Source organism: Lautropia mirabilis, from assembly GCF_900637555.1.
GTDB lineage: Bacteria > Pseudomonadota > Gammaproteobacteria > Burkholderiales > Burkholderiaceae_E > Lautropia > Lautropia mirabilis.
Genome location: NZ_LR134378.1, coordinates 2715381 through 2771382, shown reverse-complemented (window position 1 = coordinate 2771382; position 56002 = coordinate 2715381). Strand labels below are relative to the sequence as shown.

52 protein-coding genes and 1 tRNA gene (2 of these 53 only partly in view) are annotated in these 56002 nt (G+C 65.7%); 25 read left to right on the top strand and 28 right to left on the bottom strand.

What is annotated here, in order from left to right; genetic code table 11:
* Positions 1–226, top strand: the final stretch of a protein-coding gene (locus EL249_RS11380) for a CaiB/BaiF CoA transferase family protein (protein ID WP_005672228.1). The gene continues 1010 nt to the left of window position 1, outside the view; the window shows 226 of its 1236 coding nt (coding positions 1011–1236); the start codon falls outside the window, past its left edge; its stop codon occupies positions 224–226.
* A 120-nt stretch (positions 227–346) separates the two neighbouring features.
* Here EL249_RS11380 and EL249_RS11375 read toward each other — a convergent pair whose 3' ends face one another.
* Both EL249_RS11375 and EL249_RS11370 read right to left on the bottom strand, forming a co-directional pair.
* Positions 347–730, bottom strand: coding sequence for a type II toxin-antitoxin system death-on-curing family toxin (locus EL249_RS11375; RefSeq protein WP_005672230.1), 384 nt, complete (start codon positions 728–730; stop codon positions 347–349).
* A 6-nt stretch (positions 731–736) separates the two neighbouring features.
* Complete coding sequence (locus EL249_RS11370; protein WP_040529618.1) at positions 737–967, bottom strand: hypothetical protein; 231 nt, start codon at positions 965–967, stop codon at positions 737–739.
* A 286-nt stretch (positions 968–1253) separates the two neighbouring features.
* Here EL249_RS11370 and EL249_RS11365 point away from each other — a divergent pair, with 286 nt between their 5' ends.
* The 5 genes from EL249_RS11365 (at position 1254) to fbp (ending at position 5843) form a co-directional block, all read left to right on the top strand.
* The gene (locus EL249_RS11365; RefSeq protein ID WP_232002018.1) at positions 1254–1991 is read left to right on the top strand and encodes a DUF4197 domain-containing protein; all 738 of its coding nucleotides are present in this window, start codon (positions 1254–1256) and stop codon (positions 1989–1991) included.
* Between the two features lie 237 nt (positions 1992–2228).
* Positions 2229–2954 (top strand): DUF4124 domain-containing protein, encoded by a 726-nt coding sequence (locus EL249_RS11360; RefSeq protein WP_232002017.1) that lies wholly within the window; start codon positions 2229–2231, stop codon positions 2952–2954.
* Positions 2955–3078: 124 nt separating this feature from the next.
* Positions 3079–3753, top strand: a complete 675-nt coding sequence (locus EL249_RS11355; RefSeq protein ID WP_232002016.1) for a hypothetical protein — start codon at positions 3079–3081, stop codon at positions 3751–3753.
* Positions 3754–3973: 220 nt separating this feature from the next.
* Positions 3974–4678 (top strand): hypothetical protein, encoded by a 705-nt coding sequence (locus EL249_RS11350; RefSeq protein ID WP_232002015.1) that lies wholly within the window; start codon positions 3974–3976, stop codon positions 4676–4678.
* Between the two features lie 160 nt (positions 4679–4838).
* Positions 4839–5843 carry a class 1 fructose-bisphosphatase gene (fbp, locus tag EL249_RS11345; protein WP_005672238.1) on the top strand — a complete coding sequence of 335 codons (1005 nt, stop codon included), beginning with the start codon at positions 4839–4841 and terminating at the stop codon, positions 5841–5843.
* Positions 5844–6079: 236 nt separating this feature from the next.
* Here fbp and EL249_RS11340 read toward each other — a convergent pair whose 3' ends face one another.
* Both EL249_RS11340 and EL249_RS11335 read right to left on the bottom strand, forming a co-directional pair.
* Positions 6080–6925 (bottom strand): sulfurtransferase, encoded by an 846-nt coding sequence (locus tag EL249_RS11340; RefSeq protein WP_005672240.1) that lies wholly within the window; start codon positions 6923–6925, stop codon positions 6080–6082.
* 83 nt (positions 6926–7008) lie between these two features.
* Entirely contained in the window at positions 7009–8205 is a 1197-nt protein-coding gene (locus tag EL249_RS11335; RefSeq protein WP_005672241.1) for an aromatic ring-hydroxylating oxygenase subunit alpha, read from the bottom strand.
* A gap of 472 nt (positions 8206–8677) precedes the next feature.
* Between EL249_RS11335 and EL249_RS11330 the strand changes: the two genes are divergently transcribed.
* The 3 genes from EL249_RS11330 to dxs all read left to right on the top strand — a co-directional run bounded on the left by EL249_RS11330 (position 8678) and on the right by dxs (position 11987).
* A complete protein-coding gene (locus EL249_RS11330; protein ID WP_005672243.1) occupies positions 8678–9040 on the top strand; it encodes an exodeoxyribonuclease VII small subunit in 363 nt (120 codons plus the stop codon).
* 50 nt (positions 9041–9090) lie between these two features.
* Complete coding sequence (locus tag EL249_RS11325) at positions 9091–10005, top strand: polyprenyl synthetase family protein (protein WP_040530516.1); 915 nt, start codon at positions 9091–9093, stop codon at positions 10003–10005.
* Positions 10006–10091: 86 nt separating this feature from the next.
* On the top strand, positions 10092–11987 hold the full coding sequence (dxs, locus tag EL249_RS11320; RefSeq protein ID WP_005672245.1) for a 1-deoxy-D-xylulose-5-phosphate synthase: 1896 nt from the start codon (positions 10092–10094) through the stop codon (positions 11985–11987).
* 415 nt (positions 11988–12402) lie between these two features.
* Here the strand turns inward: dxs and EL249_RS11315 are convergent, their stop codons facing one another.
* On the bottom strand, positions 12403–13227 hold the full coding sequence (locus tag EL249_RS11315; protein WP_005672246.1) for an NUDIX hydrolase: 825 nt from the start codon (positions 13225–13227) through the stop codon (positions 12403–12405).
* 16 nt (positions 13228–13243) lie between these two features.
* On the bottom strand, positions 13244–13729 hold the full coding sequence (locus EL249_RS11310; protein WP_005672247.1) for a YajQ family cyclic di-GMP-binding protein: 486 nt from the start codon (positions 13727–13729) through the stop codon (positions 13244–13246).
* Between the two features lie 382 nt (positions 13730–14111).
* Between EL249_RS11310 and tal the strand changes: the two genes are divergently transcribed.
* Positions 14112–15116, top strand: a complete 1005-nt coding sequence (gene tal / locus EL249_RS11305) for a transaldolase (protein ID WP_126348223.1) — start codon at positions 14112–14114, stop codon at positions 15114–15116.
* A gap of 2 nt (positions 15117–15118) precedes the next feature.
* Positions 15119–16924 (top strand): hypothetical protein, encoded by a 1806-nt coding sequence (locus EL249_RS11300; RefSeq protein WP_005672251.1) that lies wholly within the window; start codon positions 15119–15121, stop codon positions 16922–16924.
* Here EL249_RS11300 and trmA read toward each other — a convergent pair.
* The 6 genes from trmA to EL249_RS11270 form a co-directional block, all read right to left on the bottom strand.
* Positions 16885–18138 carry a tRNA (uridine(54)-C5)-methyltransferase TrmA gene (gene trmA / locus EL249_RS11295; RefSeq protein ID WP_197721585.1) on the bottom strand — a complete coding sequence of 418 codons (1254 nt, stop codon included), beginning with the start codon at positions 18136–18138 and terminating at the stop codon, positions 16885–16887. The genes EL249_RS11300 and trmA overlap by 40 nt on opposite strands.
* A 90-nt stretch (positions 18139–18228) precedes the next feature.
* On the bottom strand, positions 18229–18693 hold the full coding sequence (dut, locus tag EL249_RS11290) for a dUTP diphosphatase (RefSeq protein ID WP_005672255.1): 465 nt from the start codon (positions 18691–18693) through the stop codon (positions 18229–18231).
* Between the two features lie 162 nt (positions 18694–18855).
* A complete protein-coding gene (coaBC, locus tag EL249_RS11285) occupies positions 18856–20229 on the bottom strand; it encodes a bifunctional phosphopantothenoylcysteine decarboxylase/phosphopantothenate--cysteine ligase CoaBC (RefSeq protein ID WP_005672257.1) in 1374 nt (457 codons plus the stop codon).
* A gap of 128 nt (positions 20230–20357) precedes the next feature.
* Positions 20358–20894, bottom strand: a complete 537-nt coding sequence (gene lspA / locus EL249_RS11280) for a signal peptidase II (RefSeq protein WP_005672260.1) — start codon at positions 20892–20894, stop codon at positions 20358–20360.
* Between the two features lie 15 nt (positions 20895–20909).
* Positions 20910–23771 carry an isoleucine--tRNA ligase gene (ileS, locus tag EL249_RS11275; protein WP_005672263.1) on the bottom strand — a complete coding sequence of 954 codons (2862 nt, stop codon included), beginning with the start codon at positions 23769–23771 and terminating at the stop codon, positions 20910–20912.
* Positions 23755–24744, bottom strand: coding sequence for a bifunctional riboflavin kinase/FAD synthetase (locus EL249_RS11270; RefSeq protein ID WP_005672265.1), 990 nt, complete (start codon positions 24742–24744; stop codon positions 23755–23757). The genes ileS and EL249_RS11270 overlap by 17 nt, the downstream gene beginning before the upstream one ends.
* A 188-nt stretch (positions 24745–24932) precedes the next feature.
* On the opposite strand from EL249_RS11270, the gene purN reads away from it, so the two are divergent.
* The gene (gene purN, locus EL249_RS11265; RefSeq protein ID WP_050781761.1) at positions 24933–25643 is read left to right on the top strand and encodes a phosphoribosylglycinamide formyltransferase; all 711 of its coding nucleotides are present in this window, start codon (positions 24933–24935) and stop codon (positions 25641–25643) included.
* Positions 25644–25667: 24 nt separating this feature from the next.
* Positions 25668–27098, top strand: a complete 1431-nt coding sequence (locus EL249_RS11260; RefSeq protein ID WP_005672270.1) for an RsmB/NOP family class I SAM-dependent RNA methyltransferase — start codon at positions 25668–25670, stop codon at positions 27096–27098.
* Positions 27099–27340: 242 nt separating this feature from the next.
* On the opposite strand, the gene rpmG is transcribed toward EL249_RS11260, so the two are convergent.
* From rpmG to radC, 3 genes are all read right to left on the bottom strand, one after another.
* Entirely contained in the window at positions 27341–27496 is a 156-nt protein-coding gene (rpmG, locus tag EL249_RS11255; protein WP_005672273.1) for a 50S ribosomal protein L33, read from the bottom strand.
* 42 nt (positions 27497–27538) lie between these two features.
* Positions 27539–27769 (bottom strand): 50S ribosomal protein L28, encoded by a 231-nt coding sequence (gene rpmB / locus EL249_RS11250; protein ID WP_005672275.1) that lies wholly within the window; start codon positions 27767–27769, stop codon positions 27539–27541.
* 321 nt (positions 27770–28090) lie between these two features.
* Entirely contained in the window at positions 28091–28828 is a 738-nt protein-coding gene (gene radC, locus EL249_RS11245; protein WP_232002014.1) for a RadC family protein, read from the bottom strand.
* 101 nt (positions 28829–28929) lie between these two features.
* On the opposite strand from radC, the gene EL249_RS11240 reads away from it, so the two are divergent.
* The 5 genes from EL249_RS11240 to EL249_RS11220 all read left to right on the top strand — a co-directional run bounded on the left by EL249_RS11240 (position 28930) and on the right by EL249_RS11220 (position 32830).
* Positions 28930–29442 carry an FKBP-type peptidyl-prolyl cis-trans isomerase gene (locus EL249_RS11240; protein WP_005672278.1) on the top strand — a complete coding sequence of 171 codons (513 nt, stop codon included), beginning with the start codon at positions 28930–28932 and terminating at the stop codon, positions 29440–29442.
* A 78-nt stretch (positions 29443–29520) separates the two neighbouring features.
* Entirely contained in the window at positions 29521–30567 is a 1047-nt protein-coding gene (gene ispH / locus EL249_RS11235; protein ID WP_126348419.1) for a 4-hydroxy-3-methylbut-2-enyl diphosphate reductase, read from the top strand.
* Positions 30564–30803 (top strand): glutaredoxin family protein, encoded by a 240-nt coding sequence (locus tag EL249_RS11230; RefSeq protein ID WP_005672282.1) that lies wholly within the window; start codon positions 30564–30566, stop codon positions 30801–30803. The genes ispH and EL249_RS11230 overlap by 4 nt, the downstream gene beginning before the upstream one ends.
* 145 nt (positions 30804–30948) lie before the next feature.
* The gene (locus EL249_RS11225) at positions 30949–31416 is read left to right on the top strand and encodes a four-helix bundle copper-binding protein (RefSeq protein ID WP_005672284.1); all 468 of its coding nucleotides are present in this window, start codon (positions 30949–30951) and stop codon (positions 31414–31416) included.
* Positions 31417–31552: 136 nt separating this feature from the next.
* A complete protein-coding gene (locus EL249_RS11220) occupies positions 31553–32830 on the top strand; it encodes a glycerate kinase type-2 family protein (RefSeq protein WP_005672286.1) in 1278 nt (425 codons plus the stop codon).
* A gap of 185 nt (positions 32831–33015) precedes the next feature.
* Here the strand turns inward: EL249_RS11220 and EL249_RS11215 are convergent, their stop codons facing one another.
* Positions 33016–34332, bottom strand: a complete 1317-nt coding sequence (locus tag EL249_RS11215) for a solute carrier family 23 protein (protein ID WP_005672288.1) — start codon at positions 34330–34332, stop codon at positions 33016–33018.
* A 335-nt stretch (positions 34333–34667) separates the two neighbouring features.
* Between EL249_RS11215 and EL249_RS11210 the strand changes: the two genes are divergently transcribed.
* Together EL249_RS11210 and EL249_RS11205 are read left to right on the top strand one after the other, a co-directional pair.
* Positions 34668–35702, top strand: a complete 1035-nt coding sequence (locus EL249_RS11210; RefSeq protein WP_232002013.1) for a pirin family protein — start codon at positions 34668–34670, stop codon at positions 35700–35702.
* 125 nt (positions 35703–35827) lie between these two features.
* A complete protein-coding gene (locus EL249_RS11205; protein WP_040530536.1) occupies positions 35828–36445 on the top strand; it encodes a glutathione S-transferase family protein in 618 nt (205 codons plus the stop codon).
* A gap of 270 nt (positions 36446–36715) precedes the next feature.
* Here EL249_RS11205 and EL249_RS13385 read toward each other — a convergent pair whose 3' ends face one another.
* From EL249_RS13385 to EL249_RS11165, 7 genes are all read right to left on the bottom strand, one after another.
* Positions 36716–38446 (bottom strand): hypothetical protein, encoded by a 1731-nt coding sequence (locus EL249_RS13385; RefSeq protein ID WP_005672295.1) that lies wholly within the window; start codon positions 38444–38446, stop codon positions 36716–36718.
* A gap of 1183 nt (positions 38447–39629) precedes the next feature.
* On the bottom strand, positions 39630–41666 hold the full coding sequence (locus EL249_RS11190; protein ID WP_005672299.1) for a TonB-dependent receptor domain-containing protein: 2037 nt from the start codon (positions 41664–41666) through the stop codon (positions 39630–39632).
* Positions 41667–41783: 117 nt separating this feature from the next.
* Positions 41784–42224: a ubiquinone anaerobic biosynthesis accessory factor UbiT gene (ubiT, locus tag EL249_RS11185; RefSeq protein ID WP_005672301.1), complete on the bottom strand. Its 441-nt coding sequence runs from the start codon at positions 42222–42224 to the stop codon at positions 41784–41786.
* Positions 42211–43149 (bottom strand): U32 family peptidase, encoded by a 939-nt coding sequence (locus tag EL249_RS11180; RefSeq protein ID WP_005672303.1) that lies wholly within the window; start codon positions 43147–43149, stop codon positions 42211–42213. The genes ubiT and EL249_RS11180 overlap by 14 nt, the downstream gene beginning before the upstream one ends.
* A gap of 13 nt (positions 43150–43162) precedes the next feature.
* Entirely contained in the window at positions 43163–44170 is a 1008-nt protein-coding gene (gene ubiU / locus EL249_RS11175; RefSeq protein WP_040529625.1) for a ubiquinone anaerobic biosynthesis protein UbiU, read from the bottom strand.
* A 623-nt stretch (positions 44171–44793) separates the two neighbouring features.
* Positions 44794–44869: transfer RNA gene (locus EL249_RS11170), tRNA-Thr, on the bottom strand.
* Between the two features lie 132 nt (positions 44870–45001).
* Positions 45002–46168, bottom strand: coding sequence for an NAD-binding protein (locus EL249_RS11165; protein ID WP_005672306.1), 1167 nt, complete (start codon positions 46166–46168; stop codon positions 45002–45004).
* A gap of 26 nt (positions 46169–46194) precedes the next feature.
* On the opposite strand from EL249_RS11165, the gene EL249_RS11160 reads away from it, so the two are divergent.
* Complete coding sequence (locus EL249_RS11160; RefSeq protein WP_005672307.1) at positions 46195–47253, top strand: CDP-6-deoxy-delta-3,4-glucoseen reductase; 1059 nt, start codon at positions 46195–46197, stop codon at positions 47251–47253.
* A 224-nt stretch (positions 47254–47477) separates the two neighbouring features.
* A complete protein-coding gene (gene msrAB, locus EL249_RS11155; protein WP_232002012.1) occupies positions 47478–49169 on the top strand; it encodes a bifunctional peptide-methionine (S)-S-oxide reductase MsrA/peptide-methionine (R)-S-oxide reductase MsrB in 1692 nt (563 codons plus the stop codon).
* Here the strand turns inward: msrAB and EL249_RS13250 are convergent, their stop codons facing one another.
* Complete coding sequence (locus EL249_RS13250) at positions 49170–49322, bottom strand: hypothetical protein (RefSeq protein ID WP_156789133.1); 153 nt, start codon at positions 49320–49322, stop codon at positions 49170–49172. It lies immediately after the preceding gene.
* A gap of 482 nt (positions 49323–49804) precedes the next feature.
* Here EL249_RS13250 and EL249_RS11150 point away from each other — a divergent pair, with 482 nt between their 5' ends.
* Both EL249_RS11150 and lgt read left to right on the top strand, forming a co-directional pair.
* Positions 49805–50041 (top strand): TIGR04438 family Trp-rich protein, encoded by a 237-nt coding sequence (locus tag EL249_RS11150; protein WP_005672310.1) that lies wholly within the window; start codon positions 49805–49807, stop codon positions 50039–50041.
* A gap of 166 nt (positions 50042–50207) precedes the next feature.
* Complete coding sequence (gene lgt, locus EL249_RS11145) at positions 50208–50996, top strand: prolipoprotein diacylglyceryl transferase (RefSeq protein ID WP_005672311.1); 789 nt, start codon at positions 50208–50210, stop codon at positions 50994–50996.
* A gap of 435 nt (positions 50997–51431) precedes the next feature.
* Here lgt and EL249_RS11140 read toward each other — a convergent pair whose 3' ends face one another.
* Positions 51432–51740 (bottom strand): cell division protein ZapA, encoded by a 309-nt coding sequence (locus tag EL249_RS11140; RefSeq protein WP_005672312.1) that lies wholly within the window; start codon positions 51738–51740, stop codon positions 51432–51434.
* A 17-nt stretch (positions 51741–51757) separates the two neighbouring features.
* Entirely contained in the window at positions 51758–51967 is a 210-nt protein-coding gene (locus EL249_RS11135) for a hypothetical protein (RefSeq protein WP_005672314.1), read from the bottom strand.
* Between the two features lie 420 nt (positions 51968–52387).
* On the opposite strand from EL249_RS11135, the gene EL249_RS11130 reads away from it, so the two are divergent.
* Complete coding sequence (locus EL249_RS11130; protein WP_169311649.1) at positions 52388–55054, top strand: thioredoxin family protein; 2667 nt, start codon at positions 52388–52390, stop codon at positions 55052–55054.
* Positions 55055–55091: 37 nt separating this feature from the next.
* On the opposite strand, the gene dapB is transcribed toward EL249_RS11130, so the two are convergent.
* Together dapB and EL249_RS11120 are read right to left on the bottom strand one after the other, a co-directional pair.
* Complete coding sequence (dapB, locus tag EL249_RS11125; protein ID WP_005672318.1) at positions 55092–55904, bottom strand: 4-hydroxy-tetrahydrodipicolinate reductase; 813 nt, start codon at positions 55902–55904, stop codon at positions 55092–55094.
* Positions 55901–56002, bottom strand: the 3' end of a protein-coding gene (locus EL249_RS11120) for an outer membrane protein assembly factor BamE (protein ID WP_005672319.1). Its footprint extends 321 nt past the window's final position; 102 of the gene's 423 nt are visible here — the last part of the coding sequence; its start codon lies beyond the right edge, outside the window; its stop codon occupies positions 55901–55903. Before EL249_RS11120 ends, dapB begins: the two co-directional genes overlap by 4 nt.

The following is a 56002-nucleotide window of genomic DNA, read 5'->3' as shown; positions in this document are numbered from 1 at the left end:
GGTGTTTGCCGACCCGCAGGTGCAGGCGCGCGGTCTGGCCGTGACGTTGCCGCACCCCGAGGCCGGCGAGGTGCCGCTGGTGGCCAGCCCGATCCGACTGTCGAAGACCCCGGTGGAGTACCGCCGTGCGCCTCCTCTGGTGGGTGAACACACCGACGAGATCCTGGCCGATCTGGGGGTGGATGCGGCAGGCATTGCGGGGCTGCGGGAGCGGGGGGTGGTGTAGGGCCCCTGCGCTGCCGTGGGTTGCCTTGGCGCCGAACGCCATAAAACGGCGCCAGGACACTGATTGGCGGCAGCAATAAAAATATCTATAGCCTGAGCCAAGCACGCGCCATCCCGATACTCACCGATCGTCCGGGCTGGCAAAGCTGCGCAACCAAGGCTCCAGCCGGGCAAGGTCGAACGTGCCGGATTCCAGCATCTGCATCATGTCTTCATGGATCTGCAGTGCAGGGCGATGCAGGCGCCAGCCATTGATGCGCAGAAAGACATCCGTCGCCGCAAAGGCGATGCGCTTGTTGCCATCGATGAAGGGGTGATTGATGGCCAGGCTTTCCATCAATGCCGCCGCTTCGGCCACGATGTCCTCGTAGTAGCCCGTCTGCGGACGAAAAAGCGCCGACTCCAGCGCACCCGCATCCCTGAGCCCAGGGGTTCCCCCATAACGCTGCATCAGCACCCTGTGCAGGCCAAGTAAATCCGCCGTTGTCAGGTAGTCGGTTGTCATGGCCACCTACTTGGCCAGCTCTCGATACAACGCATCGAACTCGTCCAGACTGGCTGCAAAGGCCGACATGACGTGCCGCCGAGGGCGTTCCCTCTGCCTGCGATCAATGTAGTCGCGCAGTGCCTCATCCAGTATGGACTGAAACTGCCGGCCTTCGGCCTCTGCAATCTGGCGAAGCGCCGCCAGTACCTCAGGCGCAGCCTGGGAAGAAAACTTTTCGCGCACAGGGGTGTTCATGCAAGTAGCCATCATGATGAATCTGGAAACATCATGATGGATCAGCGTAGACTCCCCCGTCAAGAGGACAACCCAAAAGTAGAGACTCCGGCTGGGAAAGTCCTGAGCATGTAGACCGCAGGCGGTACATTGCCCAGGGATTCATGGGGACGCTGTTAGTTGTAGCCGGTCGGGGCAAGCGTTCTGGTGGGCGCGACTGCCAGACTTCAACGGTGTTTTACATGTCGGGGCATCTGTCATCTGTCACAATCGAAGACTGGTTTCTGACCCGATGGGAGAGAGTTTGATGGGTGTTCATTCCATGATCAAGGTACGCCGCCTGCTGGGTGCACCGCTGGCTGCGGCTTCGCTGTCACTGGGTGTGGCGCTGGCCGGGACGGTGGGGCTGCCGGGCACGGCACTGGCGCTGGATCTGTCGTCGATCACGCAGACTGATGCGTCGGCGGCGGTGAAGGCGGCGCTGCAGAAGGGGGCGGAGTCGGCGGTGGCCAGTCTGGGCAAGGCCGATGGCTTTCTGGGCAACCCGGAGGTGAAGATCCCGCTGCCGTCCAGTCTGCAGAAGCTGGAGAAGGCGGCCAAGCTGATGGGCAAGCAGAAGGATTTCGAGGCGCTGCAGGTGAACATCAACCGGGCGGCCGAGGCGGCGGTGCCGGAGGCGAAGACGCTGCTGCTCAATGCCATCAAGGGCATGTCGGTGAAGGATGCCAAGGGCATCCTGGCGGGCGGCGATGATTCGGTGACGAGCTTCTTCCGTGAGAAGACCTCGAAGGAGATGTACCAGAAGTTCCTGCCGATCGTGACGCAGTACACGGGCAAGATGGGGCTGGCGAAGCAGTACAACTCGCTGGCCGGGCAGGCGTCCAAGCTGGGGGTGGTGAAGTCGGACGACGCGAAGATCGAGAGCTATGTGACCAACAAGGCGATGGATGGTCTGTACAAGATGATCGCGGCGGAAGAGAAGTCGATTCGTGCGGATCCGGTGGGTACGGGTTCGGCCATCCTGAAGAAGGTGTTTTCCAAGTAAGGTCTGACATCTTTTGAAATCTGGGGCCTTCTGTCAGGGCTGCCAGGTGAGCCGGAAGCCCGGGCAGGTCGATGAGATGACCTGTCCGGGCTTTCTGTTTTTGCAGTGGGGTTGCGTGGTGGCCGGTCTGTCGGGCTGGGCCTTCCATCGGGCGGTGTGTGCGAAGCGGTGAGGTTTGCGGGTAAAAATTCGCGGCAAAAGAACCCGCTTCCTCTGTGAATGGCCCCGATGTTCCCGATGATGAAGGTCTCTCCGGTTTCGCGTCGCCTGTCAGGGCGCTTCCATGCGTGCCGCTTCCTGTTCGCCCTGCCGTTGGCGGCGGGATTGATGACGGCCGCCATGCCTGCGCAGGCGCAGGTCTACAAGTGCAAGGTGGACGGCAAGGTCAGCTACCAGGCGATGCCTTGCGGGGGGGAGGTCGAGGGGGAACTGAAGCTGGCTCAGGATGATGGGGTGGGCCGTGAGGGTGCCGCCCTGCGCAAGCTCTGGACGGGTCTGAAGGCCGGCATGAGCGTGGCCGAGGTGAAGAAACAGAGGTCCGGGCTGATGGTGCCCGAGCGGCCGAGCAGGCTGGTCAATGGCGCCGAGGGGCTGCTGGAGAAGGACATGAAGTTGGCCGGCGCCCTGTTCAAGGTGAAGTACTACTTCCTGGACGGTGGCTACTACCAGGTCATGGTGACGACGGACAACCCGTGGTTACGGGAAGACGACGAGATCCGGGCACTGTACGGGAAGCTGCAGCCGCAGGTGCAGAAGATGCTGGGCAAGGCGTCGAGTGAGGAGCCGCTGGAAATGCGGAACATCGGGCTGTGGGGGCGTACGGAGTGGACGGATGCCGATGGGAACCTGAAGACCTGGGTGTTCATAACGCCCGGGCCTCCCGGCCAGTCCATGCTGACGGTTGGTCATCGGCCGGACGGGGTGGCGGCGTTCAAGGATCTGCGCCAGCTCAGGAAGCCCTGAAAACGATGATGGGCTGGTTGCAGGCACCCGCTGCCTGTCCGGACAGTTCACGATGTTCCCGATGACGATGACGATGACGATGAAGAGCACGCCGGTTTCGTGCCGCCTTTCAGGGGGCTTTCCTGTGCGCGGCTTCCTGTTCGCCCTGCCGTTGGCGGCGGGATTGATGACAGCCGCCATGTCCGCGCAGGCGCAGGTCTACAAGTGCAAGGTGGACGGCAAGGTCAGCTACCAGGCGATGCCTTGCAGTGGGGACGCCGAGGGGGCGCTGAAGCGGGCTCAGGATGATGGGGTGGGCCGTGATGTTGCCACCTTGCGCAAGCTCTGGACGGGCCTTGAGTCCGGCATGAGCGTGGCCGATGTGCTGGAGCGGGTACCCGGTGCAACGGCGCCCTCGAAGGTGGAAAGGATGGCCAATGGAGCCGTGGTGCTCCTGGAGAAGGACGTAAAGCTGGCTGGCACGACATTCAAGGGGCGGTATTACTTTCTGGACGACGGCTATCTCATGCTCGGTCTCGCGCCGGATGCGCCGGCGATGCGGAGCAATGGCGAGGTCCGGCATCTGTACGGAAAGCTGCAGCAGCTGCTGCTGAAGGTGCTGGGCGAGGCGTCGGATGAGGTGCCGCTGGAAGAGCGGAACGGCAGCCTGCAGGGGGAAACGAACTGGCGGGATGCCGCCGGCGACGAGAAGGCCTGGGTGTTTGTATCGCACGGGAATTTCGGCTGGTCCTTGCTGACGGCCGGATATCGACCGGAAGGGGCGCCGTCGTTCAAGGCGTCGTTCCCCCGAAAGCGGTGACGGGGCGGGTAGACGGTCCTGCGGGAATGTGGGGTGGTTTGCAGTCCTGATGCTCTGCGGCATGGCCGGGTGTCTGCCCGGAGATGGGCAGGCCGAATTGCGGTCAGTCTGTCGGGTCATGCCTTCCATCGGGCGGCGCATGCCGTGTGATGCGGTTTGCGGGTACAAATGCCGCGGCGAAAGAACTTGCTTCCTGTGTGGGTGTACTTCGATGTTCCCGATGACGATGAAAGCTACTGAGGTTTCCCTTCCTGCTTCGCGGCGTTTCTCTCTGCGTCACTTCCTGTCGGCCCTGGGGCTGGGGCTGGTGACGGCTGCAACGCCTGCGCAGGCGCAGGTTCACAAGTGCGTGGTGGATGGCAAGGTCAGCTACCAGGCGATGCCTTGCAGTGCAGGGGTGGATGCCGGTCTGAAGCTGCCCGGGAGTGCCGGGGCTGGCAACGCCGCTGCCTCGCCCCGGATGCCCTGGACGGGGCTGAAGGTCGGCATGACGGTGGCTGAAGTGCAGAAGCAGGTCTCGGGCCTGACCCCACCGCTGAAACCGGACTCTCTCATGAATGGTGCCCGGGAGTTGCTGGCCAAGGAGGTCAAGGTGGCCGGGGAGACGTTCCGGGCAGGCTACTACTTCCTGAAGGGCGGCTTATACCAGGTGAGCATGACGACGGAGCCACTGGTGCGCGAGAGCGATGAGATCCTGGCGATGTATCCCAAGGTGCAGGCGCAGCTTCTGAAGGCGCTGGGCCCGGCGTCGGGTGAGGTGCCGCTGAAGGATCACGGTAGCGGTCTGCTGGGACGCACGCGCTGGGACGATGCCGCTGGCAATAACATGGCCTGGGTGACGGTGGGGCCGGCGTCTCGCCGCGGTAAGGCGCTGCTCACCTTCGGCTATCGGCCGGAAGGGGCTGTGCCGTTCAAGCCCATGTAAGCTGGCACGGGTCTGAGGAATATTCCACGGCCTGGCCGGGCTGACTTCGGGTTTTCCCTGAGTTTTGAGGTGGTTGCCCAGTCATTCACAGTATATATACCCCCACCTAATTACAATATGAGGAGTTTGATCTTTTCATTTTGTTAAGCAGGAGACTTCCATGAAGAGTCTGGGTGAATTCATCGTCGAGAAGCAGGCCGAGTACCCGCATGCGCGCGGCAATCTGAGCGGCATTCTGGCGGCGATCCGTCTGGCGGCCAAGGTCATCAACCGTGACATCAACCGGGCCGGTCTGGTTCACGAGATTCTGGGTGATGCCGGCGCCGAGAACGTGCAGGGCGAGCAGCAGAAGAAACTGGACGTGTTCGCGCACAAGACGATCAGCGCGGCCTTCTTTGCTCGCGACGACGTGGCAGGCTTTGCGTCGGAAGAGGAAGAGAACTTCATCGCCTTCGACAGCGAGAAGAACCGCAATGCGAAGTACATCGTGCTGACCGATCCGCTGGACGGTTCGTCCAACATCGACGTGAACGTGTCGGTGGGCACCATCTTTTCCATCTACCGGCGGGTGACGCCGGTGGGCACGCCGGTGACGCTGGAGGACTTCCTGCAGCCGGGCCGCGCGCAGGTGGCCGCAGGCTATGTGGTGTATGGTTCTTCCACGATGCTGGTCTACACCACCGGCAATGGCGTCAACGGCTTTACCTATGACCCGGGCATCGGCGTGTTCGCGCTGTCGCACGAGAACATCCGCATTCCCGAGGACGGCAAGATCTATTCGGTGAACGAGGGCCAGTACCTGAAGTTCCCGCAGGGCGTGAAGAAGTACATCAAGTACTGTCAGGAAGACCGCCCGTCCGAGGGCCTGCCGCTCACGTCGCGCTACATCGGTTCGCTGGTGTCGGACTTCCACCGGAACATGCTCAAGGGCGGCATCTACATGTACCCGCAGGGCAGCAACTATCCGAAGGGCAAGCTGCGCCTGCTGTACGAGTGCAACCCCATGGCTTTCCTGGCCGAGCAGGCCGGCGGCATGGCTACCGATGGCGAGCGCAACATCCTGGACATCCAGCCGACCGAGCTGCACCAGCGCAGCCCCTTCTTCGTGGGCTCGAAGAAGATGGTGGAGAAGGTGCACGACTTCATCCGGAAGTATCCGGACTGAGCATTGGGCAGGAGAACGCCGGCTGCCGGGTTCGGCAGCCGGAGGGTGGACGGGCACCTGGGGGCCCGTTCACACCGGATGCAGACAGGGCGGTCAACCGTGGTTCACACGGTGGCCGCCCTGTCTGTTCTTGGGGGGCATGATGCCCGAAGGCAGCCCTGGCGGCCGGCACGCGCGGGCAGGTGGATGGCCTGTGCTGCGTCAGGCCTGACGGGCCTGGATGGCCTTGGCGGGGGTTATTCGCCCTTGGCGACCGGTCGGGACGGATCGCTGATCCAGCCGCTCCAGGAGGGCGGATAGAGGCGGCTGCCGGGCAGGCCGGCCAGTTCCATCGACAGCAGGTTGTGGTTGGCGGTGATGCCCGAGCCGCACTGCTGGATGATGTCTTCGGGCTTGCGGCCGGCCAGCAGGGTTTCCCATTCGTGGCGCAGCACTTCGGCGGGCTTGAAGCGGCCGTCGGGGCGCAGGTTCTGCGAGAGCGGCCGGTTGATGGCGCCGGGGATGTGGCCGGCCACGGGGTCCATGCTGGTGTCCTTGCCCTGGAAGCGCTCGGCGGGGCGGGCATCCACGATCTGGCTATGGCCGTCCTGCAGGGCGGCCATGAGCTGGGCGGTGTTGAGCAGGGTGACGAGCGTCGGGCGCTCGGACAGGTGGCCGGGCGTGGCGGGCGCAGGGGCTTCGGTGGACATCGGGTAGCCGGCGCGCTGCCAGGCGGCAATGCCGCCGTCGAGCAGGGCAACGTGACGGTGGCCCAGCCAGCGGGCCAGCATCCAGAGCCGTCCGGCCATGGCGCCGCCCTGGTCGTCGTAGACGACGAGCTGGGTGTCGTCAGAGAGGCCCAGTGCGGCCAGCTTGCCCCGCAGTGTCTCGCGGTCGGGCAGGGGGTGGCGGCCCAGCGAGGGATCATGACGGCCGCTGAGGTCGTCGTCGATGGAGAGGAAGTGTGCCGACGGGATGTGGCCTGCTTCCCAGGCACGTCGGCCGGCCTGCGGATCGTCGAGCCGGTGGCGGCAGTCGACGAGCACGCAGCGATCGATGGCGTGGGCCAGTTCTTCGGCGGAGATCAGCGTTGTCCAGTTCATGGCGGCAATGAGGTGCGCGCCGGGGGCGGTGCCGCCGGCGCATCCGGCAGGGCGCCGGCCGATCCGGCGCCCCGTCGGGCATCTTACCGCGGGCGGACGAGCTGGCGCTCGGTGAGCTGGTGGCCGGTGGGGTGATTGGCCGGCAGGTTGCGGTCGTCGCCCACGTCGCCCAGTTCACGGCGCAGGAACTCGTGGAAGTGCTGCATGCCGTCTTCCATCGGGCTCTGGTAGGGGCCGGTCTGGTTCTCGCCACGCTCCAGCAGGGCGCGGCGGCCGGCGTCCATGCGCTCGCCGATCTCGTCGTCCTCGATGGCGGTCTCCATGTAGGCGGCGCGCTCGGCCTCGATGAACTCGCGCTCGAACCAGACGATTTCCTCGGGGTAGTAGAACTCGACGATGTTGGTGGTCTTGCCCGGGCCACGCGGAATGAGCGAGGAGATGATGAGCGAGTTGGGGTACCACTCCACCATCAGGTTGGGGTAGTAGGTGAGCCAGATGGCACCGTACTTGGGCAGCTTGCCGCCGTTGAAGCGCAGCACTTCATCGTGCCACTTGCGGTAGACGGGGCTGCCGGGCTTCTGCAGGTCGCGGTGCAGGCCGACGGTCTGCACGGAATACCAGTCGCCGAATTCCCACTTCAGGTCGTTGCAGTCCACGAAGTGGCCCAGACCCGGGTGGAAGGGCACGACGTGGTAGTCCTCCAGATAGACCTCGATGAAGGTCTTCCAGTTGTAGTTGCACTCGTGCACTTCGACGTGATCGAGGCGGTAGCCGGAGAAGTCCAGATCGGCAGCCACGCTCATGCCGCGCAGGTCGGCGGCGATGTCGCGCGGGCTCTCGAAGAGCAGGCCCTGCCATTCCTGCAGGGGATAGCGGGGCAGCTCAAGGCAGGGCTGCTGGTCGAAGTGCGGGGCACCTTTCAGGCTGCCGTCCAGGTCATAGGTCCAGCGGTGCAGCGGACAGACGATGCTGTCGGCGTTGCCCGAGCCGTTGAGCATGATGGCCTGGCGGTGGCGGCAGACGTTGGAGAGCAGCTCGATGCGGCCCTGCGGGTTCTGCGCGTCGGGGCGCTGGTTGACCAGCACGCGGCCTTCCTGCTCAGCCACCAGGGTGCGGTAGTCGCCGGGTTCGGGCACCATCAGGCGATGGCCGCGATAGCCGGGGCCGTTGTCGAACAGCCGATGCAGTTCTTGTCGATACAGCGATTCGTCGAAATAGGCAGTGACCGGCAACTGGGTTGCGGGTCGCTGGATGTGTGCCAGATGCCCGATGTCCGTCATGATGGAACCTGCGTCCCTCCGACCAGAAGTGATGTGAAGCGGCTTAACAGGAAAGGCGGCCTTCGGCCTGCCGCGGGGCCGGGCCGCTGGAGGATGGGGTAGGCCGCCGGGGCCGGCCGGGGCGCCGGAGGAGAAGGTGGCGCGGGGCGGGGGGTCGAGGCGGCTGCGGCTGATGATGTCCGCGTGCTCCAGAAGGGCCGGATTCTACCGGCAACGGGGAGGGGTGCCCAGCAGATTTTCCAGCGGGATGACGGGGCATTGGGTCCTGTCGGCTTCTTTGGCCGGTTTGGGGGATTCCCCAAGCAGGATGCGTGGGAAGGGCACGACACGCGCTAGAATGCCGACACCCCGGTGTCGCCGGGGGGCCGTGGCACGCCATCGTGTCGCCGGGGCGGCCTGTTCTTGCGCCGTGGCTCGGGCGCGGGTGTGCTTATCCGTCTGTCGTGTTCGTCGAGGGTATCGAGGTATTGGGATGAAAGTTGCCGCCCGTGCGGACGGGGCTCCGTCGTTGCGTTCCGGTCAGGATGTTCCGGATCCGTCGGAGAGCTTCGACCAGTCGATGCAGGAGCTGGAGGCACTGATCGAACAGATGGAGAACGGCCGTCTGCCGCTGGAAGCGTCGCTGTCGGCCTACGAGCGCGGCGTGACGCTGCTCAAGCGCTGCCGCGACAAGCTGGCGGCGGTCACGCAGCAGGTCGAGGTGCTGGAGGCCGGCCTGCTGGTGCCCTACGAGGCGCCGGAAGAGGCCGGGAGCGAGACCGGTGACGCCGAGGACGGCACCATGAACACCGGGGCGGTTGCCCCGAGAACTCGGGCGAAGGGGCGCGGAGAATGAACCAGGACACCTTGGCAACGGCGCTGGGCGCCAGCCCGGCCGCTGCGCCGTTGACGCTGCAGGCCTGGATGCACGCGTGTGCTGCACATGTGGAAGAGGCGCTGGCGGCACGGCTGCCGGGGCCTTCGGGACAGGCGCCCGGCCTGGCGCCCGACCGGCTGCACGAGGCCATGCGCTATGCGGTGCTGGGCGGGGGCAAGCGGGTGCGTCCGCTGCTGGTCTATGCCGCCGGCGAGCTGGTGGGCGCCGATGCCCGCGTGCTGGACGGTGCCGCCTGTGCGGTGGAACTCATCCACGTCTATTCGCTGGTGCATGACGACATGCCGGCCATGGACAACGACGACATGCGCCGGGGCAAACCCACGGTGCATCGTCAGTATGGCGAAGCCATGGCCATGCTGGTGGGCGATGCGCTGCAGGCGCTGGCCTTCGAGGTGCTGGTGGCGCCTCTGGTTGAAGCGGACCCGCAGGCGGCCCGGGTGCCGGCAGCCACGATGGTGGCAGTGCTGGCGCGCGCGGCGGGCTCGTGGGGCATGGCCGGCGGTCAGGCACTGGACATCGAGGGGGTGGGGCTGCGGCTTTCGCGCCCCCAGCTGGAGGCGATGCACCGGGCCAAGACCGGGGCGATGCTGTCGGTCTCGGTCGAACTGGGCCTGCTGGCGGGCGGCCAGCCGTCGGCAGATCTGGCCGAGGCGATGCAGCGCTATGGCCGGGCCATCGGGCTGGCCTTCCAGGTGGTGGACGACATCCTGGACGTGACAGCGGATTCAGCCACGCTGGGCAAGACGGCCGGCAAGGACCAGGCGCAGGACAAGCCCACCTATGTGTCACTGCTGGGGCTGGAGGGCGCACGCGCACTGGCTACTGATCTGCACGCCCAGGCGCATGCCTGCCTGCAGGCGCTGGGGCCGCGTGCCGACCGGCTGCGAATGCTGGCAGATTTCATTGTCGAGCGCCTGCACTGACCTGATCATGGCACGTGCCGGGGGATCGACGCCCTGCTGCTCCCGGACACGCGCTGCAACGGAATAGAAGATCACCTGCCACTGAGATGAGCGAAGACGCCAAGCCCCAGAACGAGAAGTTGCTGGCCCGCATCGACAGCCCGGCCGACCTGCGCGGCCTGAGCCGCGAGCAGTTGCCGGCGCTGGCCGACGAGCTGCGGGATTACATCGTCAATGCCGTGTCGCGCACGGGCGGTCACCTGTCGTCCAACCTGGGCACGGTGGAGCTGACCATCGCGTTGCACTACGTGTTCGACACGCCGCGTGACCGGCTGGTGTGGGACGTGGGGCATCAGTCCTATCCGCACAAGATCCTCACCGGCCGGCGTGACCAGATGGCCACGCTGCGCCAGTATCAGGGGCTGTCGGGCTTCCCGCGGCGTGCCGAGAGCGAGTACGACACCTTCGGGGTAGGGCATTCGTCCACCTCCATCGCGGCAGCAATGGGCATGGCGGTGGCCTCGCGCAACCTGGGCGAGAACCAGGGGCCCGAGCGGCGGCGGCACGTGGCAGTGATCGGCGATGGGGCGATGAGTGCCGGCATGGCCTTCGAGGCGCTGAACAACGCCGGGGTGATGCGCGACGTGGATCTGCTGGTGATCCTGAATGACAACGACATGTCGATCTCGCCGGCGGTGGGCGCCATGAACCACTACCTGGCGCGCATCCTGTCGGCGCGGCCGCTGGTGAAGGCACGCGACGTGGCGCGGCAGATGCTGTCGGTGGTGCCGCCGATGTACGAGCTGGCTCGCAAGCTGGAAGAGCACGCCAAGGGCATGCTGGTGCCGGCCACGCTCTTCGAGGAGCTGGGCTTCACGTACTTCGGGCCCATCGACGGGCACGACCTGGATGCGCTGGTGCCCACGCTGCAGAACCTGCGCGAGATGCACGGGCCGCTGTTCCTGCACGTCATCACCCGCAAGGGGCAGGGTTACAAGCTGGCCGAGTCGGATCCGGTGCTCTACCACGGACCCGGCAAGTTCGATCCGGCCGAGGGCATCAAGCGGCCGCTCACGCCGCCGACCAAGCCCACCTACACGCAGGTGTTCTCGGACTGGGTCTGCGACATGGCCGAGGTCGAGCCGCGACTGGTGGCGGTGACGCCCGCCATGCGCGAGGGGTCGGGGCTGGTGGAGTTCGAGAAGCGATTCCCGCAGCGCTACTTCGACGTGGGTATTGCCGAGCAGCACGCCGTCACCTTTGCAGCCGGCATGGCCTGTGACGGGCTGGTGCCGGTGGTGGCCATCTATTCCACCTTCCTGCAGCGCGCCTACGACCAGCTGCTGCATGACGTGGCGCTGCAGGACCTGCCGGTGGTGTTCGCGCTGGATCGCAGCGGCCTGGTGGGGGCCGACGGGGCCACGCATGCCGGGGTGTACGACTACGCCTTCCTGCGCTGCGTGCCCAACATGGTGATCATGGCGCCGGCCGACGAGAACGAATGTCGGCAGATGCTGTATTCGGCGGTGCGCTACCACGCGCCGGTGGCCGTGCGCTATCCGCGTGGCACGGGCCCGGGCGTGCTGGTGCAGAAGGAATTCACCGAGCTGCCGCGCGGCAAGGCCGAGGTGCGGCGCCAGGGCAAGCGCATTGCCATCCTGGCCTTCGGGTCGATGGTGGCACCCGCCATGACGGCGGGCGAGGCGCTGGATGCCACGGTGGTCAACATGCGCTTCGTCAAGCCTATCGACGCTGACCTGATCCGCGAGCTGGCAGCCACGCATGACGCCTTCGTGACGGTGGAAGAGCACGTGGTGATGGGCGGCGCCGGCAGCGCCTGCCTGGAGGTGCTGGCAGAGGCGGGCATCGAGAAGCCCGTGCTGCAGCTGGGCCTGCCGGACCGCTATATCGAGCATGGCGAGCATGCGCTGCTGCTGCGACTGGAAGGGCTGGATGGGCCGGGCATCGAGAAGCGGATCCGCGAGCGCTTTCCCGAGGCCTGATTCCCTGGCCTGAATGTCTGGGGACTGAACGTTGCGGATCCGGATCTCCAGGGTCTGAACCTGTCAGGCCTGAGCTTCCGGGGCCTGGGGTCTGAAGGCCTGATCCCCGACCTGAAAAAAAGAACCCCGAATCCGCGGCAGCAGATTCGGGGCGAAGAGAGGAGATTTAGGAGATTGAGGCAATTGAAACAACCGATGTCGGGCTTGTGACGGCATCGGTGAAAAATCGCTTGCGTCTGTGAGGATTTTCGCACAGAGCATGCAGTTTCCCTAGGACCGTTCGTCCGCCGTCGAAGGCCGTTCGTAGGATGGTCCGACAGGAAGGGTTGTATGTATCACGGTTGACACATGTCCCTGCTTGACGGGCATGACATGCGGGCTGCACGGGGCGAAGGCCCTGTCCGCGGCCTGATGTTCAACGCAGCTGCAGCATGCCTTTCTGGTGGCGGTGCATCAGGTTGATGCTGGCCCAGGCGCCTTCGCGGGTCCACTGGCCCTGGCGGATCTGCGCCAGCACGGCCTCCAGCGACTGCAGGCTGGCACTTTCGGTTTCGCCGTCGGGATGAGTGGGCTGGAAGCCCTCCGGCACCTGCAGGTCGAAGACGTGCATGCGCTCGCGGTGCAGGACGGTGTGGCCATCGTCCTCGCTCAGGCTGGTGGAGTCCATGATGCCGGTGGGCAGCGCATGACGCGCGAGCGCCTGGGAAAGGCCGGCTTCCTCGGCGGCCTCGCGGAACAGCGTGGAGAGCGGCGTTTCGTCGCAGCCGATGCCGCCGGCCACCAGGGAATCCAGGAGGCCCGGGTCGATGGCCTTGTGCGCTGCACGACGGGCACACCACAGTCGGGGCTGTCCCTGATGGACGGTGTAGACGTTGACCTGCACCGTGCGCAGCAGGAGCCCCAGCGGGCGCAGCAGCGACCGTTCGATGTGAAAGAGCGGTTCCTGCTCATCAGGTCCGAAGATCTCGATGGCCTCGCCCCGCCAGCCGGGCAGCGCACCCCGGGCCTGCATCTCCTGGGCCCAGGGCTGCAGCAGGGTTGGTTCCACCCGTACCAGCCGCGCGTGCGGCTGGCCGTCCCGGGTCTCGACGTTGAAGATCCGCGCATCCAGCCGCGGCAGCCAGCCAGGCGACACGGCGCCCAGGCAGTGCTGGCGGTACCAGAGCGGCGTCAGGCCTTCCGGCACCTGGGCCAGCGAGGCGTCGAGCAGGGCGGGTGCTGCCGTGATGGTGGGCCTCATGCGCGGGAGCCCGGACTCAGTCCCGGAAGTTGTTCATGACCAGCGGCAGTTCGGGCACGCCGCTGCGGATGAGGCCGATGGCGGTCTGCAGGTCGTCACGCTTGTTGCCCGAGACGCGCACGGATTCGCCCTGGATGGAGCCGCTGACCTTCATCTTGGAGTCCTTCAGCAGCTTGACGATCTTCTTGGCGACATCGGTGGGCACGCCGTGGCGCACGGTGATCTTCTGCTTCATCTTGTCGCCGCCGATCTTCTCGGGCTTGGCTTCGTCCAGGTAGCGCACGTCGACGTTGCGCTTGGCCAGCTTGGCCACCAGCACGTCGCGCACCTGACCCAGCTTGAAGTCGTCATCGGCGAAGGTGGTCATTTCCTTGTCCTTCAGCTCGATGCGGGCGTCCGACCCCTTGAAGTCGAAGCGGTTGCTGATTTCCTTGTTGGCCTGGTCGACCGCATTGCGGATCTCGACCATATCGGCTTCACAGACGACGTCGAAAGAGGGCATGGTGTGGGCTCCGGTCAGCGTGAAGGATCTTCTGAACACGTCCCGCAGGCAGGCGCGTCACGGAACGGGATGCGGGACAAGGCGACACCGGCCGTCCCATGGCGCCACCATCGACACCCGGTGGCCGCGCAGTCATGCGCCCGGTTCGGGGGATGTGATAGCTGCAAGGATTTGTTCGGAAGATCCGGAAGGGGCTATTTTAGGGCGCTTGCCTGCCGTTTGTCCGCCCGATGGGCGGCAGGCTGCAAGAGGCCATTCCTTTCCGCGTGTGTCTTCCATCGGAGCCAAGCCGGTGTAGGATACGCGGACGGGCATTTGCGGCTGGCGGGACGCTTCCTTGCCATGGCCGCACAGACTATCTATCTCCGGGAGGATGGGCAGGATGGCGAACAGTGGCAATCGGGCGCCGGCGGGGCCGCAGGCGGACAAGGGCGTGACAGGCACGTCGCCGGTCACGGCACTGGAGCGGTTGCGACAGTTCACCACCGTGGTGGCCGACACGGGCGATTTCCACGGTCTGCAGACCTTCCGCCCGCAGGACGCCACCACCAACCCCTCGCTCATCCTGAAGGCCGTGCAGAAACCCGAGTACGCCGGCCTCATGCACGAGGTGCAGGCCCGCTACCCGCAGGCCCCGCTCGATGAGCTGGCCGACCGGCTGCTGGTGGCCTTCGGACAGAAGATCCTGGACATCATTCCTGGTCGTGTCTCCACCGAGGTGGATGCGCGGCTGTCGTTCTCGACCGATGCCACGGTGGCGCGTGCCGAGCGCCTGATGGACTACTACGCGCAGGCCGGCATCGGTCCTGACCGCGTGCTGCTCAAGATTGCGGCCACCTGGGAAGGCATCGAGGCCGCCCGTCGGCTGGAACGTGCCGGCATCCACTGCAACCTGACGCTGCTCTTCGGCTTTGCCCAGGCGGTGGCCTGTGCCGATGCCGGGGTCACGCTGATCAGCCCCTTCGTCGGACGCATCCTGGACTGGTACCGTGCCCACGAGGGGCGCGACTTCACGGTCGAGGAAGATCCGGGCGTGCTGTCGGTGCGGCGCATCTACACCTATTACAAGCGCTTCGGCTATCCCTGCGAGGTGATGGGGGCGAGCTTTCGCAGTACGGCGCAGATCCTGGCGCTGGCCGGTTGCGACCTGCTCACCATCAGTCCGGCGCTGCTGGCCGAGCTGGATGCGCAGGAGGTGCCTGTGGCGCGGAAACTGGATCCGGACGTGGCACGCCAGGCGCAGATCGAACGGCTGTCGCTGGATGAGCCCGCCTTCCGCTTCGACCTGAACGAGGATGCGATGGCGACCGAGAAACTGGCCGAGGGCATTCGTGCCTTCGTGGCGGATGCGCGGACCCTGGACGGGCTGCTGGCGAGAAAAGTGTGAACATGCGCGACCAGGACAGAAAGGGTCATACATGGCTGGCAGCGGGGCTGCTGGCGCTGCTGGCAGGGTGTGCGGGGCTTTCGTCGCCCCGGGCGCCGGTCGTGGCGGTCAGCCAGGGCGGTGTCTCGGTGGCTGCCGAGCCGGGCGAGGTCGATCCCCAGTCCCTGCAGGCAGCGGCGCCGCAGGCGTTGACGGCGGATGCTGATGACGAACTGCCGGAGCGTGTTGAGGACGTGCCCCAGGCCCAGGGCCCGGCGCCGGCCGGTCTGACGCCGACGTACTGCCACAACCTGTACGATGCGCTGGAGGGGCAGATTCGCAGCCGTCAGCTGGTTGATGCCGGCGAGCAGCGCCTGCCGGGCTACCCGTTCCTGCGGACCAATCGCTTTCTGGCGTCTTTTGGCACCGACTTTGAATCCACGCTGGCGGCCTCGAAACTGAGCGAGCGCCAGGCGCAGGCCGCCTCGCTGCTGAAGTCGCCCGCCTTCCAGGCGTGGCTGGCGCAGATGCAGCGGCTGGACACCCAGGTGCGACATCTGGAGGTGTCGCGCCTGCCGGCGCAGGCCTTCCCGCTGTATCAGCTGGCCGACCGGCACGCGCTGCTGGGCGCCCTGGATCAGTGCGCACCGCTGCTGACGGTCGAGCTGACGCCGGCCGATGTGCCGCGCATCCTGGCCGACGCCAAGGTGCCGGATGAATATCAGCGCTCGTTGCGGGCGCTGGGGCTCTATCCGATCACCGGCATCGGTGTGGCCTCGTCCATCCGCAACTGGGAGGTTCACCAGCGCGAGGTGTTCCAGCGGCAGCGTCATCCCGATTTTTCGGGGAGGGCGGCTTTCCAGCGTTACCGTCCCGCGAAAACGCCCTCAGGCGCTGATGCCTGGCGCACGGCAGCGAAGGTGATGCAGGCGGTGCAGCGCGATGCGCTGGGCATCCCGAAGTTCTTGCCGGCGCAGCGTGATGCGCTCTTCGAGGCCTTTGCGCCGACCTTCGAGGTGGCCACGGTCAACGACTCCGACCGCATCGGCCGCCTGCAGTGGATTGATCTGGCGGGTCTAGTGCGTGACCCGCGCGAGCGCTTCTGGCTGGATGTGGACACCAACGTGCCGGCAGTCTACCGGCAGCTGACGTTCACGCGCTTTGGCAAGGCGGTGCTGCCGCAGCTGGTCTACACCATCTGGTTCAGCGAGCGGCCGATGGAAAGCGGCAGCGACATGCTGGGCGGACGTCTGGACGGCCTGGTGTGGCGGGTGACGCTGGACGAGGACGGCGCACCGCTGATCTTCGACACCATCCAGCCCAGCGGCCGCTTTGCGATGTTCTTCCCCACGCGGCGGCTGATGCCGGATGCGCAAGCGCGTGCGAACGTGGACAGTCTGGTCGAATGGGTCTATTCCCCCATCGACGTGGCCATCGAGGACTGGGTGGGCGAGACCTGGCCCGGTCCGCTGTCGCTGCATGTCAGCAGCCGTACCCACCAGCTGGTGGGCATTGCAGCTCCGGGGAAAGCCTGGGGGACGCCCGTCTTCGACAACCCGCCGTACCAGCTGGTGCCGGACGACGTGCTGCGGGCGCTGCCGGTGCCGGGGGACGGCCGGCGCAGCATCTACAACCAGGACGGCATTGTCTCGGGCACCGAGCGGCTGGGCCGCTGGCTGCTGTGGTCGATGGGCATCTCCAACATGGGGGCCATCCGCCAGTCGGGACATCAGCCCACGGCGCTGGTGGGCCGTCGCCACTTCGACGACCCGTACCTGTTCCAGCAGCGTTATCGGCGGGTTCCCGTGCCCGAGGCCGGCAAGCGCTGACGAAGCAGCACCCCGCATTCCGTGTGCGGGGTGAACGGGAACTGGTCGAACAGCGCCATGCGCTCGATGGTGTGCGTCTGGCAGAGGGTGTCGAGGTTGGCGCACAGCGTGTGCGGGTTGCACGAGATGTACACGATGTTCGGGAAACGCTGCAGCAGCGCGAGCGTCGCGTCATCGACCCCGGCGCGCGGCGGGTCCACCAGCACGGTGGAAAAGTCATGCTCGGCCAGCGAGATCTCCTGCTCGCGCAGGCGTCGGAAGCTGCGTTCGCCCTGCATGGCCTGCGTGTACTCCTCGGCCGACAGGCGTGCGATGCGCACGTTGGGCCGTGCGTTGGCCTGGATGTTCCATTGCGCGGCCTGCACCGAGGTCTTGGACACTTCGGTGGCCAGCACCTGCCGGAAATGCCGTGACAGCGGCAGCGTGAAGTTGCCGTTGCCGCAATAGAGTTCCAGCAGGTCGGAGGCCGGTGAGATGCCGGCCTGCTGCACCGCTTCGCAGGCCCAGCCGATCATCCGTTCGCACATCCGGGCGTTGGGCTGCGTGAAGGCGCCCTCGGGCTGGCGATACAGGAAGGGGGCGGCGGGCGTGCCCGCAGGGCCGGGAATCTCCAGCCGCTCGGTCACGAAATCCTGCGATAGCACGCGTTTCTGGCCCCGGCTGCGACCGATGACATGGATGCCCAGCGTCGCCTGCAGCTGGCGGGCGGCGGCTTCCCAGGCGTCGTCCAGCGGGCGGTGGTAGACCATCGTCACCAGCATCTCACCGCTGAGGGTGGCCAGAAACTCCACCTGATACCAGCGCCGCCGCAGCACGGGATCGGCGCTGGTCGCCGCCAGCAGGCGCGGCATCAGCGCATTGATGGCCTCGCAGGCCGGCGCAAACTGCTCGACGCGTTGCAGGGTGGCGCTGCTGGCCTTCTGCCCGGGCGAGAACATGGCGTAGCAGATGGCATCGTCCTCGTGCCAGATGCGGAACTCGGCGCGCATCCGGTAGTGCTGGGGCGCCGAGGCAAAGACTTCGATGGCCGGGATGTCCAGCCCGGCAAAGAGCGCCTTGAGCGCCTCGTGCTTGGCGTCGAGCTGGCGGTCGTAGTCGGCGGCCACGGAGGTCTCGGAGGCTACTGCGGGGCCCTCATGGGGGGCGGAGGCCTTGGCGGGGGCCTGGGAAGGGGACTCGGATGGGGCCTGGGAGGGCGTGCTGGCGTGGGTCACGGCGGCAAGGTTCCTCGGGATCAAGGGCCGGTCACGGGGACGTGCGGCAAAAAACGGTCAGAGTGGGCAGGGAGGGGCAGCCGGGCGGGTTCAGTGTGCGCCGGTGCTGCCAAAGCCGCCCGTGCCGCGATCGGAGGCGGCGAAATCGTCCACCACCCGGAAGCTGGCCTGCACCACGGGCACGATGACGATCTGGGCCAGCCGCTCGAAGGGCTGCAGCGTGTAGGCGGTGTTGCCCCGATTCCAGCACGAGACCATCAGCGGGCCCTGGTAGTCGGAATCGATGAGGCCCACCAGGTTGCCCAGCACCAGGCCGTGCTTGTGGCCCAGGCCCGAGCGGGGCAGGATCACGGCCGCCAGGCCCGGATCGCCAATGTGGATGGCCAGTCCGGTGGGAATGAGGTGCGTGCTGCCGGGTTCGATCACCAGCGGCGCATCCAGGCAGGCGCGCAGGTCCAGGCCGGCGCTGCCGGGCGTGGCGTAGGCGGGCAGCTGCTCGGCCATGCGGGGGTCAAGGATCTTCAGGTCGATCTGGGGGGCGGAGGATTGGGTCATCGGTCGGGTGTTTCGGAGGTGTCGGAGCGGAAGCGGCGGGAGCCGCTCGATGGGGTTGTGTGTCCGGGAGCCGGTACTTCAGCGGGCTTCAGCAAGGCTTTAGCGGGCCGAAGTGCCAAAGAGGCTGCCCACAAGGCTTCTTCGGAAAGGCGGCCCTGCGGTTCAGGCCGGCAGCCGCTGCGCCAGCTCTTCCACCAGCTGGCGGGCCAGCGCCGTCTTGCTGCCCGAGGGCAGTGGGTGGTGTCCGGCCTCGTCCACCAGCAGCAGGGTGTTGTGGTCCTGATTGAAGGTGGCAGGCCCCAGGTTGGCCACCAGCAGCGGCACACCCTTGCGCAGGCGCTTCTCGGTGGCATGCTGCACCAGGTTCTCGGTCTCGGCGGCAAAGCCCACACAGTAGGGGGCGTCGTGCCGGCGGGCGACGGTGGCGAGGATGTCGGGGTTCTCCACCAGCGGGATCGAGGGCACGCCGGCCGCCGGTGTGCCTTCCGTCCCTGGCTGTGCCGACGCGTCGAGGCCGTCGGCCACGGGGGCGTGCGGTTCGATGAGCGGCGGCTGAGCGGATGGCTTCTTGATCTTCTGCGTGGCTTCCTGGGCCGGTCGCCAGTCGGCCACGGCGGCCACGGCGATGAAGCAGTCGATGCTGATGGTGGAGGCCGCCAGATCCAGTTCGGCGGTGACGGCATCCAGCATCTGCCGGGCGCTCTGCACGCCGATGAAGCGCACGCCGGCCGGTCGCGGCAGCTGGGTGGGGCCACTGACCAGCGTCACGGAGGCGCCGGCGCGGCGGCAGGCCTGGGCCAGGGCATAGCCCATCTTGCCGGAGGACTGGTTGGTGATGCCGCGCACCGGGTCGATGGCCTCGTAGGTGGGGCCGGCCGTGAGCAGGATGCGCTTGCCCTGCAGCCGCTTGGGCGTAAAGAAGGCGTTCAGCTCCTCGATCAGGTCCAGTGGCTCCAGCATGCGGCCAGCACCCACCTCACCGCAGGCCTGCTCACCGGCATCGGGGCCCAGCACGCCGATGCCGTCGGCGCGCAGCTGGTTGATGTTGCGCTGGGTGGCCGGGTTCTGCCACATCTGTCGGTTCATGGCCGGGGCCACTAGCAGCGGGATGTCACGCGCCACGCACAGCGTGGAGAGCAGGTCGTCGCAGTGCCCGTGAGCCAGCTTCGCGATGAAGTCCGCCGTGGCTGGTGCCACCAGGATCGCATCGGCCTGACGGCTCAGCTCGATGTGCGGCATGTTGTCGTCGATGCGGGCATCGAAGGCATCGGTGTAGACCGGATTGCCCGACAGTGCCTGGAAGGTGACGGCCCCGACGAAACGGGTGGCGGCCTCGGTCATCACCACCTGCACCTGGGCGCCGGCACGGCCCAGATCGCGCACCAGCTGGGCGGCCTTGTAGGCGGCCACGCCGCCGGTCACGCCCAGCACCAGGCGCCGGCCGGCCAGCGGGGCAGGCGGCAGGCTCTTCTCATCCGGGGTGGCGGGAGGCCAGGTGTCGTGGGTGGCGGGGGGCGTGTAGGCGGGTGTGTTCATGGTGGGCACGGTCGCGGTCTGCCGGCGGTGCCGGGATCGACCGTGGAAGGGGATTCATCGGAACGGGAAGCGCTGCCGGGGCGGGAGGGGCGCTCTGCGCCGGCAGCGCGACCTGGACAGGCAAGCGCTTACCGGGCTTTGCGGGGGCGCAGCCAGGGCAGCAGCTCGTGGCAGATCAGCAGGATGGCGCCCAGCGTGATGGCGCAGTCGGCCAGATTGAAGGCCGGGAAGGCCCAGACGCCCTGGTAGAACAGCAGGAAGTCGGTGACGTGTCCCAGCACCAGGCGGTCGACCAGGTTGCCGATGGCGCCACCCAGGATGAGTGCAAGCGCCAAGGAGAACATCCGCTGCCCCCGCGCCGAGAAGAGCAGCGAGATGAGCACTGCCGAGGCCACGACCGCGATGCCGGCAAAGAACCAGCGCTGCCAGCCGCTGTGGCCGGCCAGGAAACTGAAGGCCGCACCGGGGTTGTAGAGCAGCGTGAGATCGAAGAAGCCCTGGATGACCGGCAGCCGCTCGCCGTAGGCGAAGCTGCCGATGATCTGGTACTTGCTGATCTGGTCCAGCACGATGACCACCAGCGCCAGCACGAGCCAGGGCCAGACGGCGGCACGGTGCGCCGTCGGGTCGGAGGCGGAGGTGTGGGGATCGTCGGGGGCTGTCATGGAAGGCTCCGTGGCTCAGGCATGCTGGCGGGGCTCACCCTCGCCGAACAGGTTGCTCTCGCAGCGACCGCACAGGCCCGGGTGCTCGGGGTTAGCGCCCACGTCGGCGCGCCAGTGCCAGCAGCGCTCGCATTTCTGGTGCGGGCTGGCCTTGGCGTCGATGGCCAGCTCGGAGTCAGCTGCACCTTCGGAGAGGCGGGCCGCCGAGGTGATCAGCACGAAGCGCAGATCGTCCTCCAGGCTGGCCAGGGCGTCATGCAGCTCGCCGGCCGGTGCGGTCAGCGCCACCTCGGCCTGCAGCGACGAGCCGATCTCGCCCCGCTCGCGCAGCTGCGACTCCAGGTGCGCCTGCACCTGGGCACGCGCCTTGCGGATCAGGCTCCAGCGGGCGTCCAGCGCCTCGGCATCGGGCAGCTCGGGGAAGACGTGGAAGAGCTCTTCCTGGATGCTGGCGCCCGGCTCGCGGCAGCGTTCGGGGGCGAACACCGGCCAGGCCTCGTCGGCCGTGAACGACAGGATCGGCGCCATCAGCTTCAGCAGCGCGTCGGTGATGTGCCAGAGGGCAGTCTGCGCGCTGCGCCGTGCCAAGCTGTTCTCGGCCGTGGTGTAGAGACGGTCCTTCAGGATGTCCAGATAGAACGCGCCCAGCTCTTCCGAGCAGAAGGTCTGCAGCAGCGACACGATGGGGTGGAACTCGTACTTCAGGTAGAGGTCCACGATGCGCTTCTGGACCTGCTCGGTCATCACCAGCGCGTAGCGGTCGATGTCGAACATGCGGTCCAGCGGCACGGCATCCTTCTGGATGTCGAAGTCGGAGACGTTGGCCAGCAGGAAGCGCAGCGTGTTGCGGATGCGGCGATAGGCCTCGACCACGCGCTTGAGGATCTCGTCCGAGACCGAGATCTCGCCCGAGTAGTCGCTGCTGGCCGTCCACAGGCGCAGGATCTCGGCGCCCAGCCGGTTGGCCACTTCCTGGGGCTCCACGCCGTTGCCCAGCGACTTGCTCATCTTGCGGCCCTGGCCGTCCACCACCATGCCGTGCGTGAGCAGCGCCTTGTAGGGCGGGGCGTCGTTCATCATGCACGAGGTGAGCAGCGACGAGTGGAACCAGCCGCGGTGCTGGTCCGAGCCTTCCAGGTAAAGGTCGGCCGGGAAGGCGGAGTCATCGCGGTGCGAGCCCCGCAGCACCGTCTGGTGCGTGGTGCCGGAATCGAACCATACGTCCAGCGTGTCCTTGCCTTTCTCGTACTGGTCGGCCTCATCGCCCAGCAGATCGCGCGGATCCAGCGTCTGCCAGATCTCGATGCCGTGTTTTTCCACCAGATCGGCCACCTGGTCCAGCAGCTCAGGGGTACGGGGGTGCAGTTCGCCCGTTTCCTTGTGCAGGAAGAAGGCCATCGGCACGCCCCACTGGCGCTGGCGCGACAGCGTCCAGTCCGGACGGTTGGCGATCATGGCGTGCAGCCGTGCCTTGCCCCAGGCCGGGTAGAAGGTGGTTTCTTCCACGCCACGCAGGGCGCGCTCGCGCAGCGTGGCGCCTTCCTTCGGCTTCAGGTCCATGCCGGCGAACCACTGGCTGGTGGCGCGCAGGATCAGCGGCGTCTTGTGCCGCCAGCAGTGCATGTAGCTGTGGGCCACTTTTTCAGTGGCAAAGAGCGTGCCGTTGTCGCGCATGTGGGCGACGATCTTGGGGTTGGCGTCCCAGATGGACAGCCCGCCGAACAGCGGCAGCGTGGACACGTACTGGCCGTTGCCCATCACGACGTTGATGATCTCGTCGTCCTTCATCCCGTGGGCACGGCAGGTCTGGAAGTCTTCCACACCGTGGGCCGGCGCCGAGTGCACGAGGCCCGTGCCGGTGTCGATGGTCACGTAGTCGGCCACGTACACCGGCGAGGTGCGGTCGTAGAACGGATGGTGGAACCGCACGCCGTTGAGCGCCTGGCCGGGGGCGGTGGCGATGATGCGGCCTTCCAGCCCGTAGCGCTCCAGCTGGGGCGCCACGCGTTCCTTGGCCAGGATCAGCAGCGTGGGCTTGCCGTCACGCTGGGTCTCGACCAGCGCGTACTCGATCTCGGGGTGCAGGTTCAGCGCCTGGTTGGACGGCAGCGTCCAGGGCGTGGTGGTCCAGATGATGGCGTAGCCGTGATCGGTGGGCAGCTTGTCCAGGCCGAAGGCGCGGGCCACCCGCTCGGGCTCGGCAAAGGCAAAGCCCACGTCCACGGTGGGATCGGTGCGGTCGGCGTATTCCACTTCAGCCTCGGCCAGCGCGGAACCGCAGTCGAAGCACCAGTTCACGGGCTTGAGGCCCCGGAACACGAAGCCGGCACGCATGATGGTGGCCAGCGACCGGATCTCCTCGGCCTCGCTGGCCGGGCGCATCGTCAGGTAGGGATGGTCCCAGTCAGCCAGCACGCCCAGCCGCATGAAGTCGGTCTTCTGCTTCTCGACCTGCTCGCCAGCGTAAGCGCGGCATTTGGCCTGCACTTCGGTGGTGGGCAGGTTCTTGCCGTACTTCTTCTCGATCTGGTGCTCAATGGGCATGCCGTGGCAGTCCCAGCCGGGCACGTAACGGGCATCGTAGCCGGCCAGATTGCGCGACTTGATGATGATGTCCTTCAGGATCTTGTTGATGGCATGACCCATGTGGATCACCCCGTTGGCATACGGGGGGCCATCGTGCAGCACGAAGATCGGCCGGCCCTTGGCCACGGCGCGGATGCGACGGTAGACACCCTGGTCTTCCCACTGCTTGACGCGGCCCGGCTCCTGCTTGGGCAGGTTGCCGCGCATCGGGAAGGGGGTGTCGGGCAGGTTCAGGGTGTGGCGGTAGCCGGAGGCGCCCTCGTTGCCGGCGGATTCAGTCGATTTGGCCATCGGAGTCGGTCGTCTTTTGAAAATGGGCACGTGCCTTGCGCACGTCGTCGGCAATCTGCCGGCCCAGGGAGTCGAGATCGGGGAAAGGCAGCTCGTCGCGCAGCTTTTCCAGGAATTCCACGCGGACCAGCCGGCCGTAGGCATCGCCTGACCAGTCCAGCAGATGCACCTCCAGCAGCCAGGCACCGTCGGCCTCCACGGCCGGGCGGGTGCCGAAGCTGGCCACGCCGGGCACGGCCTGGGCGGGATCGTCGGACAGGCCGTACACCTGCACCACGAAGATGCCCTGTAGCGCCGGGCGCCCCCACGGGAAACGCAGGTTCAGCGTGGGAAAGCCCAGCCGGGTGCCCAAGCGGCGGCCGTGGCTGACGCGGCCGGAGATGGCATAGGGGCGGCCCAGCATCTGCGCCGCCCAAGGGAAGTCGGCCTGCAGCAGCGCCTCACGGATGAGCGAGCTGGAGATGCGCACGCCCGCGTCTTCCACCGTGGGCATGGCCAGCACGCGGATGCCGCACTGCTGGCCCACGGACTTCAGCATGCCGAAGTCGCCCTGGCGCTGTGCACCAAAGCAGAAGTCGGTGCCGATGCGGATGTGACGGGCCTGGAGCCCCTGCGCCAGGCAGTTGCGCACGAAATCCTCGGCCGGCCACTGTGCCACCCGCTGATCGAACGGGGCCAGATGCACCCGGTCCACCCCCAGCGAAGCCAGCATTTCCAGCCGGTCGCGCAGCGTGGAAATGCGCACGGGCTCGGGGCCGACATCGCGGCCGCGCTGTCTGGCCAGCGCGTGGAAGTACTCGCGCGGATGGGGCTCGAAGGTGAGCACCGCTGCCGGCAGGCCGGCCTCGCGCGCGTCGGCCACCAGCGTGCGCACCAAGGCCTGGTGGCCCAGATGCACGCCGTCGAAGTTGCCGATGGTCAGCGCACAGGGCTGGTCCAGATGGGCAGGGGGCAGGGATCGGAGAATTTTCACCGGCCTGATTATAAGGATAACGCCCGGGATGTCCGCGCGGAAAGCGCCCGGATGCGGGCGACAAGGTGTCCGGAAGGCCACGATCGGTGGCTTTTGGGGGCAGCGGGGAGCTGACGGGTTCGGTGGCGGGGCGCCCGCTGCTAACATTCCGCATCGAGAGCCCTCCCTTTCACCCCCGGACCGCCATCATGAGTGCTGCTGCCCAGAAAACAAGTGCCTCGCCTGCCCGTGTCGTCATCCTCATCTCGGGGCGCGGCTCCAACATGATGGCGCTTGTCGAGGCCATCGAACAGCAGAAGCTGCCGGTGGAGGTGGCGGGCGTGATCAGCAACCGCCCCGATGCGGCCGGTCTGGCCTGGGCAAAGGCGCGGGGCATCACCACCCGGGCGCTGGATCATCGCCAGTACCCCAACCGTGCCGCCTTTGACGAGGCATTGGCCAACACCATCGATGCGCTGGTGCCGCCCGCCCAGGCCCCGTGGGTGCTGCTGGCCGGCTTCATGCGAGTGCTGACTGCCAGCTTCGTGCTGCGCTACACGCGCCGGCTGGTCAACATCCACCCGGCGCTGCTGCCGGCCCACCCGGGGCTGCACACCCACCGTCAGGCCCTGGACGGTGGCGCCATGCTGCATGGCGCCACGGTGCATTTCGTCACCCCTGAAGTGGATGTGGGGCCGATCATCGCCCAGGCTGTGGTGCCAGTGCTGGTCAATGACACCGAAGAGGTGCTGGCCGCGCGCGTGCTGGAGATGGAGCACCGGCTCTTCCCGCAGGTGCTAAGCTGGCTGGCCGCCGGCCGCATCACGCTCACGCCCGTGGGCGGCGTGCTGCTGGATGGCGAGGACCACCCGGAACAGCGCACGCTGCTGCACCCGCTGCTGACGGGCGCTCGCGCCTGATTCACTCTTTCCTCGGCATTACGCATGAACGACAGAACCCCGCAGGAGTCCGGCGCACGCGACATGCCGCCGCGCATCGATGCCCGGCTGCTTGGGCTGGCCGCCGATGCGTTGGCCGCCGTGCTGCCGGCCGATGCCGCGCAGGCCGAACGGCTCTTTGCCACCCCGTCATCCGCCTGGGGGAAGACTGCCCCCGCCGACCAGCAACTGGGAGCGTGGCTGCGCCGGCACCCGTCGCTGGGGGCGCGTGATCGCCGCTGGCTGTCGGACCGGGTCTATGACGTGCTGCGCCATGGCCGGGCCTACGAGTCCTTCCTGGAGGAGGGCGGCCGCGCGGACGCCGACGGACAGGCTTCGGCTGTCCGGGAGCGCCTGCCGGGCCTGATGCGCCTTTCTGAGGCGCTGCGGACCAATGCCGGACCCGAAGCCGCGGCCTATCGTCAGTGGCTGGAACAGCAACCGCCGGCCGTGCGCTTCAGCCTGCCGGACTGGCTGTGGGAAGGGCTTGCCGCCACCCATGGCGAGCAGGCCGAGGCGCTGGCAGCCACCTTGCTGCTGCCGGCTGCCATCGAGATTCGCAGCAACCTGCTCAAGGGCAAGGCCACGGCGCTGCAGAAGAAGCTGGCCGAGGCGGGCGTGGCCGCCGAGACCGTCCCTGAGGCACCTGCGGCGCTGCGGGTGACGGGTCGGCCGGCACTCATCCGGCTGCCGCTTTTCGAGAACGGCTGGTTCGAGCTGCAGGATGCCGGCAGCCAGGCCATTGCCGAATGCGGCGCGGCCCGGCGAGGTGAGCGGGTCATCGACTTCTGTGCAGGCGCCGGCGGCAAGACGCTCGCACTGGCGGCGCGGATGCGCAACCAGGGTCAGGTACTGGCCTTTGATACCGACGAGGCCCGCCTGTCCCGGCTGGGGCCGCGGCTCAAGCGGGCCGGCGTGGACATCGTGACGCAGATGCGTCTGAAGGACAGCCTCGACGCGCGCCTGGCGCGCTACCAGGGCTGGGCCGATCTGGTGCTGGTGGATGCACCGTGCAGCGGCAGTGGCACGCTGCGCCGCCATCCGGACCTGAAGTGGCGGCTGCAGCCGCAGGAAGTCGCGCACTATCGGCAGCTGCAACGGCAGATCATGGCCGCTGCTGCGCGCCTGCTGCGCCCGGGCGGTCGCCTGGTCTACGCCACCTGCAGCCTGCTGGCCGACGAGAACGAGGCGCAGATGGCCTGGCTGGCCCACAAGGCGGGCGGGGTATCTGCTGTCGGCGGCGCAGCTGGTGCAGCTGGTGCCGCGGAAAGGGCAGCGGACCCGACCGGGTCAGGCGGCGCAGTGGGAGCAGGGGGCGTGCAAGCCACGGACCCGGCTTGGCCCGCCGTGTCGTTGCAACCCGTTGCACAGCGCTACTGGCTGCCGCAGCCCGAGGGCGGTGACGTCTTCTTCATGGCCAGCTGGACGCGGGCCTGAGCCGCGTCGATATCGCCGTATCCCGCTGTATCCCAGGCCTGCCCGGGAGGCAGGTCCGGGCAGCGCGCACTTGCAGGTGCTGCCGGGCAGGCCGCGCCTTGCCATCATGCAGCAGTGACCAACCACCATGCCATCCGGGCAGCGCTGGCGGCAGGCAACAAAAAACCGGCCAGCGCGAGGCGCGGGGCCGGTTCTTGCAGATCGGGTGATGGACGGCTGCCGCAGGGGCAGCCCGACCGGGATCACTTGATCTTGGTTTCCTTGTAGGGAACGTGCTTGCGGGCAACCGGATCGTACTTCTTGATTTCCATCTTTTCCGGCTGGGTACGCTTGTTCTTGGTGGTGGTGTAGAAATGACCGGTACCGGCGGTCGATTCCAGTTTGATCTTGTCACGCATGTCGGGTCTCCCGGGAGGTGAGGTCGGTTCGGGCTGAGGGGATCAGGCCTTGGCGGCGTTGATCTCGGCCAGAACGGCCTCGACGCCCAGCTTGTCGATCTTGCGCAGGCCGGCAGCCGTCACGCGAAGGCGGACATAGCGCTGTTCGCTTTCCACCCACAGGCGGCGTTGCTGCAGGTTGGGCAGGAAACGACGCTTGGTCTTGTTGTTTGCGTGGGAAACGTTGTTCCCGACCATCGGGCCCTTGCCCGTGACTTGGCAGACTTTTGCCATGATGCTGTTCCTGTCCTGTTGCGGCGTGGCTGGCCCATGCGCTGGAAAAGGGTGCCTTCCGAACCTGCGCACCGGGTGGGGGATGCCGCAGGCCCGTTGCCGTGTTCCGGCAGGGACTGCAGGGCTGCACCCGCCCGCAGTGGCAACCTTCTTCTGGCCAAGCGCCACCAGACCACGTGGTGTCTGTAGAGGTTGAACGAAGGCCCGGCACCCGTGACACAACCTTGTGTCACCTGAACGCGCAGAGCCCACTAAAGCCGTGCATTATAGCTGGATCTGAAACCCGGAACAAGTTGGCTGCTGGCACGGCGCCACGGCCGTCTACAGCAGCCCGTGCTGCGCGAACGAATACTGCTGGCTGCCCGCCACGATGATGTGATCCAGCACGCGGATGTCCACCTGGCCCAGCACCGCCTGCAGCGTGCGGGTCAGCGACAGATCGGCGTCGCTGGGCTCGGGATGGCCGGAAGGATGATTGTGCGACAGGATCACGGCGGCGGCGTTGAGCTTCAGCGCGTGCTTGAGCACCTCGCGCGGGTAGACGGCCGTCTGGTTCACCGTGCCCCGGAACATCATGTCGGCCGTGATCAGCCGGTGCTGGCTGTTCAGAAAGAGCGCCACGAACGCCTCGTGCTCCAGCCCGCGCAGCGTGAGTCCCAAGTACTCGCGCACCGCGTCGGGGTTGTCCAGAAGCGTGTTCTGTTCCATCTGTTCACGGGCCACCCGGCGCGCCAGCTCGATGACCACGGCCAGCGTGGTGGCCCGCGCCGGCCCCAGACCGACCATGCGCATCAGCTGCGCCGGTTCGGTGGACAGCAGCCGGGTCAGCGACCGGTTGCTCTGGTTCAGAAGCTGCAGCGCCAGCCCCACGGCCGACTGGCCCCGCGTGCCGGTGCGCAGCAGGATGGCCAGCAGCTCGGCGCTGGACAGCGCTTCGGCCCCATGGCGCAGCAGCCGCTCGCGCGGGCGCTCGGCCTCGGGCCACTGGGCAAGCGGCGCCCCGTCCAGCGGGTGCCGATCGCGGCGCAGAAAACCGTCCGGCCCGATCATCGCCAGCATGGCCGCCTCTGTTGTGGCCAGGCCGTCGTCTTCTACAATGTCGGGTACGGTTCTTTCATGACACCCCCTCATTCCTTTCCGGGCGGACGCGCCCGTCATCCATGACCGATTCTGTTTCATCCGAGTCTGCTTCCCTGTCTTCAGGTGCTCCTGCCGCTTCCGAGCCTGCCCGGGTGGGGCCGCAGTCGTTTCTCACGCTGCATTACCGCCTGAGCCTGCCGGAAAACGGCGCCGATGTGATCAACACCTTTGAAGGTAAGCCGGCCACCCTGCAGCTGGGTATCGGCCAGATGTCTGAAGTGCTGGAAAATTGCCTCGTCGGAATGGCCGATGGCGAGCACCGCATCTTCGAACTGCCGCCGGGCGAGGCCTTCGGCCAGCGCAATCCCGACCTCATCCAGCGCGTCTCCAACGCACTGCTTGAGCGCGACAGCCTGCCCGACGACGCCGGCACCTATCAGCCCGGTGATCTGGTGGAATTTCCCGCCCCTGATGGCAGCCGCTTTGCCGGTGTGCTGAAGGAGCAGGACGAGACCGGTGCGCTCTTCGACTTCAACCATCCGTTGGCCGGCAAGGCCGTGCGCTTCGAGGTGAAGCTGCTGGGGGTGCTCTGAATGGGATCGACGAACGAGGTTGACCTGACCACGGTGGACCTGCACCGCAAGCCGGGCGGGGCCGGGGGCCCGGCCGAGATGCAGGCCGACGTGGAGGCGCTGCTGGCCGCGCCGCTGCCTGACGGCGAAGAGGCCGTGCTGCTGGCGCAGCCGCGCGGTTTCTGTGCTGGGGTGGATCGCGCCATCACCATCGTCGAGCGCGCGCTGGCGCTGCATGGCGCGCCCATCTACGTGCGGCACGAGATCGTCCACAACGACTACGTGGTCTCCACGCTGCGCGAGAAGGGCGCCATCTTCGTCGACGAGCTGGACGAGGTGCCCGACGGTGCCACGGTGATCTTTTCTGCCCATGGCGTGTCGCGCGCCGTGCGGGCCGAGGCTTCCGGGCGTGGTCTGCAGGTCTTTGACGCTACCTGTCCGCTGGTCACCAAGGTGCATGTGGAAGTGGCCAAGATGCGCAAGGAAGGCCACCACGTCATCATGATTGGCCACGCCGGCCACCCCGAGGTGGAAGGCACCATGGGTCAGGCCGATGATGGCATCTACCTGGTGGAGACCGAGGCCGACGTGGAGCAGCTGCAGGTGCCCGAGGGCGTGTCGCTGGCCTATGTCACCCAGACCACCCTGTCGGTGGACGACTGCCGCACCGTCATCGAGGCGTTGCGTCGGCGCTTCCCGCAGATCAACGAGCCCAAGAAGCAGGACATCTGCTACGCCACCCAGAACCGCCAGGACGCCGTGAAGTTCATGGCGCCGCAGTGCGACCTGGTGCTGATCATCGGCAGCCCGTCCAGCTCCAACAGCAACCGGCTGCGCGAAGTGGCCGAGCGCCACGGCTGCGAGGCTTACCTGATCGGCAGCGCCGCGCAGCTCAACCCGGCTTGGCTGGAAGGGCGCAAGCGCGTCGGCATCAGCGCTGGCGCGTCGGCGCCCGAGATCCTGGTCGACGAGCTGGTGGCGCGCCTGCGCGAGCTGGGCGTGAAGTCCGTGCGACCGCTGGAAGGCGTTCAGGAAAACATGGCCTTCCCGCTGCCCAAGGGGCTGGCGGTCCGGCGCCCGCAGGCCAAGGGCGAAGCTGCAGACGACGATGCAGCCGGGGCCTCCGACGCGGACACCTCCGCATGAAGCTCACGCTGCTGTCGCGCAGCTACTGCAGCCTGTGCCAGAAGATGCTGGACGCGCTGCAGCCCTGGCGCGAGGCCCACGGCTTCGACATCGAGGTTGTCGACGTGGACGCCGACGAGGCACTGGTGGCGCGCTATAACGAGCTGGTGCCCGTGCTGCTGGACGGTGACGTGGAGATCTGTCACTGGCATCTGGACGAGGCGAAGCTGCAGGCGCACCTGCAGGCGTGCCCCTAAGGGCGCATTCCCCTTCTGTCGGCAGAGATTTCATATTTGGCAGACTGTGACAGGTATTTCCTGCATGAAATGCCTGCCTTGGCTAAACTTCGATCTCTCGCTTATTAGCAGTTATCTCAAATCCCCCCTCAACAGGAGAACCCGAATGGATCGTCGTTCCTTCATCGGCAGCACCGCTGTCGCCTCGCTGGCTTCCCTGCCTCTGGCCGCTGCCGCTGCCGAACACAACCATGGCGCCCACGCCCATGGCAAGCACGCTGCTGCGCCTTCCGCTCCCAACCTGTACGCCGGTGCGCTGGCTGCTGCCGGTGAGTGCATCACCCACGCCGAAGTGTGCCTGAACCACTGCCTGAACCTGCTGGGCGAAGGCGACCAGAGCATGGCTGCCTGCTCCAAGGCCGTGAACCAGATGCTGGCCCTGTGCAAGTCCCTGCAGAGCCTGGCCGCCCAGCGTTCGCCGCTCACCCCGCTGCAGGCCAAGATCTGCATCGAGGCATGCAAACAGTGCGCCGACGCTTGCAAGGAGCACATCGATCACCACGCCGAGTGCAAGGATTGCTACGAGTCGTGCCTGAAGTGCGTCGAGGCTTGCGAGAAGATCGCCGTCAAGTAATCGGCTCGCTTTCCCTCTGAAAAAACCCGGCTGCAGGATTTTCCTGCGCCGGGTTTTTTCATGCGAATGGAGCAATATCTCCATGGGCGTGATGATGCAAAATGGTGGAAGAACGTTTCCGAAGGAGCGAGGAGCCATGAGCAACAACACGACCTGGAACGACGAAAGCGCGCGTGCCGCGCTGCGCCGCATCTTTGATGCTGCCGTGAAAAGCGCCGACCCGGCTGCTGCCGTGCGACGGCATCTGCCCGAGAAGCCGCGCGGGCGCTGCGTGGTGGTGGGGGCGGGCAAGGGCGCGGCCGTCATGGCGGCTGCCGTGGATGCCGCCTGGCCGGACGTGGATGTCTCGGGCGTGGTGGTGACCCGCTACGGACACGCCGTGCCGGCCGGCCGCATCGAGGTGCTGCAGGCGGCACACCCGGTGCCGGACGAGGCCAGCGTGCAGGCTTCCACCCGCATCCTGCAGGCGGTGCAGGGCCTAGGCCCTGACGACCTGGTAGTGGCGCTCATTTCCGGCGGTGGCTCGTCACTGCTCACGCTGCCCGGGCCGGGCATGACGCTGGCCGACAAGCAGGCGCTCAACCGCATCCTGCTGGCCAGCGGCGCCACCATCAACGAGATGAACGTGCTGCGCCGCCAGCTCTCAGCCATCAAGGGCGGGCGGCTGGCGCAGGCTGCACTGCCGGCGCGGCTGTGCACCCTCATCGTTTCCGACGTGCCGGGCGACGATCCGGCCGCCATCGCATCCGGCCCCACCATTGCTGACCCGGCCACACGCGAAGAGGCCCGGGCCATCGTGGCCCGCTACCGGATGGAACTTCCCGCCGCCGCGCAGGCCATCCTGGCCACGCCGATGACACCGGCCGCGCCGCATCCCCGCGCCGAGGTGAAGATCATTGCCGCGCCGATGATGGCACTGAAGGCGGCCGCCGACGAGGCACGCACCCTGGGACTGACCCCGCTCATCCTGGGCGATGCGCTGGAAGGCGAGGCCGCGCAGATGGGGACCGTGCTGGCTGGCATTGGACGCTCCACCGCACTCTACGGCCAGCCGCTGGCTGCACCGGCCTTGCTGCTGTCAGGGGGGGAAGCCACCGTCACCATCGGGCCGGATGGCGCCGGCAAGGGCGGGCGCAACACCGAAAGCCTGCTGGCCATGGCGCTGGCCCTGGCCGGGCAGAAGGGCGTCTGGGCACTGGCGGCGGACAGTGACGGCATTGACGGCACCGAAGATGCTGCTGGCGCCATCATCACCCCCGACACGCTGGCGCGTGCGCGGGATCGGCAGCTGGACCCGCGCGCCTTCCTGCGGGCCCACGACAGCTACAGCTTCTTTGCCGCGCTGGGTGATCTGGTGATGACCGGCCCTACCGGCACGAACGTCAACGACATTCGGGTGATGCTGGTGGGGTAAGTGACTCAGGGTCTGGGTCCAGCTCTACCGGGGGCCGTTGGGCTGGCGAGCGTGGCGGAATGTCCAGCGTGATGTCCGCCACGTCGGGATACTCATAATGGGCAAAAGCCTGCGCGATGGTCCGGGCCGGCCCGTGACCTTCCTGGCCGTCAGTGGCGGGGGAAAGCGGGCGGGCCGGCTTCATCTCACTGCTCCCGCGTGCGGTTCAGCAGCGCGTTCAGGATGATGGCCCCGAAGGTGGCGGTGCCGATGCCGCCCAGCTTGAAATCGCCGAACTGCAGCGTGAAGTCGCCGGCGCCCAGAATCATCGTCACCGCCGCCACGATCAGGTTGCCGTTCTGGCTGAAATCCACCCGGTTCTCCACCCAGAAGCGGGCGCCGGCAATGGTGATCAGCCCGAACACCACGATCGATACCCCGCCTAGCACCGCCGTCGGAATGGTCGAGATGGCCGCCCCGAACTTCGGCGAAAAGCCCAGGCAGATGGCGGCCAGCGCGGCGATCACGAACACCAGCGTCGAGTAGACGCGCGTCACCGCCATCACGCCGATGTTCTCGCCATAGGTGGTCACGCCCGTGCCGCCAATGCCGCCCGACACGATGGTGGCCACCCCGTCACCGATGAAGGCCCGGCCGATCGAGGCATCCAGATTGCGGCCGGTCATCGCCGACACGGCCTTGATGTGGCCCAGGTTCTCGGCCACCAGCACCAGTGCCACCGGCGCGATCAGCAGAATCGCTTCACTGGAAAACGCCGGTGCCGTGAAGCGCGGCAGCCCGATCCACGGCGCCTGCACCACCGGCCCGAAATCGATCGGCGTGCCCAGCCCCAGCACATTGGTCAGCAGCCAGTACAGCACATAGGCCGACAGCAGCCCGACCAGAATCAGCAGCTTCTGGATGGCACCGCGGGCGAACACCGCCACCAGGCCCACGCTCAGCGCCGTGAGCAGCGCCATCCAGCGGTCGAACTCGTTGGCGCTCACGCCCTTGACCACCACCGGCGCCAGGTTCAGGCCGATGACGGCCACCACCGCGCCCGTCACCACCGGCGGCATCAGCCGCTCGATCCAGCGCGTGCCCACCGCATTGACCAGCAGCCCGATCAGCACATAGACCACGCCGCAGGCGATGATGCCGCCCAGCGCTACCGGCAGGTTGCCATTGGGCCCCACGCCCGCATAGCCGGTGGCAGCAATCACCACACTGATGAACGCAAAGCTGGAGCCCAGGTAGCTGGGCACCCGGCCGCGCACCACCAGGAAGAACAGCAGCGTGCCCACGCCCGACATCAGGATGGCGATGTTCGGGTCAAAGCCCATCAGCAGTGGCGCCAGCACCGTGGCGCCAAACATGGCCACCACGTGCTGAAGGCCCATGGCCACCATCTGGGGCCAGGGCAGGCGCTCATCAGGGGCAATCACCCCCTGGGTCTTCAGCGTCCAGTGGAAGGCGCGCACCGGGGTGTCGGCGGCGGGAGTTTGGGAATCGGGGGAAGCCATGATCGGGTACCTGTTCAGTCGTACCCGAATTTTGCATCAACGCGCCATCGGCTTCATCTGGTGAGTGTGCTCTTTTGCCGGTGAAGGGCCTGATGGCGGGGTGGGGCGCAGGGCCTGCCGGCCGGGGCTGGACCGTGGCGAAGGGGCGCAGGTGGGGGCCGGCCAGCTCGCTCATCGGACCGGGTCGTGACGGCAGGGCGGCATGGGGCAGCATGCAAGAAGCCGCGGGGAAAGCCATGGCCCCCTGGGGGCAGTCTCATTGTTCCGTATCTTGAAACGGTATGGTGAGTGAACCCCCTCTTATCCCCAGCATCGTTCGCCCCGATATTCGGTCCATGCAAACGCTCCTCCTGGAGGGCATCACGATGACGGCAACGACTTCCCATACTCCGAACACCTCCGTGAACCCCATGTCCGGCCTGGCCACCGCCCCGGGTGGCGCCGCTACCGCAGGCAACGCTGCCGCTTCGGGAGCCACCACCACAGACATCGCCACCACCCCCAAGGCCGTGATCCACGTCGGCGACAAGCCCCCGCGCCACTGGGTGGGCGACGGTTTTCCCGTGCACGGCATGTTCGACTACGGGCAGGGCGCCGATCAGCGCAGCCCCTTCCTGCTGATGGACTATGCTGCCCCCACATCCTTCACCCCCAACAGCGGCCATCGCCGGGGCGTGGGCGCCCACCCGCACCGGGGCTTCGAGACCGTCACCATCGTCTACGACGGCGAAGTGGAACACCGCGATTCCACCGGCGCAGGTGGCGTGATCGGTGCCGGTGACGTGCAATGGATGACCGCCGGTGGCGGCATCATCCACGAAGAGTTCCATTCCGACGCCTACAGCCGGCGCGGCGGCCCCTTCCAGATGGTGCAGCTCTGGGTGAACCTGCCCGCCCGCGACAAGATGACCCCGGCGCGCTATCAGAGCATCACCGCCGACACCATCCCGTCCGTGCGGCTGGCAGGCGGGGCAGGGCAGGCACGCATCATCGCCGGCAGGCTGGAGGGACACACCGGACCGGCACAGACCCACACGCCCATGAATGTCTGGGACGTGCGCCTGTCGGCCGGCACCGAGGCCAAGCTGCCCCAGCCGGCCGGCTGGACCACCCTGCTGCTGGTGCAGGCCGGTACCGTGCGCGTCAACGGCCATGCCGTGGGCGAAGGGCAGCTGGTGACGCTCACCCGCGAGGGCAGTGGCCTGACGCTGGAGGCGCTGGACGGCGATGCCCGCGTGCTGTTGCTGGCCGGCGAGCCCATCGACGAACCGGTGGTGGGCCACGGCCCCTTCGTGATGAACAGCCGCGACGAGATCCGTCAGGCCATTGCCGACTTCAACAGCGGGCGCTTCGGCAACATGCCGCGATGAATACGTGCCGTCCGGGCAACAACCCCCGGACCGTCTCCGGAACGTGGTAATGTCAGCGCTGCCATAGATTGATATTTGTCCAGGGCCCGTCCTGCCGGAGTGGGCCCTGTTCCCTGGAGATGACCATGAAACTCTTCTACCTGCCGGGCGCCTGCTCCATGGTGCCCCACACCGCCCTGCAATGGATCGGCCAGCCCTACGAGGCCGAAGCCGTCACCCACGCCCAGATCAAGGAACCCGCCTACCTGGCCATGAACCCCCAGGGGGCCGTGCCGCTGCTGGTGGACGGCGACCTCGTGCTGTCCCAGAACGTGGCCATCCTGGCCTACCTGGACGCGCGTTTCCCCGAAGCACGGCTGCTTGGCAGCGACACCATCGAAGGCAAGGCCCGCGCATGGCGCTGGCTGGCCTTCCTGAACTCCGACGTCCACAAGGCCTTCGGCCAGCTCTTCCGCACCCCGCCCTGGGCCGAGGACGAGACCGTCAAGAACGCCATGCAGCAGGCCGCCCGCGCCCAGATTGCCGGCATGCTGAAACAGGCCGACGACCAGCTGGCCAACCACGCCTGGCTGGGCGGCGAGGAAATCTCCGTCGCCGACATCTACCTGTATGTCATCCTGCGCTGGGCCAACGGCCTGTCCGTGGACCTGAGCCAGATGAACCACCTGAGCGAGTTCCAGAAACGCGTGGCCGCCGACCCCGGCGTGCGCGAGATCTGCGCCCAGGAGGGGCTGCAGCCGTGATGTTCATGCCATCCCGCAGGGTAGGGTGATGGCCAACATGCAAGAACGTGTTCGGCAGCAGAAGGCTGCCGAACACGATGCCTGGTTCCGGCGACAGGTTCAGGCCGGGCTGGATTCAGCCAATGCCGGAAGGTTGATTCCGGCGGTGGAGGTGGAGGCGCGGTTTGCTGAGAAGCGGGCTGCAACTGCCGCTGGATTTTCATCGTTGCATCCCCCTGATTCACGACCGCGACGATATGACCAGTAGGGGTGAAGGGAAGGAGGGATACGTCAGTGCTCGGCTGGTGTTGGAGATGAAGATGCAAGGGGAGGCTCTGCTGGATCTATGTCCAGATGGACATACTCCTTTCCCGTTCTGGAGGGGCTAACGTACCCTCTGACGATTCTGTGGTTTATGCTGTCGTAGAATGTGTTTTTGCCAAGACAGATCTTTGCGATTTCTCGGTTATTTCTATATACCCAATCATAATTTCGCTTTAACCATCCGAGAACTGCTTTCTGTAAAATTGAACTTCCATGTTTTCTCTTGTTCTTAATAGTCTCTAAGCCTGTTGTATTTAAAACAAGCCGAATTACCCTGGCTGCTCTCTGATTTGGAGTTTTTTCCATTGACTTAATGTCGTTATATATCATTCTCCGAAATTTGGCTTGTATGATTTTCTCGATACCTGTGACTTGAAAATCGTGGTTCACGAGGAGGGGTATTAATGAGTGAGAAATATGTTCTTCCCACGCGGGGTTTGTTATTTGTGATATGTCTATCACGATGCCAAACATCAGGCTTGCGACATGGTCGTAAATGCTTTCTTTTGCAATTAACTGCTCTTCAAGCGGAAGGTCTTCGCGAATTATTTTTACCTTTATGTTTTTATAGACATCTTTTTCATTTATTTTCTTTATGAATTCTCGGGTGAAATTGATGGCCATTATTATGCGCTTGGCATAATCATTGTTGTATGATATGTCTGGAGTTGTGTTGATAATGTAGGAGTCTCTTGTCGATCGTTTTGCATAATCTAGTGCGTTCTTTAATATCTCTGAATAGATTCCGTGTTCTTGTGGGTTGTAGCTATTTAGTGTGACCAGGACGATTCGAAAGTAGATCTTCCATTGATCCGTATCCCAATTATAGACATCTGTTATATTCGGGCAGAGGGTTGTTCCTATTGCGCTCGACATTTTGTAGTTAGAAAATAGTATGCGACTAATAGGATTTCTATGCCCCATTGGCTTTGAATCATATTCGCTGATTTCTAGGCATATAAAAGATGATTTTTCGTTAATAGCTTCGCTAATTAAGTTTCTTGTGAAACTTTTAACCTTTATATTGTATTTATTATTATTTTTCATTTCATTGTACAGGGTTATTGCGGTTGTGGGTGAGGTATTGGCGACTACTCGGCAAAATATTTTATCAGCCATTAGTTCCAGTATTTTATTTGCGCTGAGTTGTACTTTTCGAGGGTTTTGGGTGTCTTGGTTTATTTGTTTATTTTCTTCGGTTGCGTGGGTGACAATACTCTTCATGGATTTTGTTAGTTCATCTGCGATTATGGATAGCTCTTCTTTCGAGCCTTTGAGAATGACTTGGTAAAGTGCTTGTGTGAATCGCTCAGCGTTCCATCTGCCGTATGGTTTCGGATGAATGAAGGCAAACCATATCCATGAGAAAAAAGTAAATAAAAGCGCTCCTCCCATGATCGCCTGCCACCATCCAGTTGTCAGGGGGATGTTTGTTGGAACAAGCCATTGTTCGGCGCGCCAGAGGTCTGTCAGAAGCGTTAGCATTCCAAAGATAACGACAACCCAGAATGTGATGCCCTTTAGCGGTATGGGAGCGCAATCAATCCGAAACCGGTACCGAACATCGGAGGTCGTCCAGGCCAGGACCATGAGAGCAAGGCTGGTCAGGAATTCTGAGAACCCGAAGAACTTCGGCGCGCTGGCGTCGATGGGGGTCAGTTCGATGCAGATGTCCATCAAGCATTTTTCGATTGTCACTGGGGTCTCCTGGTGTTCCTGTTGTCTCGATGGTGGAATTCTATATGGGCCTCGACGGAATGAGTGATTCTGCCGGGGTGAAAGAGCATTTTGCGCTAGGTTCGTTGGTTTTGTGTTGGTGTTGCTTCTGGCATACGCGCGCGCACCCCAAAAGGATAGGCCCCCAAGGGGCCTTTCTTCATTTCAAGCTGCAACCCAGACAGGCTATCAACCCAAACCTAAGAACCGATAGCTGACATTCCTCCGGACATCATCCCGGTTCCGTCAGCCCGGAGGCGCCGGATCGCTGGCTGCGGCTCTCCAGGCCTCCGAGAGGCGCAGGATAAGGCTTCATTCCTTCTTGATCCCCCGTCTGTTCTCTTTCCGATAAAACGCATACAACCACCCGCAAGCGGTCAGATACAGGCCATAGCAGAAAAGACGTTCAAGCCAGGTCTCAGTTCGCCAATATCTCAATGCCACGGAAAATTTTTCAGGTGGAACAACAACGACTTGCTGTTTCCCGTCTTCCAGAAATTCAATCCTTCTTATCACCAGGCGCTGTAAAGTGCCCTTGTAATGCAATGGTGTGTAAAGACGGATGCCTTCAATGCTGATGATCTTTTCGGGGTGATGGTTGTCGAGAAACCTGTTTCCGTTCTCGTCAAGAAAACGGGGGTGTTCACGGAATAACTCCGACCGTCATGCTCAAGTCCGAAAAAGGTAGGGCGTGTTGGCGGGGTGTATTTGATGTTGCCGCTCAAGGGATCCTCTGAATAAGTTCCGCGAACCGACGCGCCACGGAACGGGATGCAGGACAAGGCGACATTTGCTGTCAATAGCGGCGCTATTGACAGCAAATGGTAACGCAGTCATGCGCCCGTTACGGGGATGCGACGGCCGCGGGGACTTGTTCAGAGGATCCCAAGTGCACGGCTTCTTCGCGCACGGGCTGGAACAGGCTCAGAACCAGCGTACTGCCCAGCAAGACCAGCAAAACGCTCAGCAGCATCATGGCCACAATCAACTCAGCTTTGCTTATTCTGGGCATCACGTTTCCATCGTCCGTTCATGTCGGTCGCAAGCCGTTGTTCCGATATCTCCATGGTTCATGGAGTCTTCCTGCTGATTGTGCAAAGAAAAAGCCCCCGAAGGGGCTTTTTCTCATGTCATACGACAATCCATTCAGCTATCGAACAACACCTCAGAACCGATAGCTGACATTCAGCCGGACATCACGTCCGGGTTCCGGCAGGCTGGAGACGCCGGAGCGCTGGCTGTGGCTCTTGTAGTACTTGTTGAACAGGTTGTTGACCGCGAAGTTGACGTTCAGGTCGTCGGTGCCGAAGGGTTTCCAGTTGGCGTACAGGTCGTTGACGCCGTAGCCGCTGCGGCGAACCAGTTCGGGCGTGGCGGATGAGCCGCGCGAGCTGGGGATGTAGCCGGCGCTCTGCACGAAGCGGCCGCGCCAGCCCACTTCCACGTTTGGGTTCTCCAGCTGGTAGGCCAGGCCGGTGGTCCAGGTACGGCCGATGGGGATGGCGGTGCTGGTCGAGTCGGCCACTTCGCCGTCCAGCTTGGGCTTGCTGTAGGCCACGCCGGCGCGGGTGGTCCAGTGGCCGAAGGCGTAGGCGGCGCTCAGTTCGTAGCCGTGGTTCTTCAGCGTGCCGCTGTTGAAGAGGCGATAGTACGAGGCAGCCTGGCGACCCTGGCAGGGGGTGCCGGCCGCGTTGATGCACTGGTAGTCCTGGTGGTTCCTGGTGTTCTGGTGGAACACGGTGGCGGCCAGGCGCAGGGCCTGGGAGGGCGTGTAGGTGACGCCGGCTTCCAGGGTGCGGGCGCGTTCGGCTTCCAGGTTGTTGTCGGCAATGACGCGGCGACCGCCGGCCAGCATGGCTTCGTACAGGCGCGGGCTGCGGGTGGCGTAGGACAGGCCGGCGTTGAACGACACCTGTTCGTTCAGGTCATAGATGGCGGCAATGCTGGGGTTGATCTGTCCGTCGGAGACTTCGCTGCGGCCGGAGGTGCGCATCTTGAAGTGGTCGTAGCGCAGGCCGGTGGTGAGGGTGACGGGGTGCAGGTTCCAGATGCCTTCGGCATAGACGCCGTAGTCGGTCTTGCGCTCGTTGACGGTGTCGACGGCCGTGCCGTTGGTGGACAGGCGGGAGCCGGGCTTGGCTTCCTGACGGCGCAGGTTCACGCCGTATTTCAGGATGTGCTCGTTGAACAGGTAGCTGTCCAGGTTGATGTTGGCGCCCTGGGTTTCCACTTCACTGGCGCCAAGCAGCAGGGTACCGGAGCCGGCTCGCGGGAAGTTCTTCATTTCGGCGCTCATCCGGTAGACATCGGTCTCGATCTTGTCCACCGGGCCCAGGCCGCGACCGGTGTAGGCCAGTCGGGTGGTGTCCTGGGTGTAGATGCGGTAGCGCGGGGCGTTGTTGGCCTCGTTGTTGTCCTGCGAGAAGTCGAACTCTTCGCGCAGGGCGCGCACGCCGTGGGTCTTTTCCTGGCGGTGGCTCAGTTCGATGCGGTTCTGCTCGTCCAGCGCATAGCCGAACTTGGCCAGCAGGCCACGCTGCCCCAGGGCGCTGTTCTGCACTTCGCGCTTGGCGCTGCCGCCGGACTTGTAGTTCTCTTCCTTCGTCCAGTTGGCGTTGACGAGGGCATCCAGTGCGCCGAACTGGCCATAGGCGGCCACGCCGGCACCGCGGCCCTTGTTGCTGCTGAAGCCGCCGTTGACCTTGAAGCCCAGGGTCTGGCCGGGACGCAGCAGGTCCTTGGCCGAGGCGGTGCGGGCCACGATGGCGCCGCTGGTGGCACCAATGCCGGCCGAGGCCGAGCCGGTGCCTTTCTGCACTTCGATGTCCTTGATGAGGGCCGGATCCAGCAGGAAGCGGCCGTTATGGTGGAACATCTGCGTGTCGGAATAGGTGTTGTCGACCTTGATGTCGATCTGGTCCTGACCCATGCCGCGAATGGTGACCCACTGCGAGGTGCCGTTGCCGCCGCCGAAGTTGATGGAAGGCTCGGCCGAGAGCACTTCCTTCATTTCATTGGCGGTGCTTTCTTCCAGCGCCTTGAAGTTGACCTTCTCGGTGGAGGAGGCCGCCTTTTCGATGGCGTAGATGGTCTGGAGCTGGGTTTCGGTGGGGGCGGCGGACTGGGCGTGCGCAAAGGTGCTGATGAGCGCCAGCGGCACGGCCTTCAGGCCGAGAGAGACGCAGTGTGAACGGAGTTTCATGTCTTGGGCGTCGGAACGGGGTGGAATGGCCAAGGGCAGCCCGCATGGACTGCACAATGTGTCAGCGCCCAAGTATAAGTGCAATTCTCGTTTACATTACGTCTATCTTCATTCAGCTCACGCCGACATGCCCCGTTTCAGCAGCCACTGGCTGAACGGCCAGTCCACGCTGTCCAGCAGGTTCTTGGTGATGAGCCCCAGTTCGGTGTCACCCTCGATGCGCAGCTTGCGGTTGAAGAAGAGGGTGTCGGGGTCTTCCTCGCGCATCATCATGCGCAGGAAGTCGATGCCGTTGGCGGCCAGTCGCAGGTCGGGGGCGCCTTCATAGTCCTGGTCCAGGAACTTCTGGTCGTCGGCGCCAAAGCGCACCTTGATGCCGGCGTCCAGCACGTCGATCTCGAACTTCCGGCCGGCAAAGAGGCTCATGTCGGCGGGCAGCAGGCCTTTCTTCAGCATGGTGTTCAGCGCCAGCACCAAGGCAAGGCGCGGCGGCCGGCCGGGCAGGTGGGCCACGATGCGGCTCACCCAGGCGGGGGCGATGATTTCAGGCAAGGGCATGGCTTTCCTCCTTCAGGGCCTCGATGCCGGGCAGTCCGCGCCAGTAGCCGTCCACAGGGGTGCCCACGGCCAGGCGGGTGAGTTCGGGCTGCACGTCGGCCCAGGTGGCCTTGCCGTCCAGCACGTCGCGGTGCAGGCGGATGATCTCGGGCATGTCGTGCAGCTGGGGCGAGAGCCGCAGCAGGCTCACGCCCATGGCCTGCAGTTCCTGGTGGTGCGGCAGCAGGGTCTGGCTGCCGTAGGACATGGTCTGGATGCCGTTGATGGTGAGGAACGGCTTGCCTTCCCGGGTCTTCAGCACCAGGCCGTCCTCATGGTCCAGGCAGCGGAATTCGCAGTGGTCCTTATTGAGGTTGTAGTGGCGGGCGGTGAAGCAGCGTGACGAGTAGGCCAACGGCATGCGGCCCCAGCCGAACAGTTCGGTCTCGATGCCTTCGGTGGCCGCCAGGATGGTGGCCAGCTTGTCGTGGCTGAGTTCGGTGGGGGGCACCCAGCGGAACGCGCCCAGCTGGCGGAACACGCCCAGCGTGGTCTCGTTGTAGATGTTGAGACTGGCGCCGGCCACGAAGGGGATATCGTGCTCGCGGGCCAGCCGTACCGCGCCCATGTCGTTGGCCTCGACCTTGAAGCGGTCCTGTCCGGTGATCTTGCGCAGCCGCCGCAGGTCGGTCTCGCTTTCCAGCAGCACCTGCGACGACAGGATGACTTCCTTGCCGCTGTCGGCCAGGTTCTCGGCCAGGCCATACCAGTCGGCAAAGCGCATCTTCTGGCGGCGTGAGCACACGACTTCACCCAGATAGATGGTGTCCACCGGGGCATCCAGCATGGAGACATAGAACTCCAGCAGCGTTTCCTTCTGCCAGAAGAACTGGATGGGACCCAGCGACAGCCGGATCGGGTTCCGGGATTGAATCGGTTCGCTCATCGTGCCTGTCTCCTCATTTCCACGGCCGGTTGTAGGCGCCCAGGGTGGTCTGGTGTCCTTCGGATACCTTGCCCAGGGTTTTGTTCCAGATCGGATCGACTCGGAAGTGCGACGGGTCGGCCGCGGCAGCATCCAGCGCCTTGCGTAGGGTGTGGGTGACCTGGGCGGTGTAGGTGGGGCTGCGCTGGCGGCCCTCCACCTTGATGGCGGCCACGCCGATGCCGATGAGATCCGGCAGCATTTCCAGCACGTTCAGGCTGGTGGGCTCTTCCAGCGCGTAATACGTGGCGTCGTTCACCTCGAAGCGGCCCTTGCACAGCGTGGGGTAGCCAGCCGGTTCCTGCGGGTTGTAGCGGTCAATGAGGACGTGGTTGAGCCGCACGTCCATGCGGTCGGGCAGCTGTTCCCACCGCACGGCCTTGGCGGGCGAGCACACGCCTTGCATGTTGGGCGATTCGCCCGTGGCGTAGCTGGACAGGATGCAGCGGCCTTCCACCATCACGCACAGGCTGCCAAAGCCGAACACCTCGATTTCCACGTCGGTGTTTTCGATGACGTGCTTGACCTGGCTGAGGGTGAGCACGCGGGGCAGCACGGCGCGACGGATGCCGAACAGCTCCTTCATGAGGTTGATGGCCTCGTAATTGGTGGCCGACCCCTGTACCGACATGTGCAGCCGCAGGTCAGGGTGGCGATCACGGGCATAGGCCATGATGGCCGGATCCGCCACGATGATGGCGTCGGCGCCCAGCAGCACGGCGGTATCGACCGCAGCATGCCAGCGCTTCACTTCACCTGCCTGCGCAAAGGTGTTGATGGCCATGAGCACCTGGCGACCGCGCGCATGGGCATAGGCCACGCCTTCCTGGGCGGATTTCATGTCGAAATTGAGCCCCGGGAAATTGCGCGCGTTGGTGGCGTCCTTCAGCCCCATGTAGACCGTGTCTGCGCCATTGTCCACCGCCGTCTTCAGGGCAGGCAGGTTGCCCGCAGGGCATACCAGTTCCGGAATCCTTCGCATTATCTCTCCCTGTAATTTCGACGGTGAAAGCCTGTCGATCATAGTGCAGGAGGATTTTCGGCTCAAGGCATGGCCGTTGATCCGGATCAAATGGAGGGAGTTATATGCGGAAATCTCATTTATTAACTGATGATCGATAGGGAAGTTGAGTTGTGATTGATCGTGATGTTATGGTGGGGTGGGTTTGAATATTAAGGTGTGATTGATATGTTGTGAATGGATGGCCGTTGCGAATATTAAGTTGTGATTGATTTGATAATGGAGTGCCTGGCGACGGTAGGTTGTGGCGGTCAGGTTCCCGAAGGCAGATGGACCTGGGGGAGGAAAGGCGTGCGGAGCCGCTCGCCTCAAGCAATGTGGCGGGTCCATGGTCCGGGATGTGGCGGGTACGCGGAGCCTCGCCGTTGGAAACCGCATGGTGGCTTCAGGCTTGCGAAGTGGCGGGGCACTCGGGCCTCAGCCCTGTTTCAAGCCGTGCCATGGATTCAGGGCAGAGGAGGAGGCCGCATCCCTTGCCGCTCATGCGCCGCAGTGCGCCTGCGTGACTGGCAGCAGAGGGCCTGGCAAGGTAGACGTGGCGCCGGAAAAGCAAAAGGCCACCGCGAGGGTGGCCTTCTGGAATTTGGTGCCGGTGAAGAGAGTCGAACTCCCGACCTTCGCATTACGAATGCGCTGCTCTACCAACTGAGCTACACCGGCTTGGTGTTGAGCCTGCGATTCTAACCCGAAACCGGGGCTGTTTGGCAAGTCTGTCGAATGCGGGCCTGCCAGCGTGCGGCTGGGGCGAGACAGTGGCAGGGTGAATGGGCGTTTCCGGGTGACGGATGGGCCTCAGAGAGGCGCTCTGGCGAGAAACTCCGCCACGGTTGGCCACTGCAGCCGCACGCGCAGCTCGCGCTTCAGGCGGCGGGTGTCCAGCCGGCGGGATTCGCGCATGAAGCTCATCCGCGCTTCGGACAGGGTCCGGGCCAGTTCGGCGCGCGAGTGGCGCGGGGGGCGGGGCAGGCCCAGGCGGTCGGCCACCTGGTCCAGGTAGTCGCCCAGGGTCATCTGGCTGTCGTCCACGGCGTTGATGACGCGCTGGCGCGGGCCGCGCAGCAGGGCGGTGCGGGCAATGCGGGCCAGGTCGTCGGCGTGGATGTGGTTGGTGATCACGTCGTCGGCCGGCACCAAGGCCGGCACCTGCTGGCGCAGGCGCTCCACAGGCAGGCGGTCGGCGGCGTAGATGCCGGGCACGCGCAGAACCAGGGCGGGCAGCGGCGGCTGCTGAAGGTGATGGTGGCGCGGCCCAGAGAGGCGGGCACTGTCCCGGTGGGCGCCGTCCGAGCGCGTACTGTCGGCGTGGGGGGCATCAGCGCGACGGCTGCCCGCGTTGGAACCGTCAGGGCAATGGATGCCAAAGCGCACCTGCCGCTCGGCATCCACCCGGCGGCGGGCGCGGTCGGTCAGCGGCTGCAGCGTGTCGGACTCGCGGGTGAAGGCGCCGCCCCGGTCGCCGTAGACGCCGGTGGTGGACAGGTAGACAAGGCGTGGGGCTGGGGCGTGCTGGTGCTGGCTCCGGCTCCGGGCCTGGGTGGCGGGGGCGGGCACGGCAAGCAATGTTCCCATCGACCGGGCGCCCAGACGGTGGGCGCGGCCCGGGCGGGAAGCTTTGCTGGCGCGCTGGCCACGCGCCCGGGTCAGCGCCTGCAGCCAGCCTCGTGTCAGCCGGTCGGTCACTTCGCCGTCGCGGCTGGCGGGCGGGGCGGCGTGCAGGATGTGGGTGGCCCAGCGGGCCAGGCGGTGGGCGTCATCAGCCTGCATGGCCATGGCGCCCGCTGCGCGGATCTTCTGCAGGGTCTCGTCGCTGCGTGCCACGCCGATGACCTGCCAGCCGTGGTGCAGCTGCTGCACCACGCGCTGGCCGATGTCGCCGCAGCCGATGATCAACAATCGTTGACGGCGGAAACGCCGGGGAACTGGGCGATAATGCGGGGTTTGGCCTTTCTTCTTGATCATGCGCCAATCCTTACGGGGGAACTGACATGACTTACAACGTGACGATCTCGCCCAGTGGCCGCCAGTTCAAGGTGGACATTGGCACCACGGTGCTGGAAGCCGCACTGGACCAGGGCATCGTGCTGCCCTATGGCTGCAAGGACGGCGCCTGTGGGGCGTGCAAGTCGCTGGTGACGGACGGTAGTGTAGAGCAGGGCAAGCACCTGCCGTCGGCGCTGTCGTCGGAAGAGATGACGCGGGGCTATGCGCTGCTGTGCACGGCCACGCCCACGTCGGACCTCACCATCGAGGCGGCGGTGGTGGACGGGGCCAGCGACATCCCGGTGCGCAAGCTGCCCTGTCGGGTGCGCTCCATCGAGGCGCTGGCACCGGACGTGCGCTGTATCCGGCTGCAGCTGCCGTTTTCCGAGCGACTGGAGTATCTGGCCGGCCAGTACGTGGATCTGATCTTCCCCGACGGCGTGCGGCGCAGCTATTCCATGGCCACGGCGCCCGGCACGATGGAGGACGTGGAGCTGCACATCCGCCACCTGCCGGGCGGGCATTTCACCGACCGGGTGTTCGGGGTGGGCTCGCGGCCGCCACTGAAGGAGCGCGAGATCTTCCGGCTGGAGGGGCCGTTCGGCACCTTCTTCCTGCGCGAGGACAGTGACAAGGCGGTGGTGCTGCTGGCCAGCGGCACGGGCTTTGCGCCCATCAAGGCCATTGTGGAGCGGATCACGGCGCTGCAGGCGGCCGGCCGCTTCCGGCGGCCGGTGCGGCTGTACTGGGGCGGACGGCGTCCGGCCGACCTCTACCACGACGCGCTGTGCCGCCAGTGGGAAAAGGATCTGGCCGACTTCCAGTATGTGCCGGTGCTGTCGGATGCGAAGCTCGAGGATGGCTGGACGGGGCGTACCGGTTTCGTGCACCTGGCCGTGATGGCCGATCTGCCCGACATGTCGGGGCACGAGGTCTATGCCTGTGGCGTGCCGGTGATGGTGGAATCGGCACGACGCGACTTCGTGGCGCAGTGCGGGCTGGATGGGGCCGATTTCTACGCCGACGCCTTCACGTCGGAGGCCGACCGGCAGGCGGCGGCCTGATCCGTTGCCCGCAAGGGCCGCTGTCCGGGCCTGGGTGGTCCGGGCGGCCTGACCCCCGAATTTCCTCACGGACTGCTGTCTTGGTCGATTTCCTGTAATCTGGCCGGCAGTCGAAACGACGAAGTGCATATCGGGCCGCCACGGGGGCGGCCCCGCTTCAGGAAAGGACCTGCGCACGGCAGCCGCAAGGCGCCGCTCGGGCCTTTCCCAGTGAGGAAATGATCATGAGACGACTGCTCACGCCCAGGAACCTGCTGCTGCTGGTCCTGCTGGCCGTGATGTTCTGGTCCTTCTACAGCGGTGCTTCGCCATCGCACGGCACGCCGCCGGCGTCGGCGGACAAGGCCGCGACGGCGCAGGGCGGTGGCGCGGCAGGTGCGGCGCAAGCCTCCGATGGTGCTCCCGAGCAGCCGGTGGGCTTGCCGCTGGCCTATCTGCAGAAGCTGAAGGACGTGGCCGACAAGCCGGCCACCACCTACATCAAGCCTGGCCGGCCCACGCTGGTGAAGTTCTGGGCCAGCTGGTGCCCGCTGTGTCTGTCGGAACTGGCCGACACCAATGCCTGGGCCACCGATGAACGCTTCTCGTCGGCGGTGAATCTGGTCACACTGGCCTCGCCCGGCTTCCTGCACGAGAAGCCGCAGGCCGACTTCGTGACGTGGTATGGCGGGCTGGACTATCCGGCCATGCCGGTGCTGCTGGATGTGGGCGGCCTGCTGGCGCGGCAGCTGGGCGTGCGGGTGTATCCTTCGTGGGTGCTGCTGGATGCCGATGGCGGCGTGGCGCGGGTGGTGCGCGGGCGCCTGTCCGAAGCACAGGCGCTGGCCCTCATCGAGGACCCCGAGGCCGATCTGGCACGGCTGGCACAGGCCGAGCGTGCCTCCTTCTATCAACCGGATTCGCAAAAATCATCGAAAGTCATGAATACCAAGACCATCTATCTGGCCGGCGGCTGCTTCTGGGGCGTGGAAGCCTATTTCCAGCGCATCCCGGGCGTGGTGGATGCCGTATCGGGCTATGCCAACGGGCGCACGCAGAACCCCAGCTACGAGGACGTGATCCGTGGCGCGGGCCATGCCGAGACGGTGAAGGTGACCTATGACGCCGACCGCCTGAGCCTGGCCGACATCCTGCAGTACTACTTCCGCATCATTGATCCCACCAGCCTGAACAAGCAGGGCAATGACCGCGGTGCACAGTACCGCACGGGCGTCTACTACACGGATGCGGCTGATAAGGCCACCATCCAGCAGGCGCTGGATGCGCTGCAGCAGAAGTACAGCCGCCCGCTGGTGGTGGAGAACCTGCCGCTGCAGAACTTCTACGAGGCCGAGGAATATCACCAGGACTATCTGGCCAAGAACCCCAACGGCTACTGCCATATCGACGTGCGCAAGGCTGACGAGCCGCTGCCGGGCAAGCCGGCGGGCAATCCGCCGGCAGCCGCCGCCGTGGGCAGGGGCTTTGATGTGGCCAGCTACCGCAAGGCTTCCGATGCTGAGCTGAAGCAGCGCCTGAGCGCCGAGCAGTACCGCGTCACGCAGCAAAGCGGCACCGAGCGCGCCTTCACGCACGAGTATGACCACCTGTTTGCACCCGGCATCTACGTGGACGTGGTGAGCGGCCAGCCGCTCTTCAGCTCGAAGGACAAGTTCGATTCCGGCTGCGGCTGGCCCAGCTTCACGCGGCCCATCCAGCCGTCGGCCGTCACCGAGCACGAGGACCTCAGCTACAACATGCGGCGCGTCGAGGTGCGCAGCCAGGCCGCCGATTCGCACCTGGGACACGTGTTCCCCGACGGCCCGCGCGACAAGGGTGGTCTGCGCTACTGCATCAACGGTGCCAGCCTGCGCTTCATCCCGCTGGAGAAGATGGCCGAAGAGGGCTACGGCAACCTGGTCGATGCCGTGAAGTGATCAGGGCGTGACGGGGCGGTCGGTGAAGGCATCCGGCTGCCCCATTGAAGGGATCACGCCGCCATAAAAAAGCCCGGACCGAAGTCCGGGCAAAAAACCAACCAGGGAGGAATTCAGCCGGTGACTGAGGAAGTCACCGTTGCGGCTGAACAACGACATTCTCCAGCGATCGGCCCCGATGTGTTGCGCGTTTGCGTCATGCGGGTGTGCGGGGCCGATGGGTGGCCGGATGGCCGGGAACGAAGGCGGGGTGCCCGGGCTTTCCCTGTGCGTATTCGGAATGGGGCGTGGACTGTTCCGCGGGCGCTCGGGTCTTGCTGGGTGAGCTGATCCAGCGGGCAGCCTGATCCGAATGGCGAGCTTTTGCCGCGGTCACGGGGTCAACCCGCCATCGCACGATATATCGTGAACGAGGCACACGGCCACGCTGCCCCTGCGTCAGGGCAAGGGACACCGTCCGTGCAGCCGTCGGCAACCGGCCAGCCTGTGGGGACTGTTCCGTCATCGCCGGCTGCCTATGCTGTCCACCGCCCGGGCCGGTTCGCGGCCTGCGACGCTGCTGCCCGGGCTTCGGGCCCGACGCGACATGGACGGGCACAACGGAAACGGTCGTTTGACGCGATGGGGTGTCGTCTATGTGGATGGTCTGGGGTGGCGCGCTGCTGGTGCTGCTGAAGTGGCTGGAGGTCGATCCGGTCTCGAACTGGAGCTGGTTGTGGATTCTGGCACCGCTGGGCGTGGCCTTCCTGTGGTTCGAGTTCTTCGAGCGGATGTTCGGCCGTGACAAGCGCCAGCTGGAGATGGCCGCTTACGAGAAGCGTGCCCGCGAGCGCGTGGCGCAGACCTTCGATCAGCAGGCCCGCCGTTCCTGAGCGTTTTCGGGCTGGGCATCTTCCGGCGGCCGGGCCGCATCGGTGCGGCGGCCGCGTTGCGGCGTGGGGTGGCTGAAGTGTGTGCAGGACGCATCCTGACGGAATCCCCCCTTGAAAAGCATGTAAGAATGGCCGCTTGTCCATTCCGTCCGACGCTCTTTCTTCCATGCTCGTCCATCCTCAGTTCGATCCCGTCGCCTTGCACATAGGCCCCCTGGCCATACGCTGGTACGGGCTGATGTACCTGGTGGCCTTCACGCAGTTCGTGCTGCTGGGGCGCTGGCGCATCGCGCAGCGTCAGCCGGGCCAGCCGCTTCATGGCTTCACCGGCAAGGATGTCGAGGACCTGATGTTCTACGGCGTGCTGGGTGCGGTCATCGGCGGGCGCCTGGGACACGTGCTGTTCTACGGGCTGTCGTACTACCTGGCGCACCCGCTGCACATTTTCTATGTCTGGGAAGGCGGCATGGCCTTTCACGGTGGCCTGGTGGGCGTGCTGCTTTCATGCGCACTGTTTGCCCACCGACGTGGCGTGCGCTGGCTGGACCTGATGGATTTTGTGGCGCCGCTGGTGCCGCTGGGGCTGGCAGCCGGCCGGCTGGGCAACTACATCAACGGCGAGCTGTGGGGACGCGTCACTGACGTGCCCTGGGGCATGGTGTTTCCGCAGTCGGGTTCGGCGTTGCCGCGTCATCCGTCGCAGCTCTACGAGCTGGCGGCCGAGGGGCTGCTGCTGTTCGTGGTGCTGTGGTGGTATTCGCGCCGGCCGCGGCCCACGGGGGCAGTCAGCGGGCTCTTCCTGGTGGGCTACGGCCTGTGCCGCTTCCTGGTGGAATACGTGCGCGAGCCCGACGATGGTTTCTGGGGGCCGCTGACGGCTGGCCAGGCGCTGACGCTGCCGATGCTGCTGGCCGGTGCCTGGCTGATGTGGCGGGCAGGGCGCAAGGCGGACTGACCGGCACATGGCCCTGACTGGCAGATAGCCTGCGACGGGCTGGCACCCTGATCATGATCGGGCGGAAGATCCGCCCGCAACGGGGCGCCTGTCGTTTGTGAGGCCCGAAATGCAGAAAGGCCCGGACATGCCGGGCCTTTCGTGGAATGGGGTAACCCCGCCTGTGCCGGTTGGCCGGCATCCTGAACCGTTGATTCAGTTCAGGTCGGCAAAGAGAGCAGCCACATCAGGTTCATCCGACGAGGGACGATCGCAACAGTGGCACACTGTTTTCTCTTCACCTCATGCATCGCATTGGTTCAAGGAATATATGGCCTGAACGAACACTGCAGGGTTGGACTAATTATACGCGCTTGTCTGTCGAAGGGGGCAAGTTCTGCCGGTTGTCTCTTTCGCGGCCGCCGATGAGTGGCCGGCCAGTGTGGTTTCGCTGTTTCAGCGAACGCCCTCGAAGCGGCGGATGCCGTCGTCCAGTTCGTTGTTGAGCTGGGTGACCAGGGTCTGCACCTGTTCGACGGTGGCGGCGCCGGAGTCGACCGGCTGGCCCAGGAATTCGTAGGTGATCTGCAGGGCGGCGTTGACGGCGATGCGCTCGACGCCGTGGGCCAGGCTGGCGTCACGGATCTCGCGCATCTTCTGGTCGACGATGCGCACGGCGTTCATCAGCCGCGGCTTCTCGTTGGGGGGAACCTGCAGCTTGAAGGTGCGGTCAAGGATCTTGACCTCGATCTGTTCCATGGCCATGGCAGCTCCTGGGGCTTTCAGTCTTTGTCGGTCTGCGGCAGCGGCAGCCGCGCCAGGGCGGATTCCACGCGGGCACGGGCTTCGGCCAGACGTTGCTGCATGTCGGCCTGGCTCATGGCGGCTTCACCCAGGCGGCCGCGCAGCAGCTGGTTTTCGTCAGAGAGCTGGCGGGTGATTTCAAGCAGGCGCCGGACGCGCTCGCCCAATAGCTGGAGATCGGTTTCCATGCCGCGGGATAGTAGGGATTTGTGACAGGGGGGTCAAGCGAAGCGACACCCCGGGGAATGGCTGTACCCGATTTTGCCACGCGCCGCCCGCTGGCGTCCGTTGATCGGGTACCGGGCGTGTGTCATGGCACCATCTGCGGCCGCTGTCGGCGCCGGAATGGAGCGATGCGTTGTCCATGACATGCCCCTGTAATGCCAGGTGGGGTTGTAACGACCACGTTGGGGTATATCATGGCAAAGGCAGAAGCCTGCCTTTGCCATCGAAGGTTCCTGAAAGGTCTGGGCCGGGGCTCGTGCTCTGTCGGCGAAGGTGTGCCGGCATGCGGAGCCATCTGAGCCTTTCATGGGCCGTCGGCTGCCGTGGCTCTGCAGTTCCCCTCAACCGTCGTTCTCCTATTTCAAGGCAAGATGATGCACAACGTGTCGTCCCGCTCTCGCTGGCAGACTTTGCTGTCCTCCCTCCTGCTGGGTTCCGCGCTGTTTGCGGCAACCTCGCCCGCCGTGGCGGTCGATGCTGCACAAGGCGCAGGCGCGCAGGGGGCGGCGCAGGCCTCCGGGGCTGGCGATGCGCAGGCCGATGCTTCCCTGGGCTGGAAGGCTGGCCCGCAGCGCGTGGGTTCGCTGGAGGTGGAGCTGGTCTCGGACTCCCGCCAGGTGATGCCGGGTGAGACCTTCCGCATCGGCATGCGCCTGCGACACGATCCGCACTGGCATACCTACTGGCGCAATCCGGGCGACACGGGCTATCCCACTCGCTTCGAGATCGAGGGGCCGGCCGACACGCAGTATTCCGACATCCGCTGGCCGGCGCCCGAGCGGCTGGCCATCGGGCCGCTGGCCAACTATGGCTACGAGGGCGAGGCCCTCATCTATCGTGACGTGACGCTGCCGGACAGCTTCAAGGGCCGTCAGGCGCGCTTCCGGGTCAAGGCCGAATGGCTGATCTGCAAGGAAGTCTGCATTCCCGGCGAGGCTGCATTGCAGCTGGATGTGCCGGTGGGCGGCGTGACCGAGCCCGACCGGGCCGAGACGGCCAGTTTCGAGGCCGCACGTCGCAGTGCGCCGGTGCCCGACCAGGAACCGGCGGCCGTGGGCTGGTGGCAGCGCGGTGGTCAGGCGGTGGTGGTGCTGCCGGATGCCGTCACGCAGGGCAAGGCACCGCGCTCGGCGCTGTTCCTTCCGTACTTCAGCGGGGTGGTCAAACCCGTGGCGGCGCAGAAGCTCATCGAGATCTCGGGCGAGGAAGGCCGCTATGGCCTGGCGCTGGAGCTGGATGAGCAGGGCGTGCGCACGGCCGATCCGGGCTGGGAAAAGGAAGGGGGTATCGTCGTCATCGACGGCGGGCAGCCGGTGGAAGTGAGCCTGCAGCGCCAGACGGTGGTGCCGGTGGCGGCTCGTACCGTGGCCATCGATGAACCGATTAAGGTGGACCTGACCGAGCCCGGCGCTGCCCAGGGCAATGGCGGCAAGAAGGGCGGGCTGCTGGGACAGTTGCAGCTGGGCGGTGCGCCGGTGCAGGGCGGACAGGACATGCCGGCGGCCGGCGCCATGGCGTCCGGTGCCAACGGGCAGGGCGCTGATGCTGCTGCGGCAGGGGCATCGAACGGCGCTGCGGGAGCGGCAGGCAGCGACGGTGCTGCGCCCGTCGCCCAAGCAGGACAGGATGGCAGCAGCCTGGGTGCCCAGGCCGAGCAGGCCGTCGATCAGGCACAGAACACGCTTGGCGCGCTGACGGGCACGCATGGGCAGGGTGAGTGGCTGGCACTGGCTGGCGCCATTCTGGGGGCGTTCATCGGCGGCCTCATTCTCAATCTGATGCCCTGCGTGTTCCCGGTCATCGGGCTCAAGATCCTTTCCTTCACCGAGGCGGCGGCCGGCAAGCCGGCTCAGGCGCGTCGCCATGCCATGGTGTTCGGCCTGGGTGTGGTGGTCAGCTTCCTGGTGCTGGCGGCCATCCTGCTGGGGCTGCGGGCGCTGGGCCAGGCGGCCGGCTGGGGCTTCCAGCTGCAGTCGCCGGTCTTCGTGGCGGTGCTGGCGCTGCTCTTCGTGGTCATCGGTCTCAACCTGTTCGGCGTGTTCGAGGCCGGTACGCGGCTCACGCAGCTGGGTGCAGCCGGGCAGGGCAGCCATCAGGGCTACTGGGGCAGCTTCATGACGGGCGTGATGGCGGTGGTGGTGGCCACGCCCTGCACGGCACCCTTCATGGGCGGCGCGGTGGGCTTCACGCTCAGCAGCTCGCCGCTGCTGGTGCTGGTGGTGTTTGCCACCATCGGCGTGGGCATGGCGCTGCCGTATCTGGTGCTGGCCAGCAGCGAGCGTCTGCTGGCGATGCTGCCGCGCCCCGGGGCCTGGCTGCAGACCTTCAAGCAGCTGCTGGCCTTCCCGATGTTCATCACCGCGGCCTGGCTGGTCTGGGTGCTGGCGCTGCAGTCCGACGCCGAGGGCGTGCTGCTGTTGCTGCTGGCCGCCATCTTCCTGTCCTTCAGCTGCTGGATCTACGGTCGCTGGCAGTTCGAGCTGCGGCCGCGCAGTGCGCGCAGCACGCCGGCCTGGATCATCACTGCACTGCTGTCGCTGGTGGCCTGCGGCGTGCTGGTGAGCCGGCTGCCGGTGGTGGCCGAGGCTGCCCAGACGCAGGCCGCACCGGTGTCGGGCAATGCCGCGACCAACGGCCCGGTGTCCATGCTGCCGCCGTCGTGCAAGCCGGAAGCGGATGGCCGCCTGCCGGCATCCTGCCGGGGCTGGCAGCCGTGGTCGCCCGAGCGCCAGGCTGCAGCTCGTGCTGCGGGCGTGCCGGTCTTCGTGGACTTCTCGGCCGCCTGGTGCCTGAGCTGCCAGGTCAACGAGAAGGTGGCGCTGAACCGCGACGAGGTGCAGGCCGCCTTCCGCGACCGCAACGTGCTGCTGCTCAAGGCCGACTGGACGCGCCGCGATCCGGCCATCTCGGCCGAGCTGGCCCGCTTTGGCCGCAACAGCGTGCCGCTCTACCTGTTCTATGACGGCCGCGATCCGAAGGCCGCGCCCGTGCAGCTGCCCGAGCTGCTGACGGTGGATACCGTGCTCAAGGCCATCGGCGCAGCGAAGTAGGCGATGATCCCGGCCGCCTGAAGGCGGCCGGATCGGATCAGGCCGATTGCTTGCCGCTGGAAAGCCCCAGCACGGCCCGCATGTCGTACAGGCCATGGGCCTTGTCGGCCAGGAAGCGGCAGGCGCGCAGGCTGCCGTCGGCGTAGTGGGCGCGGCTGGTGGCGCGGTGGCGGATCTCGATCTGCTCGCCGTTGCCGGCAAAGAGCACCGTGTGGTCGCCCACGATGTCACCGCCGCGGATGGTGGAAAAGCCGATGCTGCCGGGCTGGCGCGGGCCGGTGTGGCCCTCGCGGGTGAAGACGCCGATTTCGGCCAGCGGCTTGCCCAGCTGCGCGGCGATGGCCTCGCCGATGGCGAGTGCCGTGCCCGAGGGGGCATCCACCTTGTGGCGGTGGTGGGCCTCGATGACCTCGATGTCGGTGTCGGTCAACATCTGCGTGGCCAGCTCGATGAGCCGGATGGCGGCATTGACGCCCGGGCTCATGTTGGCGGCTTGCACGATGGCGATGTCCTGTGCAGCCTGCTGGATGCGGGCGCGCTCTTCGGCCGAGAAGCCGGTGGTGCCGATGACCATCTTCACGCCATGCTGCCGGCAGGCGTCCAGGTAGACCATGCTGGCTTCGGGGCGGGTGAAGTCGATCAGCACCTGGCAGCCGGCCAGGGCCGCGTCAGTGTGGTCAGTGATGGTCACGCCCGTCTTGACCCCCATGAAGGCGCCGGCATCGGTGCCCAGCGCCGGGCTGTCGCTGCGGTCCAGCGCGGAAGCCAGTTCCATGTCGGGGGCGGCCAGGACGGCCTCGATCAGCATGCGCCCCATGCGGCCGGAGGCGCCAGTGATGGCAATCTTCATGAATTCACGTGCCTTTCGGTGGGTTGGTAGCCGGGCAGGGCCGGATCGTTCGGGTCGTCGCGCTCGGGCAGGCGGTCATGCTTGATGTCGCTGACGCG

What these genes read in the sequence shown, in the direction of transcription:
- EL249_RS11230 (WP_005672282.1), top strand. Translation starts at nt 30,564, where the DNA reads ATGAAGCTCACGCTGCTGTCGCGCAGCTACTGCAGCCTGTGCCAGAAG.
- EL249_RS11375 (WP_005672230.1), bottom strand. Translation starts at nt 730, where the DNA reads ATGACAACCGACTACCTGACAACGGCGGATTTACTTGGCCTGCACAGG.
- EL249_RS11205 (WP_040530536.1), top strand. Translation starts at nt 35,828, where the DNA reads ATGAAACTCTTCTACCTGCCGGGCGCCTGCTCCATGGTGCCCCACACC.
- dut (WP_005672255.1), bottom strand. Translation starts at nt 18,693, where the DNA reads ATGACCCAATCCTCCGCCCCCCAGATCGACCTGAAGATCCTTGACCCC.
- rpmG (WP_005672273.1), bottom strand. Translation starts at nt 27,496, where the DNA reads ATGCGTGACAAGATCAAACTGGAATCGACCGCCGGTACCGGTCATTTC.
- EL249_RS11340 (WP_005672240.1), bottom strand. Translation starts at nt 6,925, where the DNA reads ATGAACTGGACAACGCTGATCTCCGCCGAAGAACTGGCCCACGCCATC.
- EL249_RS11150 (WP_005672310.1), top strand. Translation starts at nt 49,805, where the DNA reads ATGTGGATGGTCTGGGGTGGCGCGCTGCTGGTGCTGCTGAAGTGGCTG.
- EL249_RS11190 (WP_005672299.1), bottom strand. Translation starts at nt 41,666, where the DNA reads ATGAAACTCCGTTCACACTGCGTCTCTCTCGGCCTGAAGGCCGTGCCG.
- lspA (WP_005672260.1), bottom strand. Translation starts at nt 20,894, where the DNA reads ATGACAGCCCCCGACGATCCCCACACCTCCGCCTCCGACCCGACGGCG.
- ubiU (WP_040529625.1), bottom strand. Translation starts at nt 44,170, where the DNA reads ATGCGAAGGATTCCGGAACTGGTATGCCCTGCGGGCAACCTGCCTGCC.
- EL249_RS11330 (WP_005672243.1), top strand. Translation starts at nt 8,678, where the DNA reads ATGAAAGTTGCCGCCCGTGCGGACGGGGCTCCGTCGTTGCGTTCCGGT.
- dxs (WP_005672245.1), top strand. Translation starts at nt 10,092, where the DNA reads ATGAGCGAAGACGCCAAGCCCCAGAACGAGAAGTTGCTGGCCCGCATC.
- radC (WP_232002014.1), bottom strand. Translation starts at nt 28,828, where the DNA reads ATGCTGGCGATGATCGGGCCGGACGGTTTTCTGCGCCGCGATCGGCAC.
- EL249_RS11315 (WP_005672246.1), bottom strand. Translation starts at nt 13,227, where the DNA reads ATGAGGCCCACCATCACGGCAGCACCCGCCCTGCTCGACGCCTCGCTG.
- lgt (WP_005672311.1), top strand. Translation starts at nt 50,208, where the DNA reads ATGCTCGTCCATCCTCAGTTCGATCCCGTCGCCTTGCACATAGGCCCC.
- ubiT (WP_005672301.1), bottom strand. Translation starts at nt 42,224, where the DNA reads ATGCCCTTGCCTGAAATCATCGCCCCCGCCTGGGTGAGCCGCATCGTG.
- purN (WP_050781761.1), top strand. Translation starts at nt 24,933, where the DNA reads ATGAGTGCTGCTGCCCAGAAAACAAGTGCCTCGCCTGCCCGTGTCGTC.
- fbp (WP_005672238.1), top strand. Translation starts at nt 4,839, where the DNA reads ATGAAGAGTCTGGGTGAATTCATCGTCGAGAAGCAGGCCGAGTACCCG.
- EL249_RS11215 (WP_005672288.1), bottom strand. Translation starts at nt 34,332, where the DNA reads ATGGCTTCCCCCGATTCCCAAACTCCCGCCGCCGACACCCCGGTGCGC.
- EL249_RS11335 (WP_005672241.1), bottom strand. Translation starts at nt 8,205, where the DNA reads ATGACGGACATCGGGCATCTGGCACACATCCAGCGACCCGCAACCCAG.
- EL249_RS11210 (WP_232002013.1), top strand. Translation starts at nt 34,668, where the DNA reads ATGCAAACGCTCCTCCTGGAGGGCATCACGATGACGGCAACGACTTCC.
- EL249_RS11165 (WP_005672306.1), bottom strand. Translation starts at nt 46,168, where the DNA reads ATGATCAAGAAGAAAGGCCAAACCCCGCATTATCGCCCAGTTCCCCGG.
- EL249_RS11350 (WP_232002015.1), top strand. Translation starts at nt 3,974, where the DNA reads ATGACGATGAAAGCTACTGAGGTTTCCCTTCCTGCTTCGCGGCGTTTC.
- rpmB (WP_005672275.1), bottom strand. Translation starts at nt 27,769, where the DNA reads ATGGCAAAAGTCTGCCAAGTCACGGGCAAGGGCCCGATGGTCGGGAAC.
- EL249_RS11300 (WP_005672251.1), top strand. Translation starts at nt 15,119, where the DNA reads ATGCGCGACCAGGACAGAAAGGGTCATACATGGCTGGCAGCGGGGCTG.
- EL249_RS11160 (WP_005672307.1), top strand. Translation starts at nt 46,195, where the DNA reads ATGACTTACAACGTGACGATCTCGCCCAGTGGCCGCCAGTTCAAGGTG.
- dapB (WP_005672318.1), bottom strand. Translation starts at nt 55,904, where the DNA reads ATGAAGATTGCCATCACTGGCGCCTCCGGCCGCATGGGGCGCATGCTG.
- msrAB (WP_232002012.1), top strand. Translation starts at nt 47,478, where the DNA reads ATGAGACGACTGCTCACGCCCAGGAACCTGCTGCTGCTGGTCCTGCTG.
- EL249_RS11260 (WP_005672270.1), top strand. Translation starts at nt 25,668, where the DNA reads ATGAACGACAGAACCCCGCAGGAGTCCGGCGCACGCGACATGCCGCCG.
- tal (WP_126348223.1), top strand. Translation starts at nt 14,112, where the DNA reads ATGGCGAACAGTGGCAATCGGGCGCCGGCGGGGCCGCAGGCGGACAAG.
- EL249_RS11240 (WP_005672278.1), top strand. Translation starts at nt 28,930, where the DNA reads ATGACCGATTCTGTTTCATCCGAGTCTGCTTCCCTGTCTTCAGGTGCT.
- EL249_RS11360 (WP_232002017.1), top strand. Translation starts at nt 2,229, where the DNA reads ATGATGAAGGTCTCTCCGGTTTCGCGTCGCCTGTCAGGGCGCTTCCAT.
- EL249_RS11220 (WP_005672286.1), top strand. Translation starts at nt 31,553, where the DNA reads ATGAGCAACAACACGACCTGGAACGACGAAAGCGCGCGTGCCGCGCTG.
- EL249_RS11310 (WP_005672247.1), bottom strand. Translation starts at nt 13,729, where the DNA reads ATGCCCTCTTTCGACGTCGTCTGTGAAGCCGATATGGTCGAGATCCGC.
- EL249_RS11225 (WP_005672284.1), top strand. Translation starts at nt 30,949, where the DNA reads ATGGATCGTCGTTCCTTCATCGGCAGCACCGCTGTCGCCTCGCTGGCT.
- EL249_RS11370 (WP_040529618.1), bottom strand. Translation starts at nt 967, where the DNA reads ATGAACACCCCTGTGCGCGAAAAGTTTTCTTCCCAGGCTGCGCCTGAG.
- ispH (WP_126348419.1), top strand. Translation starts at nt 29,521, where the DNA reads ATGCAGGCCGACGTGGAGGCGCTGCTGGCCGCGCCGCTGCCTGACGGC.
- EL249_RS11365 (WP_232002018.1), top strand. Translation starts at nt 1,254, where the DNA reads ATGGGTGTTCATTCCATGATCAAGGTACGCCGCCTGCTGGGTGCACCG.
- EL249_RS11180 (WP_005672303.1), bottom strand. Translation starts at nt 43,149, where the DNA reads ATGAGCGAACCGATTCAATCCCGGAACCCGATCCGGCTGTCGCTGGGT.
- EL249_RS11140 (WP_005672312.1), bottom strand. Translation starts at nt 51,740, where the DNA reads ATGGCCATGGAACAGATCGAGGTCAAGATCCTTGACCGCACCTTCAAG.
- ileS (WP_005672263.1), bottom strand. Translation starts at nt 23,771, where the DNA reads ATGGCCAAATCGACTGAATCCGCCGGCAACGAGGGCGCCTCCGGCTAC.
- EL249_RS11135 (WP_005672314.1), bottom strand. Translation starts at nt 51,967, where the DNA reads ATGGAAACCGATCTCCAGCTATTGGGCGAGCGCGTCCGGCGCCTGCTT.
- coaBC (WP_005672257.1), bottom strand. Translation starts at nt 20,229, where the DNA reads ATGAACACACCCGCCTACACGCCCCCCGCCACCCACGACACCTGGCCT.